Annotated in this window: 50 protein-coding genes and 5 pseudogenes (1 of these 55 cut by a window edge); 31 read left to right on the top strand and 24 right to left on the bottom strand. The window is 72.0% G+C overall.

Features of this window, described 5'->3' with window-relative positions:
- The 3 genes from ACFVIU_RS13220 to ACFVIU_RS13210 form a co-directional block, all read left to right on the top strand.
- A protein-coding gene (locus ACFVIU_RS13220) for a hypothetical protein (RefSeq protein WP_385842450.1) crosses the window boundary here: on the top strand, positions 1-284 show its 3' portion. The gene continues 37 nt to the left of window position 1, outside the view; 284 of the gene's 321 nt are visible here — the last part of the coding sequence; the start codon falls outside the window, past its left edge; its stop codon occupies positions 282-284.
- Positions 272-1,135, top strand: a complete 864-nt coding sequence (locus ACFVIU_RS13215) for a slipin family protein (protein WP_385842449.1) — start codon at positions 272-274, stop codon at positions 1,133-1,135. The genes ACFVIU_RS13220 and ACFVIU_RS13215 overlap by 13 nt, the downstream gene beginning before the upstream one ends.
- 119 nt (positions 1,136-1,254) lie before the next feature.
- Complete coding sequence (locus ACFVIU_RS13210) at positions 1,255-2,523, top strand: ATP-binding protein (RefSeq protein ID WP_385842448.1); 1,269 nt, start codon at positions 1,255-1,257, stop codon at positions 2,521-2,523.
- A gap of 39 nt (positions 2,524-2,562) precedes the next feature.
- Here the strand turns inward: ACFVIU_RS13210 and ACFVIU_RS13205 are convergent, their stop codons facing one another.
- From ACFVIU_RS13205 to ACFVIU_RS13190, 4 genes are all read right to left on the bottom strand, one after another.
- Positions 2,563-3,048: a DUF5994 family protein gene (locus ACFVIU_RS13205; RefSeq protein WP_385842447.1), complete on the bottom strand. Its 486-nt coding sequence runs from the start codon at positions 3,046-3,048 to the stop codon at positions 2,563-2,565.
- A gap of 259 nt (positions 3,049-3,307) precedes the next feature.
- The gene (locus ACFVIU_RS13200; RefSeq protein WP_385842446.1) at positions 3,308-3,832 is read right to left on the bottom strand and encodes a hypothetical protein; all 525 of its coding nucleotides are present in this window, start codon (positions 3,830-3,832) and stop codon (positions 3,308-3,310) included.
- 6 nt (positions 3,833-3,838) lie between these two features.
- Positions 3,839-4,375, bottom strand: a complete 537-nt coding sequence (locus ACFVIU_RS13195) for a DUF5994 family protein (protein ID WP_385842445.1) — start codon at positions 4,373-4,375, stop codon at positions 3,839-3,841.
- A 190-nt stretch (positions 4,376-4,565) separates the two neighbouring features.
- Positions 4,566-5,543: a magnesium transporter CorA family protein gene (locus ACFVIU_RS13190; protein ID WP_385842444.1), complete on the bottom strand. Its 978-nt coding sequence runs from the start codon at positions 5,541-5,543 to the stop codon at positions 4,566-4,568.
- Positions 5,544-5,798: 255 nt separating this feature from the next.
- On the opposite strand from ACFVIU_RS13190, the gene ACFVIU_RS13185 reads away from it, so the two are divergent.
- Positions 5,799-6,851, top strand: coding sequence for a fatty acid desaturase family protein (locus ACFVIU_RS13185; RefSeq protein ID WP_385842443.1), 1,053 nt, complete (start codon positions 5,799-5,801; stop codon positions 6,849-6,851).
- A gap of 631 nt (positions 6,852-7,482) precedes the next feature.
- Here the strand turns inward: ACFVIU_RS13185 and ACFVIU_RS13180 are convergent.
- The 3 genes from ACFVIU_RS13180 to ACFVIU_RS13170 form a co-directional block, all read right to left on the bottom strand.
- Positions 7,483-8,373 (bottom strand): alpha/beta fold hydrolase, encoded by an 891-nt coding sequence (locus tag ACFVIU_RS13180; RefSeq protein ID WP_385842441.1) that lies wholly within the window; start codon positions 8,371-8,373, stop codon positions 7,483-7,485.
- Between the two features lie 94 nt (positions 8,374-8,467).
- Positions 8,468-9,472 (bottom strand): NADP-dependent oxidoreductase, encoded by a 1,005-nt coding sequence (locus ACFVIU_RS13175; protein WP_030645400.1) that lies wholly within the window; start codon positions 9,470-9,472, stop codon positions 8,468-8,470.
- Positions 9,473-9,599: 127 nt separating this feature from the next.
- Entirely contained in the window at positions 9,600-10,286 is a 687-nt protein-coding gene (locus ACFVIU_RS13170; RefSeq protein WP_385842440.1) for an SDR family oxidoreductase, read from the bottom strand.
- 110 nt (positions 10,287-10,396) lie between these two features.
- Between ACFVIU_RS13170 and ACFVIU_RS13165 the strand changes: the two genes are divergently transcribed.
- From ACFVIU_RS13165 to ACFVIU_RS13145, 5 genes and pseudogenes are all read left to right on the top strand, one after another.
- Positions 10,397-10,957, top strand: coding sequence for a TetR/AcrR family transcriptional regulator (locus tag ACFVIU_RS13165; RefSeq protein ID WP_030645405.1), 561 nt, complete (start codon positions 10,397-10,399; stop codon positions 10,955-10,957).
- A 154-nt stretch (positions 10,958-11,111) separates the two neighbouring features.
- Positions 11,112-11,414, top strand: a pseudogene (locus ACFVIU_RS13160) (helix-turn-helix domain-containing protein); the annotation flags it as partial.
- Positions 11,415-11,694: 280 nt separating this feature from the next.
- Positions 11,695-12,120 (top strand): transposase, encoded by a 426-nt coding sequence (locus tag ACFVIU_RS13155; protein WP_385842439.1) that lies wholly within the window; start codon positions 11,695-11,697, stop codon positions 12,118-12,120.
- Positions 12,121-12,447: 327 nt separating this feature from the next.
- Positions 12,448-14,127, top strand: coding sequence for a SpoIIE family protein phosphatase (locus tag ACFVIU_RS13150; RefSeq protein WP_385842438.1), 1,680 nt, complete (start codon positions 12,448-12,450; stop codon positions 14,125-14,127).
- A gap of 1,220 nt (positions 14,128-15,347) precedes the next feature.
- On the top strand, positions 15,348-16,724 hold the full coding sequence (locus ACFVIU_RS13145) for an MFS transporter (RefSeq protein ID WP_385842437.1): 1,377 nt from the start codon (positions 15,348-15,350) through the stop codon (positions 16,722-16,724).
- Positions 16,725-16,774: 50 nt separating this feature from the next.
- On the opposite strand, the gene ACFVIU_RS13140 is transcribed toward ACFVIU_RS13145, so the two are convergent.
- The 4 genes from ACFVIU_RS13140 to lnt all read right to left on the bottom strand — a co-directional run bounded on the left by ACFVIU_RS13140 (position 16,775) and on the right by lnt (position 21,797).
- Complete coding sequence (locus ACFVIU_RS13140) at positions 16,775-18,694, bottom strand: helix-turn-helix domain-containing protein (RefSeq protein ID WP_385842436.1); 1,920 nt, start codon at positions 18,692-18,694, stop codon at positions 16,775-16,777.
- 76 nt (positions 18,695-18,770) lie between these two features.
- The gene (locus tag ACFVIU_RS13135) at positions 18,771-19,583 is read right to left on the bottom strand and encodes a 3-hydroxybutyrate dehydrogenase (protein ID WP_385842434.1); all 813 of its coding nucleotides are present in this window, start codon (positions 19,581-19,583) and stop codon (positions 18,771-18,773) included.
- 54 nt (positions 19,584-19,637) lie between these two features.
- The gene (locus tag ACFVIU_RS13130; protein ID WP_385842433.1) at positions 19,638-20,117 is read right to left on the bottom strand and encodes an NUDIX domain-containing protein; all 480 of its coding nucleotides are present in this window, start codon (positions 20,115-20,117) and stop codon (positions 19,638-19,640) included.
- 66 nt (positions 20,118-20,183) lie between these two features.
- Positions 20,184-21,797, bottom strand: coding sequence for an apolipoprotein N-acyltransferase (lnt, locus tag ACFVIU_RS13125; RefSeq protein WP_385842432.1), 1,614 nt, complete (start codon positions 21,795-21,797; stop codon positions 20,184-20,186).
- 384 nt (positions 21,798-22,181) lie between these two features.
- On the opposite strand from lnt, the gene ACFVIU_RS13120 reads away from it, so the two are divergent.
- Positions 22,182-23,153: an O-antigen polymerase gene (locus ACFVIU_RS13120; protein ID WP_385842430.1), complete on the top strand. Its 972-nt coding sequence runs from the start codon at positions 22,182-22,184 to the stop codon at positions 23,151-23,153.
- A 24-nt stretch (positions 23,154-23,177) separates the two neighbouring features.
- On the opposite strand, the gene ACFVIU_RS13115 is transcribed toward ACFVIU_RS13120, so the two are convergent.
- Both ACFVIU_RS13115 and ACFVIU_RS13110 read right to left on the bottom strand, forming a co-directional pair.
- Positions 23,178-23,723 (bottom strand): hypothetical protein, encoded by a 546-nt coding sequence (locus tag ACFVIU_RS13115; RefSeq protein WP_385842429.1) that lies wholly within the window; start codon positions 23,721-23,723, stop codon positions 23,178-23,180.
- A gap of 167 nt (positions 23,724-23,890) precedes the next feature.
- The gene (locus ACFVIU_RS13110) at positions 23,891-24,685 is read right to left on the bottom strand and encodes a glutamate racemase (protein ID WP_385842428.1); all 795 of its coding nucleotides are present in this window, start codon (positions 24,683-24,685) and stop codon (positions 23,891-23,893) included.
- A gap of 69 nt (positions 24,686-24,754) precedes the next feature.
- Here ACFVIU_RS13110 and ACFVIU_RS13105 point away from each other — a divergent pair, with 69 nt between their 5' ends.
- Complete coding sequence (locus tag ACFVIU_RS13105) at positions 24,755-25,918, top strand: glycosyltransferase (protein ID WP_385842480.1); 1,164 nt, start codon at positions 24,755-24,757, stop codon at positions 25,916-25,918.
- Between the two features lie 6 nt (positions 25,919-25,924).
- Here ACFVIU_RS13105 and ACFVIU_RS13100 read toward each other — a convergent pair whose 3' ends face one another.
- The gene (locus ACFVIU_RS13100; RefSeq protein ID WP_385842426.1) at positions 25,925-27,292 is read right to left on the bottom strand and encodes a TerD family protein; all 1,368 of its coding nucleotides are present in this window, start codon (positions 27,290-27,292) and stop codon (positions 25,925-25,927) included.
- Positions 27,293-27,580: 288 nt separating this feature from the next.
- Between ACFVIU_RS13100 and ACFVIU_RS13095 the strand changes: the two genes are divergently transcribed.
- From ACFVIU_RS13095 to ACFVIU_RS13070, 6 genes and pseudogenes are all read left to right on the top strand, one after another.
- Positions 27,581-28,015 (top strand): DUF6643 family protein, encoded by a 435-nt coding sequence (locus ACFVIU_RS13095; RefSeq protein WP_385842425.1) that lies wholly within the window; start codon positions 27,581-27,583, stop codon positions 28,013-28,015.
- Positions 28,016-28,058: 43 nt separating this feature from the next.
- Positions 28,059-28,883: pseudogene (locus ACFVIU_RS13090) on the top strand (MOSC domain-containing protein).
- A gap of 204 nt (positions 28,884-29,087) precedes the next feature.
- Positions 29,088-29,693, top strand: a complete 606-nt coding sequence (locus tag ACFVIU_RS13085) for a hypothetical protein (protein WP_385842424.1) — start codon at positions 29,088-29,090, stop codon at positions 29,691-29,693.
- A 229-nt stretch (positions 29,694-29,922) separates the two neighbouring features.
- Positions 29,923-32,361, top strand: coding sequence for a right-handed parallel beta-helix repeat-containing protein (locus tag ACFVIU_RS13080; RefSeq protein ID WP_385842423.1), 2,439 nt, complete (start codon positions 29,923-29,925; stop codon positions 32,359-32,361).
- Between the two features lie 402 nt (positions 32,362-32,763).
- Positions 32,764-33,606 (top strand): DeoR/GlpR family DNA-binding transcription regulator, encoded by an 843-nt coding sequence (locus ACFVIU_RS13075; RefSeq protein WP_385842422.1) that lies wholly within the window; start codon positions 32,764-32,766, stop codon positions 33,604-33,606.
- A gap of 77 nt (positions 33,607-33,683) precedes the next feature.
- Positions 33,684-34,145, top strand: a complete 462-nt coding sequence (locus tag ACFVIU_RS13070; protein ID WP_385842421.1) for an SRPBCC family protein — start codon at positions 33,684-33,686, stop codon at positions 34,143-34,145.
- A 45-nt stretch (positions 34,146-34,190) separates the two neighbouring features.
- On the opposite strand, the gene ACFVIU_RS13065 is transcribed toward ACFVIU_RS13070, so the two are convergent.
- The gene (locus ACFVIU_RS13065) at positions 34,191-35,318 is read right to left on the bottom strand and encodes a PLP-dependent cysteine synthase family protein (protein ID WP_385842420.1); all 1,128 of its coding nucleotides are present in this window, start codon (positions 35,316-35,318) and stop codon (positions 34,191-34,193) included.
- A 311-nt stretch (positions 35,319-35,629) separates the two neighbouring features.
- Between ACFVIU_RS13065 and ACFVIU_RS13060 the strand changes: the two genes are divergently transcribed.
- From ACFVIU_RS13060 to ACFVIU_RS13025, 8 genes and pseudogenes are all read left to right on the top strand, one after another.
- On the top strand, positions 35,630-35,953 hold the full coding sequence (locus tag ACFVIU_RS13060; protein ID WP_385842419.1) for a hypothetical protein: 324 nt from the start codon (positions 35,630-35,632) through the stop codon (positions 35,951-35,953).
- A gap of 304 nt (positions 35,954-36,257) precedes the next feature.
- Positions 36,258-36,863, top strand: a pseudogene (locus tag ACFVIU_RS13055) (ATP-binding protein); the annotation flags it as partial.
- A 275-nt stretch (positions 36,864-37,138) separates the two neighbouring features.
- A complete protein-coding gene (locus tag ACFVIU_RS13050; protein ID WP_385842418.1) occupies positions 37,139-37,726 on the top strand; it encodes a TetR/AcrR family transcriptional regulator in 588 nt (195 codons plus the stop codon).
- 5 nt (positions 37,727-37,731) lie between these two features.
- A complete protein-coding gene (locus ACFVIU_RS13045) occupies positions 37,732-38,127 on the top strand; it encodes a cupin domain-containing protein (protein WP_385842417.1) in 396 nt (131 codons plus the stop codon).
- 12 nt (positions 38,128-38,139) lie between these two features.
- A complete protein-coding gene (locus ACFVIU_RS13040; protein ID WP_385842416.1) occupies positions 38,140-38,724 on the top strand; it encodes a DUF4865 family protein in 585 nt (194 codons plus the stop codon).
- A complete protein-coding gene (locus tag ACFVIU_RS13035; protein WP_385842415.1) occupies positions 38,721-39,629 on the top strand; it encodes a phosphotriesterase in 909 nt (302 codons plus the stop codon). The genes ACFVIU_RS13040 and ACFVIU_RS13035 overlap by 4 nt, the downstream gene beginning before the upstream one ends.
- Positions 39,630-39,757: 128 nt before the next feature.
- On the top strand, positions 39,758-39,946 hold the full coding sequence (locus ACFVIU_RS13030; RefSeq protein WP_385842414.1) for a DUF1272 domain-containing protein: 189 nt from the start codon (positions 39,758-39,760) through the stop codon (positions 39,944-39,946).
- Positions 39,947-40,220: 274 nt separating this feature from the next.
- Positions 40,221-41,422: pseudogene (locus ACFVIU_RS13025) on the top strand (IS110 family transposase).
- Here ACFVIU_RS13025 and ACFVIU_RS13020 read toward each other — a convergent pair.
- The 3 genes and pseudogenes from ACFVIU_RS13020 to ACFVIU_RS13010 all read right to left on the bottom strand — a co-directional run.
- Positions 41,415-41,906 (bottom strand): hypothetical protein, encoded by a 492-nt coding sequence (locus ACFVIU_RS13020; RefSeq protein ID WP_385842413.1) that lies wholly within the window; start codon positions 41,904-41,906, stop codon positions 41,415-41,417. The pseudogene ACFVIU_RS13025 and the gene ACFVIU_RS13020 sit on opposite strands and share 8 nt — an antisense overlap.
- 162 nt (positions 41,907-42,068) lie before the next feature.
- A complete protein-coding gene (locus ACFVIU_RS13015) occupies positions 42,069-43,544 on the bottom strand; it encodes an alpha/beta hydrolase (RefSeq protein ID WP_385842412.1) in 1,476 nt (491 codons plus the stop codon).
- Between the two features lie 88 nt (positions 43,545-43,632).
- Positions 43,633-43,908: pseudogene (locus ACFVIU_RS13010) on the bottom strand (phosphoesterase); the annotation flags it as partial.
- 42 nt (positions 43,909-43,950) lie between these two features.
- Here ACFVIU_RS13010 and ACFVIU_RS13005 point away from each other — a divergent pair.
- On the top strand, positions 43,951-44,451 hold the full coding sequence (locus ACFVIU_RS13005) for a transposase (protein WP_385842411.1): 501 nt from the start codon (positions 43,951-43,953) through the stop codon (positions 44,449-44,451).
- 389 nt (positions 44,452-44,840) lie between these two features.
- Positions 44,841-46,157, top strand: a complete 1,317-nt coding sequence (locus ACFVIU_RS13000; RefSeq protein ID WP_385842410.1) for an MFS transporter — start codon at positions 44,841-44,843, stop codon at positions 46,155-46,157.
- On the opposite strand, the gene ACFVIU_RS12995 is transcribed toward ACFVIU_RS13000, so the two are convergent.
- The 3 genes from ACFVIU_RS12995 to ACFVIU_RS12985 all read right to left on the bottom strand — a co-directional run bounded on the left by ACFVIU_RS12995 (position 46,128) and on the right by ACFVIU_RS12985 (position 48,880).
- Complete coding sequence (locus ACFVIU_RS12995) at positions 46,128-46,844, bottom strand: NUDIX hydrolase (RefSeq protein WP_385842409.1); 717 nt, start codon at positions 46,842-46,844, stop codon at positions 46,128-46,130. The genes ACFVIU_RS13000 and ACFVIU_RS12995 overlap by 30 nt on opposite strands.
- A 107-nt stretch (positions 46,845-46,951) precedes the next feature.
- A complete protein-coding gene (locus tag ACFVIU_RS12990; protein ID WP_385842408.1) occupies positions 46,952-48,187 on the bottom strand; it encodes an ROK family protein in 1,236 nt (411 codons plus the stop codon).
- Positions 48,188-48,235: 48 nt separating this feature from the next.
- Complete coding sequence (locus ACFVIU_RS12985; RefSeq protein ID WP_385842407.1) at positions 48,236-48,880, bottom strand: alpha-ketoglutarate-dependent dioxygenase AlkB family protein; 645 nt, start codon at positions 48,878-48,880, stop codon at positions 48,236-48,238.
- Positions 48,881-48,948: 68 nt separating this feature from the next.
- On the opposite strand from ACFVIU_RS12985, the gene ACFVIU_RS12980 reads away from it, so the two are divergent.
- A complete protein-coding gene (locus ACFVIU_RS12980) occupies positions 48,949-50,082 on the top strand; it encodes a methyltransferase (RefSeq protein WP_385842479.1) in 1,134 nt (377 codons plus the stop codon).
- An 81-nt stretch (positions 50,083-50,163) separates the two neighbouring features.
- Here ACFVIU_RS12980 and ACFVIU_RS12975 read toward each other — a convergent pair whose 3' ends face one another.
- Both ACFVIU_RS12975 and ACFVIU_RS12970 read right to left on the bottom strand, forming a co-directional pair.
- Positions 50,164-51,030, bottom strand: a complete 867-nt coding sequence (locus tag ACFVIU_RS12975; RefSeq protein WP_385842406.1) for a class II fructose-bisphosphate aldolase — start codon at positions 51,028-51,030, stop codon at positions 50,164-50,166.
- A gap of 23 nt (positions 51,031-51,053) precedes the next feature.
- Positions 51,054-51,935 carry an SIS domain-containing protein gene (locus tag ACFVIU_RS12970; protein WP_385842405.1) on the bottom strand — a complete coding sequence of 294 codons (882 nt, stop codon included), beginning with the start codon at positions 51,933-51,935 and terminating at the stop codon, positions 51,054-51,056.
- 133 nt (positions 51,936-52,068) lie between these two features.
- Between ACFVIU_RS12970 and ACFVIU_RS12965 the strand changes: the two genes are divergently transcribed.
- Positions 52,069-52,848: a DeoR/GlpR family DNA-binding transcription regulator gene (locus ACFVIU_RS12965; protein ID WP_385842404.1), complete on the top strand. Its 780-nt coding sequence runs from the start codon at positions 52,069-52,071 to the stop codon at positions 52,846-52,848.
- Between the two features lie 27 nt (positions 52,849-52,875).
- On the opposite strand, the gene ACFVIU_RS12960 is transcribed toward ACFVIU_RS12965, so the two are convergent.
- Complete coding sequence (locus ACFVIU_RS12960) at positions 52,876-53,271, bottom strand: luciferase family protein (protein WP_385842403.1); 396 nt, start codon at positions 53,269-53,271, stop codon at positions 52,876-52,878.
- Between the two features lie 564 nt (positions 53,272-53,835).
- Between ACFVIU_RS12960 and ACFVIU_RS12955 the strand changes: the two genes are divergently transcribed.
- Both ACFVIU_RS12955 and ACFVIU_RS12950 read left to right on the top strand, forming a co-directional pair.
- Positions 53,836-55,011, top strand: coding sequence for an MFS transporter (locus ACFVIU_RS12955; protein ID WP_385842402.1), 1,176 nt, complete (start codon positions 53,836-53,838; stop codon positions 55,009-55,011).
- Positions 55,012-55,108: 97 nt separating this feature from the next.
- The gene (locus ACFVIU_RS12950; RefSeq protein WP_385842401.1) at positions 55,109-55,846 is read left to right on the top strand and encodes a maleylpyruvate isomerase family mycothiol-dependent enzyme; all 738 of its coding nucleotides are present in this window, start codon (positions 55,109-55,111) and stop codon (positions 55,844-55,846) included.
- The last annotated feature ends 159 nt before the right edge of the window (positions 55,847-56,005 follow it).

The following is a 56,005-nucleotide window of genomic DNA, read 5'->3' as shown; positions in this document are numbered from 1 at the left end:
TCATCGCAGCGGCGGCGTCCGTGATCCACCGGCTCAACTTCGAGCAGGCGGAAAGGATCGCCGTGCACCGGTACAGTCGCGCGCTGCCCGGCGGCCCGCGCAGCACCGACACGGCACAACCCCCTGCGACCAGCACCGTCCAGGTCGCCGGCCGTCGGCGCGGTTCGTACCGACGGGTTTCGGCGCTGTCTCACGAACCGACGCAGGCCCATGCAGAGGTCTCGACCGGCGGGTCCCCGCCCCAGGTGGTCCTCGTCCCGAGGAGCAGCACATGCAAGTCGTGATCGTTCTCATCGTCGTGATCGGCCTCCTGGCCGTCCTGGCTCTCGCCCTGTCCGTGAAGGTCGTCAAGCAGTACGAGAAGGGAGTGCTGTTCCGCTTCGGTCGACTCGTCGGAACACGCTCCCCAGGACTGCGGTTCATCATCCCGTTCGTCGATACCCTGCACCGGGTGTCGCTGCGGGTCGTCACCATGCCGATCCAGTCCCAGGGCATCATCACCCGGGACAACGTGAGCGTGGACGTGTCGGCGGTCGCCTACTTCCGGGTCGTCGACGCCGTGAAGTCGGTCGTCGCCGTGGAGAACGTCAACGCGGCGATCAACCAGATCGCCCAGACCACCCTGCGGAAGGTCGTCGGCCGGCACACGCTCGACGAGACACTGTCGGAGACGGACCGTATCAACCTGGACATCCGCCAGATCCTCGACGTCACCACCGTCGACTGGGGTGTGCAGGTCACGCTGGTCGAACTCAAGGACATCCAGCTGCCCGACACCATGAAGCGCGCCATGGCCCGCCAGGCCGAGGCCGAACGGGAGAAGCGAGCGAAGATCATCAACGCGGAGGGCGAGTCCCTGGCCGCAGCCGCGCTCGGCGACGCCTCGGACACCATGATGGCCCACCCCCTGGCGCTCCAACTGCGCAATCTCCAGAGCCTGGTGGAGATCGGTGTCGACCAGAACACCACCGTCGTCTTCCCGGCCCCCCTCATGAGCACGATCGGCGAGCTCGGCTCCTTCCTCGCCCGGGAAACCGCTGCCGCCGCACCCGCCGCGGCAGCGCCACCGGCCGGCACCGGCCGCACCGACACGTCCCTCAGCCCGGCAGGCAGCGCGCCCGGCACCGCGGCGTGAAGCCGACTACGGCCCGAGCGATCCGTGGCACCAGGGAGGATTCGTGACCGTCGCCTGTCGCGCGCATCCTCCGGGCACCGGCTGATGATGGGGGTACGGCCGAACACGCGGAGCTGATCATGACGGGTTGGCGGGTCAGGGACTACACCCAGGACGATCTCGAAGCGGTGATCCGTGTCGACATGGAGAGCGGCACGACCGAGGAGCCGCCGCTCTTCCCACTCTCGGACGCCGTGACGGCCCTCCAGACCCGCCACCCGGCCGTGGTGGCCACGGCCGACGACGTGCTGATCGGCGCCGCGGTGAGCAGGGTGGAGGGCGAACGGGCATGGATCCTGCGCATCTGCATGGCGCCCGGCTGGCGGCAGCACGGGCTGGGGAGTGCCCTGATCACCGCCCTTGAGCAACGGCTCTTCGCCGTCGGCGTCCGCGCGGTGCACGCCGCCCTGCCCGAGGGCGAGACCGGTGCCACCGCCCTGCGCAACTGCGACTTCGGCGCCCGCCCCGGGCTGGTCTTCTTCGAGAAACGCGGACCGGTGACCCCGCAGTCGGCCGGCACGCTGTCCTCGCTCGGAGCGGAGCTGCCGCCAGGGGGGCTGTGGCAGAAGGTCGCGGGCATGCAACGGGAGAAGCAGCTCATCGAGCGGCGCCTGGTCCTGCCGCTGGCCCATCCCGAACTGGCCGCCCAGCACGGAGTGGAACTGCCACGGGCGGTGATGCTGTTCGGCCCGCCCGGGACCGGCAAGAGCACGTTCGCGCACGCGATCGCCAGCCGCCTGGGATGGCCCTTCCTCGAACTGTTCCCCGCCCGTCTGGCCGCCGAGTACGGCCTGGCGACCGGGCTGAACCGGCGCTTCGACGAGATCGCCCGGCTCGACCACGTCCTCGTCTTCATCGACGAGGTCGAGGAGGTCGCCGGCGAACGCGGCGGCGCGGACGCGACCGCTGTCGGCGTCGTCAACGAACTGCTCAAGGCGATCGTCCGGTTCCGCAGCCAGGACGGACGGCTGCTCGTCTGCGCCACGAACAACGTGACCACGCTCGACTCCGCGTTCCTGCGGCACGGCCGTTTCGACTACGTGCTGCCGATCGGCCCTCCCGACCACACCGCCAGGACCGCGCTGTGGGAGAGCTACCTGGCCCGAGCGGGCGCACGGGCCGACAGCGCGGTACTCGCGGCCGCCAGCGAGGGGTTCACCCCCGCCGACATCGCCCACGCGGCACGCACCGTCTCCCAGGCCCAGTTCGAGCGCACCTTCGACACCGGAACCCGGACCACCCCCACCACCGACGACTACCTGGACACGATCCGCGACACCAAGCCCACGGTCAGCGCCGCCATGGCCCAGGACTTCGCCCAGCAAACGGAAAAGTACGCCCGCATCTAGCGTCCAGGCCGATAGGGGAGTCGATCTGCGACGGACGTGTCAGGCCGGCGCAGGAGGCATGCCGCCGCCGGTATCAATGAGGATCTGCCTGGCCTCGGTGACGTTGTCGGCCCGTACGGCCCTGGCCATCGCGGCGCGTGCCGCGTCGGGCGACGTGTCCGGAGGGACCAGCAACAGAGAGAAAAGGTCCCCTTCGCCTCGGGTGATGAGAACGGTGTCGTCACCGACCGGGAAGGAGTCGATGTGCACGACCCGGTCGTCGACCATCACCCGGGTCGGCAGTCCGTCCCAGGCACTGCCGTCCAGACCGACCCGGGTGACAGGCCCGAGATGCTCGGTCAACGCGGAGATCAGCGAGGGAAGCTCGGCACCGATGTCCCGGGACCGCGGCCACCATGCGCCGTCCAGGATTCCCTCGCGTGCGTGTGTCGTCTCCAGCCGCAGCAGGGCCGTCCCGGGGTGCACCGACCGGTGCACGGCGTCCGGCAGGAGCCTGGGGAAGTCGGGGGTGTCTGAGCCTGCCATGGTGTCCGCCCGTCCGCAGAGAGCAGTGCGACCGCACGGCGTGCGACCACGATACGACCCTCCTACCTCACGGTACTCCGCACGACGCGCCCGCGAGCGCTTCGCCGCAGGGCGCGGTTGCGAAAACAGGCAACGGCTCCGGCGTATACCCGCCGGAGCCACCCTTCCGGGTCATTGCACGTGAGCGTGCGCCGACCCGCATCCGTCGTAAGCAATCCTTGCGAGGGTTCACTTCGGTCCGAGACGCCGACGCGGCGGCTCAGCCACGCCCTTCCTCTTCCGTCTCCATCTGCCGGATCCCCTGGTGCGTCAGCGTGATCATCCCGGGCGTGTTGCCCCTCTCCCAGTCCACGACGACCCAGCCTTCACCTGCCAGGTACATACAGGCAGCGGCCATGTCCTGCTCAGGGATACCCAGGTCCGTGCGGAGCTTCGCCCCATCGACACCCAGGAGGCGATTGCCTTCGGCGGCTTGGTACAGAGCCTGCATGATCCTCTCGCGGTACGTCTTTCGGTCTCGCAACATCGCCATGACGCGCCTTCCTCTACCGCCCACGGTCGGGCCGAAGCCGATGTCATCCGCGGTCGCCGTCGCGGTGGGGCGCGTCGGAACGGTCGCGTCCACCGACCGACGGTGTCTCCGGGGCCGACGCCCGATCCCCGGCAGAACATCGCTGTAGTGGAAGGCAGCGATCCGTTCGGCGTGCTGGCCGTTGAGCCGGTGGATCAGAACGACTCCGACGGCGATCAGGACGAGCAGCACGGCCACGGCGATGACGAGCATGGGATCTCACCTCCGCCGACCGGCGGGCGAAGGCCCTGCCGAGCCGATGGACCGGGGCAGGGACGACGGTCGACCTGCTCCGCCGTCGGCCTCCCAGGCTTCTTCCCTGTTTCGTGCATCGATCCTGTCTGCTGCTTGCTCCCGGGCCGAGGCATCGACGCCGTCGCCGGCCATCAGCTGCGCGGCGGCATCCGCACCGGTTTCCGGCGGAATCACCAGCACGTCCCGGCGGCCGTCAGCGGAGAAAAGAGTGAGTCTGTGGGGATCCTGCTCCTCGGTGGACCAGCCCACCTGCACGGTGCGCCCGGCGTAGGACACCCAGTGCGGCAGGACGGGCCAGTAGGCCGGGTGCACGGTGACACTCGTGATACGACCCCAGAGATCGCCCAATGCGGCCGTCAACGACGGCAGCTCACGGGTGAAGGCACGGGAGCGAGGCCACCACATACCGTCCAGCCCGCCCGGCGCGGGCGTCAGGGACAGCCGGGCCGGCTGCGGCGGCGCACATCTGATCGATGTCGTACGGTCAATGGTCACAGCCATGGCGCGGACCTGTCCCCGGGCTCGTGGGTGCGGCCCGGCGCTGTCGATCACCGGGAACGGCACCCGCATCGGAGCCGGTGCGCGAAGAACTCCCGGTGTCTTCAACACTACTCCGCTCACCGGTCCGAAAAGCCCGGGATGACCAGGCAGTTTCCTGCCTTCAGGACCGGGTCGCCGGTGCCGATGCCGGTCAGAGCCAGTCCTTGCGCTTGAACGTCAGATACAGCAATGCGGACAGGAGCACGATGACTGCGGCGGAGGTGATGAATCCCGACTCGCGGCCGAAACCGGGATAGGGGAGGTTCTGGCCGTAGTAGCCGGTGATCGCGGTGGGTACGGCGATGATCGCGGCCCAGCTCGTCACCTTCTTCATGATCAGGTTCATGCTGTTGGCCTGGACCGAGAGGTTCGTCTCCATGACCGAGGCCACCAGGTCCCGCAGTGATTCCGTCCACTCGGTGGCACGCAGCACGTGGTCGTAGACGTCCTGGTAGTACGGGACGAGAGGGTCGGTGATCAGGTGCAGGCCGGGGCGCATGAGCCCATTGACCACCTCGCGCATCGGAAGCACGACGCGGCGCAGCCGGACGAGCGATTTACGCAGCGCGAAGACCCGGCGCTGCACGGCTTCGATCTCACGGCGCCCAGCCGCGAAGAGCAGGCCCTCCAGCTCCTCGATGCCGTCGTCCAGTTGCTGGACGGCGGCGAAGTGTCCGTCCACGAGATGGTCGAGCAGGCCGTGCAGCAGGAATCCGACGCCGTGGCCGGCCAGGTCCGGGCTCTCGTCCCAGCGGGCGACGACGTCCTCGATGTCGAAGCCGTCGTCCTTGCGGACGGTGATCATGGCCTGGCCGGTGAGGAATACGGCGATCTCGCTGTACGTCAGCTGCGCACCGTCCGGGCTGACGGTCACGGCATAGGCGCTGAGGAACTCGTGGGTGCGATAGCGGTCGAGTTTCGGCCGCTGTCCACGCTGGGCGGCATCCTCCAGAGCCAGTTCGTGGATGCCGAACTCCTGACCGAGCATGGTGAGTTCAGCGGCTCCGGGCCGGTGCAGGTCCAGCCACAGGACCGACGCCGGATCAGCGAGATGCGCAGGGACGTCACCGACGGGAAAGTCCTCCAGGACGAGAGTGCCGTCGTGATACAGCCGGGTACGCGTCACCATGACCCGAGGCTAGTGTCTTATATCCCTTCCATGCCGCTTCGCCCCGATTGCCAGCGCGGCAGGTTCATCGACAGCAGTCACCCTCCGGGGAGGATCTCACGCCGTCAAAGCCCGGCGACATCCGCAGGCTCCGGCCAACAAGCACCGGGGTGCCGGTCCGACGGCAGGGATGTGGGTACCCGGCTGCCGCATCGCATCCGGCGTACACCGCATGACCGGATGCGGCCCGTCAGCCGGGAAGGGCACTCCGAGACCATGACCACGCATACCCCGCGCCGTCGCCCGCCTCCCCCCGCAGGTGGCAGTGATTTCGCCCGCCTGTCGAAGAAGATCGCCGAGGCCGGCCTGATGAACCGGCGCCCCGGCTACTACACCGTCCGGTCCATCGTCGTGGCCGTCGCCTACGCCGGCGGCTGGAGCGCGTTCGTCCTCATCGGCGCCGGGTGGTGGACCCTGGCGCTCGCCGCGTTCCTCGCCGTGATGTTCGGGCAGGTCGCTCTGCTCGCCCACGACGTCGCCCACCGCCAGGTCTTCCGCCGGCGCCGGCCCAGCGAGACGGCCGGCCGCATCGCCGGGGCCGCGATCGGGATGGGCTACGGATGGTGGCAGGACAAACACACCCGCCACCACGCCAACCCCAACCACGAGGGCCTCGACCCCGACATCACCCCCGACCTGCTGGTGTGGTCCCAGGACCAGGCCCGCGCCGCGACCGGACTGCCGAGGATCATCGGCCGCCGGCAGGCGTTCCTCTTCTTTCCCCTGCTCCTGCTCGAAGGGGTCAACCTGCACGTCTCCAGCGCGCGAGCACTGGGCAACCGCGCCCTGAAGAACCGCGCCCTGGACGGCACGCTGCTCTACGGGCACACCGCCGCCTACCTGACCGCAGTGTTCCTCGTCCTCCCGCCCGGCATGGCGATCGCGTTCCTGGCCGTCAACCAGGGCCTGTTCGGCCTCTACCTCGGCTGCCTCTTCGCCCCCAACCACAAAGGCATGCCGATCCTCACCGGCAACGACCGCCCCGACTTCCTGCGCCGACAAGTCCTCACCGCCCGCAACGTACGCGGCAGCTGGTTCACCGACCTCGCCCTGGGCGGCCTGAACCACCAGATCGAACACCACCTGTTCCCCAGCATGCCCAGCCCCAACCTGCGCAAGGCCCGGCCCCTCGTCCGCCACTACTGCCAGGACCTGGGAGTCGACTACCTGGAAACCGGACTGATCGCCTCCTACCGGCAAGCACTCGCCAGTCTCCACCGAGCAGGAGCGCCACTGCGGCGAGCCCGTATCGGCAGCGCCCCAGCATGACGCACCGGCGCCGGCGGCGTACTCCAGAGCCCTGTCCCGGTGCCCGGCTGCAGTGATCCGGTGAAACGCAATTGCCGGAACAGCCCCGTCGGCTTCCCGGCGGGGCTGCGCCGCCTCACGGCTCCCCTTGAGGTGGCTGCTAACGCGGTCGCGCGAGCGCGGCCACCAGGCGGTGCAGCAGGGCCGGTGCGGAACCGGTGGGAGCGAGCGTGAGGCGAAGGACGGGGCGAACCCGCCTTCGGGTGAAGCCGGGCGGGAGATGGTCGCAGTCATGACGCGAACCCTGCCTCGGGCCGACCGGAAGCGGCCCGGCGTATTGGATCACCGAGAACTACACAGACATGAAGGCCGATGTTCGAAGGGTCCTCGGTAACTCCAGGGTACTTCTGGGCAGTACGACTCAGTGGTCTGCGTCGTAAGTCTTTCGGGGGTTGACTTCGCGGCTGGGCGTCGGCGGGCTTGTGGCCAGGTGACGGGGCGGATCTGGCATGCGATGCCGAGGGCATTCTCGGGTGCCGATGGGAATGCCGGCGTACAGGAGGTGTCTGATCGGGGGAGGCTGGCTCGCCCGGGCCCGCCTTGTCCCGGGCGCGCCTGGGGCCGAGGCGGCGGAGGGATGTGGCGTCAGGAGTCAGGCGACGGGCTGTGCTTCGAGGAATGCGAGGGCTCTGGCCACGAACTCGTTGTGGAACTGGAAGATCCCGCCGTGTCCGGCGTCCGGGTAGAGGGGGACGAGTTCGCTCCGGGGCAGGCGTGCGGCGAGGTCGAAAGTGTTCTCGCTCGGCACCATCCGGTCGCTCTCGCCGTTGGCCACCAGGACTGGCTGGTGGATGCGCGACAGGTCCGCGGGCGCCTGCAGGCCCCATCGGTGGATGGCCTTGAGCTGGGCGCGGAACGACGTCAGCGAGATGGCCCTGTCGCGGTCGCTGGTGCGTTCCTTCAGCCGTTTGAGGAAGGCGCGTGCTTCGCGTCGGCCGTGTTCGGTGTCGGTGAAGAAGAGGAACTGCTTGGGGTCCTTGCGGGTCAGGAAGCCCTTCAGGATGTCCCGGAGGGTCAGTGCGGTGACCTTGTCGATGCCCGGGCCTCCGGCGGGGCCGGTGCCCGCGAGGACGACCCTGCGCACCAGCTGCGGTTCCTCGGCTGCGATGACCTGGGCGATGAAGCCGCCCATCGACAGGCCGAGCAGGTCGACCTGCTCGAAGCCCAGGGCTCGGATGAACAGCACTGCGTCGCGGGCCATCGCTTCGATGGTGTCGGGGGTGGAGCCGCCCGACGCGCCGACTCCGCGGTTGTCGAAGGCGATCACCTGGCGCCGGGCGGCGAGTCCGTCGACGACGCGGGGGTCCCAGTTGTCCAGGACAGCGGTCAGGTGGTGGAGCAGGATCAGTGGTACGCCGTCTCCTTCCGAGCCGAGCTGGCGGTAGACGAAGTCGACGCCGCGCACGGACACCGAACGGGTCGGTGCATCTTTGTACGTCGACGGGGCGGGCCTGGGGGTGGGGGACCTGCGCGGTGCGCTCATGATCGGTTCCTGGGGTGTGGAGGGTAGGGGTGGTGGGGTGTGGCATATCCTCTCGCCGCCCGGGGCCTGGCGGTGGAGCGGCGGGGGCTGGTGCTCACACCGTCGCGATGACGACCTTGCCGGCCTTGGCGCGTCCCTTCTCGGCGTACTCCATGGCTTCGCGGCCCTGCTCGAAGGGGAAGACACAGTCGACGACGGGGCGGATCTTCCCGGCGTCGACGAGCCGGGTGATCTCGCGCAGCTGCTCGCCGTCGGCCTTCATGAACAGGAAGGAGTACGTCACGCCCTGGCGCTTGGCGTGGCGCCGGGTCGTGAAGCTCAGCGCGTTCATCGCCTGGCGCAGGACCGGGTTCGCGCCCAGCTCGCGGGCGAAGTCCGCGTCGGGGGGTCCGGCGATGCTGATGACCTTCCCACCGGGCTTGAGGATGCGCAGGGACTTCTCCAGGGTCTTGCCGCCGAGGGTGTCCAGGACGACGTCGTAGCCGTCCAGGACGTCCTCGAAGTCCTGGGTGCGGTAGTCGATGACGACGTCCGCGCCGAGCTCCTTGGACAGGGCGGTATTGGCCGCGCTCGCGGTAGTGGCCACGTGTGCGCCCAGGTGCCTGGCCAGTTGGAGGGCGATGGTGCCCACCCCGCCGGAGCCCGCGTGGATGAGGACCTTCTGGCCCGGCCGGACCCGTGCCTTCTCGACCAGCGCCTGCCATGAGGTGAGGGCGACCAGGGGAAGGGAGGCGGCCTCCGCCATGGTGAGGGTGGCCGGCTTGTGGGCCAGGTCGTCCTGGTGGACGGCGATGAGTTCGGCGAAGGTGCCGATGCGGTCCTTGTCGGGCCGCGCGTAGACCTCGTCGCCCACCGCGAAGCGGGTGACGGCCGAGCCGACCTTGACCACCACTCCAGCGAGATCGTTGCCCAGGATGAGAGGCAGGCGGTACGGGAGGATCCGCTTGAAGGCACCGTCGCGGATCTTGAAGTCCAGCGGGTTGACGCTCGCCGCGTGGATCTTGACCAGCACGTCGTCGGCGCCCGGCTTCGGATCGGGCAGCTCGGCGGCGCGCACCGCGGACTGGTCACCGTACTTCTCGATCAGGTACGCCTTCATCATCATCTCCGTTTTCCGCCCGCAGGGGGACGGGGTCTCCGCTCGCTCCAGGCTTGCCCCGGTACGAGGTACTTTCTTGTCTGCACTGCTGGTTCAGAGGGCTCCGCGCCGATGCGGCGGGGGCGCCTCACCCCGCATTCGGCGCGGCGGCCAGGCCCTGCTTCACGTGCCGGGTGACGTCGTCGGCGAGGACCTCGGGCAGGCCCGTCTCGATGCCTGACAGAGCCTGGGCGGCGACCTCGGCCGGGTCGGCCTTCTGCTCGGCGGGAACGCTGGCGGCCATGTCGGTGTCCATGTATCCGACGTGCAGCGCCGTCACGGCGATGCCGCGGGGCACCAGCTCCTCCCGGACCGCACCGGTCAGCGCCCAGGCGGCGGCCTTCGCCGCGGCGTAGGAGCCGAGGCCGGCCGGGTGCAGCCAGGACAGGACGGACAGCACGTTGAGCACGGCGCCGCCACCGTTGGACTCGATGACCGGGGCGAAGGCCCGGGTCACGGCGAGCGGGCCGAAGAAGTTCACCTCCATCTCCAGGCGCACCGCTTCCAAGCCGCCCGCGATCAGCGGCGTGCCGGTGGAGATGCCGGCGTTGTTCACCAGCAGCGTCGCGTCAGAGGCGGTGCAGGCCGCCTCCCGGATCGACTCCGCGTCCGTCAGGTCGAGCCGCAGCGGGACGGCCCCGGGCAGGTCCACCGCCTCGGGGCGGCGGGCCGCCGCGTACACCTTGGCCCCGCGCGCCATGAGCTGGGCGGCCAGATGCCGCCCGAGCCCCCGGTTGGCGCCGGTGACCACCGCGACCGCGTCCTTCAGTTCCATGAGCACTCCCAGCGTTGAGCACGGCGACGACCGCACGATAGATTGCATCCGTCATCTAAATCTCAGCCTAGAATAGATTTCGCTCGACATCCAACTGGGAGGGGTGACCGATGGGCCGCGTATCGCAGGCACAGGCACAGGAGAACCGCCGACGGGTCGTGGAAACCGCCTCTCGGCTGCTTCGGGAAGAGGGCACCCGCCTGAGCGTCGCCGACCTCATGAAGTCGGCCGGCCTGACCCACGGCGGCTTCTACAAGCAGTTCGCCTCCAAGGAGGCCCTCATCGACGAAGCCACCGCCCACGCGTTCGCCGAACTCGCCCAGCACCACAAGGACGGGCTCGATCAGTACGCCGGGCAGCGCGACGCCGCCCAGCGGGCGCTGATCGACGCCTACCTCTCCGTCGAACACCGCGACAGCCCGGCTGACGGCTGCCCCGCCGCCGCACTCGCCACCGACATGGCCCGCGACGGCGGAGAGACCGAGGCCCACCGCGTCTACAGCCAGGGCGTGGGCGACTTCGCCGACTTCCTCGCCACCGAGGACCAGGACGGCATCACCCGGCTGTGCACCATGCTCGGCGCACTCGTCCTGTCCCGAGCCACCAACGGCACCCCGCTCTCCGACGAGATCCTCACCGCCGCACGCACGGCACTGATCGGCACCAACTGACCACAGAGACGGTGCAGGGCGGCACGCCGCAGGAAGGGCGCGCTTCTTTGCACCCCGTCGCCATCCACTTCTCGTGCACGGCTCTCCCGCGTTGCATCGCACCGCCGCATGCCCGATCGTCCTGACGGCCTCCGAGCGTGAGCGGCTGAAGAAGATGGCCTACGGCCACAAGACAGAGCACCGGCTGCGCCAGCGCGCCCAGGTCGTCTTGTACGCGGCTCGGGGCCGCTCCAACGCGCGCATCGCCCGCGAGACCGGGCTGCAGGTGGAGACCGTCCGCACCTGGCGCGACCGTTTCGCCGGGAACCGGCTGCCCGCCCTGTCCGACCGCAAGCGTTCCGGGCGTCCCGCTTCCTTCGCCCCGTTACAGAGGGCCAAGGTCAAGGCGCTGGCCTGTCAACTGCCCGCGGAGAGCGGCACGCCACTGTCCCGCCGGTCGGCCTCGGAGCTGGCCCGCGAGGTCATCGCCCGCGCCATCGTCGACACAATCTCCGCTTCCACAGTGCGACGCTGGCTCGTCCAGGACGCGATCAAACCCTGGCAACACCGGTCCTGGATCTTCATCAGCGACCCCGGCTTCCGGCTCAAGGCAGCCCGTGTCCTTGACCTGTACACCCGCGCCTGGGACGGCGAGCCGCTCGGCGCGGACGAGTATGTGATCAGCGCGGACGAGAAGACCTCCATCCAGGCCCGCTGCCGCTGTCACCCCACCCCTCGCCCCCGGGCAGGCCAGGGCGGTGCGGGTCAACCACACCTACGGGCGCGGCGGAGCACTGGCCTACCTGGCCGCCTACGACGTCCACCAGGCGAAGGGGTTCGGCCGCTGCGAGCCGACCACCGGCATCGGCCCGTTCATGAACCTGGTCACCCAGGTCATGAGCCAAGAACCCTACGCCAGCGCGAAACGCGTGTTCTGGATCGTCGACAACGGCTCCGCCCACCGCGGCAAGGCCGCAACAGCCCGGCTGACCACTGGGTTCTCGAACGCGGTACTGGTCCACACCCCCGTGCGCGCCTCTTGGCTGAACCAAGTCGAGGTCTATTTCTCCGCCGTACAGCGCAAGGCCCTCTCGCCCAACCACTTCACCGACCTTTGCCAAGTCGGGAACCGGCTCCGAGCCTTCGAAGACCGCTACAACGCCACGGCGCAGCCGTTCCAGTGAAAGTTCACCACCTCCGACCTGGACGATCTGCTGGCCAGGCTCGACCGACACGCCGCCGATCGCCCAGAAGAATCCTTGCCCCGACTCGCCGCATGATCAACCCCCGAAGGACTAACGACGAAGACTACTCAGACCGGTCGAGACGAGCCCGTTCCCTGCCGCTCGGGCATAGCGTTGATGCAGGTCGTACCGATCGTTGTCAACTCCGCAGTCGTCGATCCGCTGGTGTGTCGGCCTGCCAACGCGTCCGCGGTTTCCGGCGAGGGTTTGCATGGCTGGAAAGGCGGCATGGTGGAGGACATGGGAGATGAGGGGCGGTGCCGGTCGGTGGCCGAGCCGGATTTCTGGCGGCAGGTCGTCCGACGGCTGGGCACAGCTCTCATCGTGGTGGACCCCACTGGACGGATTCTCGCGGCCAACCCGGCTGCCGAGCGCCTGCTGGGCCGTGCCGCCGCCGCCATGCGGGGCGAGGACGCACACGACCTGCTGCACCGGGACGCGGCCGGCGGCCCGGTGCCCCGGGAGCAGTGCCCACTACTGCGGTCCCTGGCCGAGAGAGCCGAGGCACGGGGGGAGGGTGAGATCTGTCTGCGCGGTGACGGCCGTCTGACCGCGATCTCCTGGTCCGCTTCCCCTCTGAGGGACGACAGCGCCTTCCAGGGCATGGCCGTGCTGTTGACCGACGCCGCCGGCAACCGCAGCACGCGCCGGGAGCGTGCGGCCTACACGCGGGCTCTGGAGGACCGCACCGAGCGGCTGACGCTGGTGGCGGAGATCACCGACGTGCTGGGTCAGACACTCGAGATCGACGAGGCCCTCGCCCGGCTGGGCCGCCTGCTGGTTCCCCGCCTGGCCGACTGGGCGGCGGTAGACCTGCGGGTCGGTACCGGACAGGTCCACCGTGTGGCGGTGACGGGCCCGGGGGGCCGCCACGCCGCGCAGGAGGACTGGCGCGAGCGCCTGCCCCAGACGGAGGTGGGAAAAGCCCACTCTCCGCTCGTCCAGGTATTGAACGGCGGTGATCCCGTTCTGCAGCGCGAAGCAGACGTCGCCGAGCCGGCCGGCTCTGCCCTGGCCGCCGTCCACAGCGGCTTCCTGCGGGCGGTGGGCGCGACATCCGCCCTCACCGTGCCGCTGGGCTCCGCCCGTCAGGTCACCGGCGCCCTGACGCTGGTGCGCACCGCCCCGGAGACCCCCTTCGACACCGACGATCTGAAAGTGGTGGGCGACATCGGCCGCCGGGTCGGCCTGGTCATCGACAACGCCCGCCGGTTCGGCCGCCAGCGCGCCGTCGCCGAGGCCATGCAGCGCAACCTGCTCGCCCCGCTGCCCCGGCTCGGCCGCCTGCAACTGGCCGCCCGCTACCAGCCCGCCCCGGCCGGCTCCCAGGTCGGTGGCGACTGGTACGACGCCTTCGAGCTGAAGGACGGCACGCTCGCGCTGGTCATCGGCGACGTCCTGGGTCACGATCTCACCGCCGCGGCCGGCATGGCACAACTGCACGGCATCCTGCGGTCACTGGCCTGGGACCGCGCCGGCCCACCCGGCGCTGTCGTGGACCGCCTCGACGACGCCCTGCCGGCCATCACCACCGTCCCCATGGCCACCCTCGTCCTCGCCCTGCTCGAAGGCAGCCCGCACACCGGCCCATGGACGCTGCGGTGGACCAGCGCCGGGCATCCGCCGCCCCTCCTGCTGGCCCAGGGCGGACACGCGCAGTACCTCGAAGCCGGGCAGGGGCTCCTCCTTGGCGCCGGTTCGAGCACCGTCGGCAGCCGACCGAACGCCGCGCAGTCGCTGCCGCCGGGTTCCACCCTGCTGCTCTACACCGACGGCCTGATCGAAATCCCCGGCAGCGACCTCGACACCGGCCTCACCCGTCTGCGCCACCACGCCCTCGCTCTCGCCCACGAACCGCTCGACACCCTGTGCGATCAGCTACTCGGCCGCATGCCACCCGGCAACACCGATGACGTGGCCCTGCTCGCCCTGCGGATGCCGTCCTGAACCATGACGTGGGCAACTACAGGCGTGGACCTCATCTTACGGAGCGGTCGCGGAGCGTTACCTCCCCCTGGTCGATGACGAGGAGACGGGTTCGCGTGAGACCCGCACGCCTGCCCTTCTTGGTGGAAGGGATCTGGTGTGACGTGGACGCGACCGCTTCCAGTACGTCGGCCGCACGACCACGCACCGAGTTCACCGACGCTCGGTTGGTCGCGTGGGCGCGGTTCGCGATCCGCCCGGCCTCGGAGAGACATGCCGTGCCGTAGACACTCCTCAAAGGCCGATGAGTTTGCAGAAGCGAAGAGTGCCTCCCGCTTGGGCGGAGAGTCCCTGGGTGACAGGCTGTGCCTCGGCCGTCAGAGCGGCGGCGTCGCCCCCTCCTTGCTTCGGGTGCTCAGGAGGGGAGAAGCCGGGCACAACGGTGCCCTCGGCGGACGTTGCACGCACCTGTGAGAAACCCCGTCGGACCGCACCGGCGAGGCTTCTCGTCGAACACCGCTATCACACACCTGTCACCGACTGCGTCGACTCACGCGGACCAAAACGCTCTGACCTGGAATTGTGCGGTCACCTTGGACTGACCTGGACGCCGACAGACGGTCTCTACAACCTGTGCCATGTGGTACCGCGGCCCACTCGCTAGCACCACGTACCACTCATCAAGATCCGGACCAGGTGCGGACCGACTCAGCCTGGCACTCGATGTTCCCGCTCTTTGTCGCAGGTCAGGAGCGAGGTCAGGCGTGTACCACCAGCAGACCAAGAATCTGCTGGGCCGAACGCGTACCGCGCGCAGGCGCAACGCCTTGTCTGCCCGCAGAGCCGAGCGGCATAGCCGGGTCGGCCTCTGAGTCAGGTCACCTACCGCGCAACGGCCCTGAGCCGATCAGCCCCAAGATGTCCGAGTTCAACGGAGCGTAGTCAGCACTAAGTCAGCACGGGAGGGGTGAACACGGGTGATGACGTGGGCTTTTAGTCAGCACCAAACCAGCACGGGAGTCAGCACCGCACCGTCAAATCACCCCGAACTGTGCGTCCCGGACAGCACTCGTTTCGACCACCTCCGAGCCCCTGAACCGCCCTTCCGTGAGCCGGCATGGTGGCCGCACGCATAGCCAACCCTCGAACTATGTTGCCCCGCCACATGTGCGCCTGACCTGCATGTTTCTACGGTGTGCCGACACGTACCCGTCCCCACCGCACACGAGGAAGTGGCGCACATGGCCTCCGGAACCACCGCTCCCCCACCACCCGTGAACCTCAAGCGCATCGTCGCCGCCAGTCTCATCGGCACCACCATCGAGTGGTACGACTTCTTCCTCTACGGCTCCGCGGCCGCGCTGGTGTTCAACAAGCTGTTCTTTCCCGACTCCGACCCCCTCGTCGGGACACTGCTGTCGTTTCTGACCTATGCCCTGGGCTTCGCGGCCCGCCCGCTGGGGGCCCTGGTGTTCGGGCACTACGGTGACCGGCTGGGGCGGAAGAAGCTGCTGGTGCTGAGCCTGGTGCTGATGGGCGGGGCGACGTTCGGCATCGGGCTGCTGCCCACCCACGCGACCGTCGGCGCCGCCGCACCCGTGCTGCTGACGGCACTCCGGCTCGTGCAGGGGTTCGCGCTCGGCGGTGAGTGGGGCGGCGCCGTCCTGCTGGTGTCGGAGCACGGCGACGCGCGCCGTCGGGGCTTCTGGGCGTCGTGGCCGCAGACCGGCGCCCCGGCCGGGCAGTTGCTGGCCACCGGGGTGCTCTCGCTGCTCACCGCCCTGCTGTCCGACGACGCCTTCGGCAGCTGGGGCTGGCGGATCCCCTTCCTGCTCTCCGGAGTGCTCGTGATCGTCGGGCTGTGGATCCGGCTGTCGGTGGACGAATCGCCGGTGTTCAAGGAGGCGTTGGCGCGGGCCGAGTCCCGGCGGGCCGGCGCGCCGGAGCAGCTGCCGCTCGTCTCGGTGCTGCGGCACCACTGGCGCGATGTGCTGGTGGCGGTGGGCGCCCGGATGGCCGAGAACATCGGCTACTACGTCATCACCGCCTTCGTCCTCGTCTACGCCACGACCTCGGCCGGGGTCTCCAAGCAGACCGCGCTCAACGCCGTACTCATCGGCTCCGCCGTGCACTTCGCCGTCATCCCGGCCTGGGGTGCGCTGTCCGACCGGGTCGGGCGGCGGCCGGTGTACCTGCTCGGCGCGGCCGGTGTCGGCCTGTGGATCTTCCCCTTCTTCTCGCTGGTGGACACCGGTTCGTTCGGGTACCTGGTGCTGGCCGTGACGGTCGGCCTGGTACTGCACGGCGCCATGTACGCGCCGCAGGCCGCCTTCTTCGCGGAGATGTTCGCCACCCGGATGCGGTACTCGGGGGCTTCCATCGGCGCGCAGTTCGCCTCCGTGGCGGCCGGTGCGCCCGCCCCGCTCATCGCCACCGCGCTGCTCTCCGACTACGGCAGCTCGACGCCGATCGCGCTGTATGTGATCGGCGCCGCGCTGCTGACGCTCGTCGCGGTGGGCGTGGCCCGGGAGACCCGGCACCGGGATCTGGCCCAGGACGAGGCCGGGCACGAAGAGGCCGCCGGGACCGGCTCGGCCGCCGAGGCGCGCACGGCCTGAGCCCCGCGCGCTCGTCCCCCCGCACTGACCGGTCCCCGCCCGGGGGCCGGTCAGTGCCGTTCCGGCGCGGCCAACCGGTGCAGGCGCAGGGCGAGTTGGATCTCCAGGGCCCGCGCGGGCGTCTGCCAGTCCGCGCCGAGCAGCCGGCCCACCCGCTCCAGCCGCTGGGCGACCGTGTTCACATGGACGTGCAGCGTCTCCTTGGTGCGGGCCGGGCTCATCCCGCTGGCGAAGTACGCGTCCAGGGTGCGCAGCAGTTCCGTCCCGCGCTGCTCGTCGTACGACACCACCGGTCCGATGGTGCGCTCCACGAAGCCGGTGACGTCCCGTTCGCCGGCGAGGAGCAGGCCGAGGAAGCCGAAGTCCTCGGCTGCCGCGCCGTCTCCGGCCCGGCCGAGCAGCAGCAGCGCGTCCAGGCAGCGGCGGCCCTCGGCATAGGCGGCGACCACGGAGCCGGGGTGTGCGGCGAGGTCCGTGACGGGGGCGGAGGCGCCGACCGTGACGGGCTGGCGCACGGCGGTGCCCAGCCGGCGGGCGGTACGGCGGGCCACCTCCGTGGCGGTGTCGGCGGAGCCGAGCGGCAGCAGCAGGACGGTGCCGCCGTCGCGGGCGGCGGCCAGGCCGTGCCGGGTCGCGGCGAGGTGGGACGCGGCGGACCACAGGCGACGGCGGGCCGCCGCCTCCTCGTCGGCGTCGGCCGCCGGGCCGTCGATGCGCGCGGCGAGGACCACATGGGTGGCGTCGAGGTCGGCGTGCAGCCGGGCCGCGCGTTCGCGCAGCAGGCGCGGGTCCCGGTCGCGCGCGTCCAGCAGGTCGTCCAGCAGCTCGCCACGGACCCGCTGTTCGGCCTCGGCGGCGGAGCGGCGGGCGAGCAGCAGCAGCGAGGTGACCATCGCCGCGCGCTCCAGGGTGCGCTGGTCGACCGGGTCGAGGCCGGGATGGCCGCGCAGTACCAGGGCGCCGAGGAGTTCACCGCCCGCGGCCACCGCCGCGATCCAGTCGCTGCCGTGCCGCACGGCGTGCCCGTCGGCGCGGGAGGCCTCCAGCGGCTCGGCCGGCGCCGCGTCTTCCTCCGTGAACTCGACCGTTCCGTCGAGGACTTGGGAGACGGCGGCGGCCACGTCATGGACTCCGCCGCCGCGCAGCACGAGTTCGGCGAGCCGGTCGTGGACCTCGGAGGCGCGTTCGATGACGCCGCTGCGGTCCCGGATGATCTCGTTGGCGCGCTCGAGCCGGGCCAGCGCCGAGCGGGTCTCGGTGAGCAGGTTCGCGGTGTCGATGGCGGCCGCGGCGAGCGCGGCGAAGGAGCCGAGCAGTGCGATCTGCTCGCGTTCGAAGACCCGTGCTCTGCGGTCGGCGGCGAAGAGGACGCCGATGACGTGCGGGCCGAGCATCAGCGGCACACCGAGGATGGCGACCAGGCCCTCGTCGTGAACGCCGGCGTCGATGGTGTGGGTGTGCTGGAACCGGTCGTCGTGGAAGTAGTCGTCGGTGACGTACGGCCGCGCGGTCTGGGCGACGAGTCCGCCGAGGCCCTCCCCCATGCCGAGCCGCAGCTGCTGGAAGCGCGCGGAGACGGAGCCCTCGGTGACCCGCATGTAGGTGTCACCGCGCACCGGGTCGTTGAGGCTCAGATAGGCGATGTCCGTGCCGAGCAGTGAGCGGGCGCGCTGCACGATGGCCTGGAGCACGGCGTCCACATCGCGCAGCCCGGCCAGGTCGTGGGCGGTCTCGAAGAGCGCGGACAGCTCCGCCTCGCGGCGCCGGCGCCCCTCCAGTTCCGCCCGGACGCGCAGGGCGAGCCGCTTGGCGTGCTCCAGCGCGGCGATCCGCTCGGCCGGCCCGCCCTCGGCGCGGGCCAGGAGCGCCGGCTGCTCGTAGGCCTCCGTGGAGGCGTCGCGGGCCAGCAGCTCGAGGAACGGGGCCTCCGTGCTGTCGCGTGCTGCCGAGTGAACGTGATCGCGAGACATGGTCACAGGATTCCGCATCGGCCACCCGGCCCGTCAGGCCTGTGGAAAACTCTCGGGGCCGGCGGCGTCCGGCCCGTCAGTGGGCCGTCCACCCGCCGTCGAGCACCAGCGAGGTGCCGGTGACGAAGGAGGCCTGCGGGCTGCACAGGTAGGCCACGGCCTCGGCGACCTCCTCCGGTTCGATGAGCCGCCGTACCGCGCTGTCCTTCAGCAGGACTTCGGACAGCACCCGGCTCTCGGGAATGCCGTGGGCCTGTGCCTGGTCGGCGATCTGCTTCTCGACCAGTGGGGTGCGCACATAGGCCGGGTTCACACAGTTGGACGTCACCCCATGGGCGGCGCCTTCCAGGGCGGCCGTCTTGGAGAGCCCCTCGAGACCATGTTTCGCGGCCACATAGGCGGACTTATAGGCGGAGGCGCGCAGACCATGGACGGAGGACACGTTCACGATCCGGCCCCAGCCCTGTGCGTACATGTGCGGGAGCGCGCCGCGGATGAGGCGGAACGGCGCCTCCAGCATCACGGTCAGCACCGTGTGGAAGACGTCGGGCGGGAACTCCTCGAGGGGGCGCACCAGTTGCAGCCCCGCGTTGTTGACCAGGACGTCGGTGCCGGCGGCGGCCTGTTCGGCGGCGTCGAGGTCGGTGAGGTCCACGACGTGCGGTACGACGGTCCCCGCGAGGTCCGCGCGTTTGGCCTCGTCGGCCAGGGCGGCGAGGCCCGCGCCGTCCCGGTCGACGGCCCGCACGTCGGCCCCGGCGGCCGCGAGCCGCAGCGCGCAGGCGCGTCCGATGCCGCTGGCGGCACCGGTGACGAGAGCGGTACGGCCGCCGAGGTCGAGGGCGAGCGGCTGGACAGGGGGGCCGTTCAACGGGGTGGGCGAGGTCATGTGCCGACCCTAAGCGGACCCCATCCCTCACCACATATGGTCGCCGCCCATACTTCAGCCAAGAGTCATAGGGTCAAACCATGTGGGTGCCTCGGACATGGCCTGTTTGATCCGGAAGAGGCCGAATTCGTGCAGGTCGGGCAGCGCGTCCACCGGGAACCAGCCCACGTCCAGGGACTCGTCGTCGTTGACCCGGGCCTCGCCGCCCACGGCGCGGCAGCGGAAGGTGATGTCCATGAACTGGCAGATGTCGCCGTTGTCGTAGGTGATCGGGTCCAGGGCCTGGACCAGGACCACCCGCTCGGGAACGCAGTGCACCGCCGTCTCCTCGAAGACCTCCCGCACGGCGCAGGCAGCGGGCTGCTCGCCCGGGTCCGGGATGCCGCCGATCACCGACCAGGTGCGGGTGTCGGCCCGTCGGCCCAGCAGCACTCTGCCGTCGTCGTCGAAGACGATCGCGGTGACTCCGGGGAGCCAGAGCAACTGCTGTCCGGCGGAGGACCGGAGCGTGCGGATGAAGTCAGGGGTAGCCATGCGGCCGACCCTAACGGGCCGGTCCGCCGTTCCGTCCGTCCGGGGGAAGCCCGGGACGTCGTACGCTCACGCGCCGGCGGTGCGACGCCGGGTGCGCAGGCCCGACCCGATCGCCCAGCCGATGCCGCCCGCGGCGACCAGCACGAGGGCCATCTCCGGCAGGATGCCCAGCTCGGTGGCGGGCGTACGGGAGGTGCGCAGCGGCACCTTCTGCACGAGGTAGGCGGGCACGAACATGCCGGTCCGCTGGGTGATCTTGCCGTCCGGCATGATGATCGCGCTGACCCCGCTGGTCACCGGCACGGTCACCGTGCGGCTGTGTTCGACCGCGCGGATGCGGGACATGGCGAGCTGCTGGTAGGTCATCTCGCTGCGGTCGAAGGTGGCGTTGTTGCTCGGCACGGAGATCATCTCCGCGCCATGGGTGACCGTGTCCCGCACCGCCCAGTCGAAGGCGGCCTCGTAGCAGGTGGCCAGGCCCACCTTGGCGCCGTCGAGGTCGAAGACGCCGGGCTTGCTGCCCCGGCTGAAGTCCTGGCGGACCATGCCGGTCCAGTTCTTGTTGATGGCGCCGACGAGCCCGCGCAGCGGGAGGTACTCGCCGAACGGCTGGATCTGCCGCTTGTCGTAGGTCTGGGTCGGCCCCTTGACCGGGTCCCAGAGGATCTGCTCGTTGAGCAGCTTGCCGTCCCGTTCCACGACGCCGCCGACCGAGACGGGCACGCCGACCGCCTTGGCGGCGCCCGCGATGACGGTGGCCGCGTCCGGGTTGGCGAAGGGGTCGATGTCGGAGGAGTTCTCCGGCCACAGCACGTAGTCGGGCTTGGCGACCTTGCCCGCCCGGATGTCGGCGGCGAGCTTGGACGTCTCGCGCGCGTGGTAGTCGAGGACGGCCCGGCGCTGGGCGCTGAACTCCAGGCCCGAGCGCGGCACATTGCCCTGGATGAGCGCGACGGTGCGGGTGCCGGCCTCGGCCTTGTCGCTGACCAGGGGCATCGCGGCGGCCGCTCCGGCGACCGGTACGGCCACGCTCAGCAGTGCGGCGGCCGCGGTCCCGCGCCGGACGGCATGGCCGCGGCGCCGCTCGGCGATCAGCCGGACGGCCTCGCACAGACCGAACCCGCACAGCACGACCGCGAAGCCGAGCACAGGGGTGCCGCCGACCGCGGCGAGCGGCAGGAAGACACCGTCCGCCTGGCCGAAGGCGATCTTGCCCCACGGGAAGCCCCGGAAGGGCACGCGCGCGCGTACGGCCTCCCCCGTGATCCACAGGGCGGCTGCCCACACGGGCCAGGCAGGCAGCCGGGAGACGGCGCTGACGCCCACGCCGACCAGGGCGACGAACACCGCCTCGATCGCGGCCAGGGCGAGCCACGGTCCGGGCCCCACCTCCACACCGGTCCACACCAGCAACGGGAGCAGGAAGCCGAGCCCGAAGAGGTAGCCGAGGCCCAGGGCCGCCTTCCAGCTCCGGCCGCGCAGCACCCAGCCGAAGCCGGCGAAGGCGGGCAGGGCGAGCCACCACAGGGTGCGTGGCGGGAAGCTGACGTAGAGCAGCACTCCGCACAGGGCGGAGGCGACGGCCGGGACCAGGCGCAGCAGGCGGCCGCCGAGCGCGCTGGGCGCGGGGGACGGCCGGAGCTGGTCCGGCTGGTCCAGGGAAGGTGCGGTGACGGTCACCCGGGTGAGTGTACGGCCGTCGACCTTGCTGTTGACAGCGCGGGCCGGGGGGCCTGCTGATCGCGAGGGGCTGGTGTGGCCGCCCCCGGGCCGGCTGTCCCCCGCTGCCGCGGGCGCCCGCTTTCCCGGACCGGGAGAGTGGTTCGGACGACTACCGGAATGCGGACCTCTGCGCGCACATCGTCCCCAAACCCGCCATGAGCCGTTACGGTGAGCGCAGCCTGGGCGATGCGGCCGTTCTCGGTGCGTGTGTCCGGGCTTGCCATAGGTCGGGGGACCAGGTGCGAGGGGCGGCGGGTGGGGGCGACGGGGACGAGGTCCGCGACCGGTGCGGACGACACGGACACCGAGAGCGGCGAGAGAAACGTTTCCGACGGGGTCGGGATGATCCTGCTGGGGGCCTGCGCGGCATGGTCGCTGATCACCGCGGCAGCGCATGACGGGCGGCCCGAGGGGCTGCTGCTCGCGGTGCTGGCCGCGACCGCCGGCTATGCAGCGGGCCGGGTCTCCGGCACCCTGCTGCCGGTGGCCGCGCCCGGCGCCGGTGCGCTGGCCGGGCTGGCCCTGGCCGTGGCCCTGCCCGGCCTCTCCCCCGGCCCCGGGTACGCCGTACCCCTCGGGCATGCCGGGGCCACCGCCGCCCTGCTGGCCCTGGCCACCGGAGCGGCGTGCTGTGCCGCCTGGGCGACGCCCGTACCGGCGCTGCGCCTGGGTCTGTGGGCGCTGGCCGCCGGGATCGTCGGAGCCGGGGCGGCACTGGGGTCGGTGGCCGGTTGCGCGACCGGTGCGGCCGTCCTGCTGTGTTCCCTGGCCGCGGGCGCGGTGCCGCGCCGGGGTGGGGGGCTCGCGGGTCTGGCGGTGGCGGCGGCCGGGGTGGCGGCGACGGTCTGGGCGCTGGCCGCGGATGTGCTGCCGGGCGGCCTTGCCGAGGTGCTCACGCGGTGGTCGGGTCCGCACCGGATGCGGGTGTGGCGGGAGGCGCTGGGGCTCGGGGAGGGGGCGGGCGGTCTCGGCGTCGGGCCCGGCCGGTTCGGGGAGCTGAGCCGTACGACGGCACCGGCGTCCGCGTCCGACGGCAGGGCCCACTCGGCGCTGCTCCAGCAGGCCGCTGAGCAGGGCGTGGTGGGGGTCGTGCTGCTCGGCGCCGTGTTCTGCTGGGTCCTGCACGCGCTGTGGCGCAGCCCTCGTACGACGCCGGTCGCCCTCACCGCGGGGGCGGCCCTGACGGCGCTGGCCGGGCTCGCCGCGGTGGGCAACGCGCTCAGTTTTCCGACGGTCACGGCGGGCGCGGGTCTGCTGGCCGGCTGGGCGACGGCACGGCCGTGGGCGGGCGACGACGCGGGGCCGCGACCCTGACCCGTGGAGGAATGGGCGGCGGACTCAGCCGGCCGTGCCGGGGGTGATCGCCCGCAGCCGGTCCCGGATGACCCGCACCGCCGACTCCGCGTTGTCGACAGTGATCGTGAAGGTGTGGCCGTCCCACAGCCGGAGCACGACGCCCTCTCCGCGGCGCACGACGACGGCGGTGCCCTTCTCGGGGCGCCAGCGGTAGCCCCAGCCGCCCCAGTGGCGCGGGGTCACATGGGCGGTGAAGTCGGCGCCCGCCACATGGGAGAGCGGAATACGGCGGCGGGGCAGCCCGATGTGGCCGCAGCGCACCTCGACGCACTCCCGGTCGCACCGGAGGTCGACGTGCACGAAGGCGAGGGTGCCGAAGAGGACCAGCAGGCCGGCCGCGATACAGCCCACGACGGACATCGCCAGGGCTGCGACGCCGGAGGTCCAGGCCGAGTCCACGGCCAGCTCGATGCCGAGTGCCAGGCAGGCCGCGCCGACCAGCGCCAGCAGCCACTGGACCCGGTTGGTGGCGCGGCCGGTCCAGACGTCGGTGCGCGCGGTGTCGTCGGCTCGGGGATGGTCCCTCATGTTTATGAGGTTACTCAGGTTTCGATCCGCGGGTACCCGCTCGCGGAGGGTGACCGCACCCGTCCGGCCCAGTGGGTGACAGGGACCTGTGAGCGCGCACACAGAGGACGCATATACAAAGGGCGACCTTCATGTGTATACGCCGCACATGGGTGCGTCCGGTCGGGTCAGGTGCGGTCGGCGACCGGGCCGGGGACGGGCAGCAGCCGGCCCTCGGCGTAGTGCAGTGCGGGCGCGGGCAGCTCGCCCTCGCGGCCGCTGAGCAGCACGGTCAGGGTGCCTTCGGCGGGGGCCTCGGGGGCGGGCTGTTCGCCGATCCGGCGCAGGGCCTGCGCGGCCACCGCTCCGGCGGAGCCGTGCAGCACGAGTGGGGCGGCGCCGGGGCGCTGCACGGCGGCGCGGATACGTTCCGCCACCAGCTCGTAGTGGGTGCAGCCCAGGACGACGGTCGTCACATCGTCCGGGGTCAGCTCGGCCGCGGCGGCGACAGCCGCGTCGATGGCCGCCTCGTCCGCGTGCTCGACGGCCTCGGCGAGACCCCAGCACGGCACCTCGTGCACCCGGACGCCGTCGGCGAAGTCCTCGATGAGCCCGCGCTGGTAGGCGCTGCCGGTGGTGGCGGGGGTGGCCCAGATCGCGAAGGGGCCGCCGCCGGCCGCGGCCGGCTTGATCGCCGGGACCGTGCCGATCACCGGGATCCCGGGCTCCAGCCGGGCGCGCAGGGTGGGCAGGGCGTGCACCGTGGCGGTGTTGCAGCCGATGATCAGGGCGTCGGGCCGGTGGCCCGCGGCGGCCTCGGCGACGGCCAGCGCGCGCTGGGTGACGTCCTCGGGGGTGCGCGGCCCCCAGGGCATGCCGTCGGGGTCCAGCGAGAGCACGAGATCGGCGTCGGGCCGCAGTCGCCGTACCGCGGCGGTGGCCGCCAACAGGCCGATTCCGGAGTCCATGAGCGCGATCTTCACCCGGCCACGATAGACGATGGAGTCTTGCCGGCCGTTGCGGTGGGGCAGACTGCGGCCGTGAGCGCCCTGATGTGGATCACCGTCGTGTCCCTGGCCGCCTGGTGCTGGCTGCTGCTCGGCCAGGGCTTCTTCTGGCGCACGGACGTCCGGCTGCCGCCGCGCCGGGAACCGGACGGGTGGCCGTCGGTCTGTGTCGTCGTACCGGCCCGGGACGAGGCCGCCGTACTGCCCGCGAGTCTGCCGTCGCTGCTGGCGCAGGACTATCCGGGGCGGGCCGAGGTCTTCCTGGTGGACGACGGCAGCACGGACGGCACCGGGGAACTGGCCCGGGAGCTGTCCCGGCGGCACGGCGGGCTGCCGCTGACGGTCGGTTCGCCCGGGGAGCCGCCCGCGGGCTGGACGGGCAAGCTGTGGGCGGTGCGCCACGGTATCGGCCTGGCACGCGCGCGCGATCCGGAGTTCCTGCTGCTGACGGACGCGGACATCGCGCATGCGCCGGACAGCCTGCGCGCCTTGGTGGCGGCTGCCCGCACCGGCGGTTTCGACGTGGTGTCGCAGATGGCCCGGCTGCGGGTGGAGAGCCTGTGGGAGCGGCTGGTCGTCCCGGCCTTCGTCTACTTCTTCGCGCAGCTGTATCCCTTCCGGTGGATCAGCCGTGAGGGCACGCGTACGGCCGCGGCCGCGGGCGGCTGCGTCCTGCTGCGCGCCGGTACGGCGGAGCGGGCACGGATCCCGGACGCCATCCGTCACGCCGTGATCGACGACGTGGCACTCGCCCGCGCGGTGAAGGGTGCCGGCGGCCGTGTCTGGCTGGGGCTGGCCGAGGGAGTGGACAGCGTGCGCCCGTATCCGCGGCTGCACGACCTGTGGCGGATGGTCTCGCGCAGCGCGTACGCGCAGCTGCGGCACAACCCGCTGCTGCTGCTCGGTACGGTCGCCGGGCTGGCGCTGGTCTATCTGGTGCCGCCCGCCGCGCTGGTCGCGGGCGCGGCCGCCGGCGGTGCGGCGACCGCGGTCCTGGGTGCGGTGACGTGGGCGGTGATGACCGGTACGTATGTGCCGATGCTGCGGTACTACCGGCAGCCGCTGTGGCTCGCTCCGCTGCTTCCGTTCACCGCGTTCCTGTATCTGCTGATGACGGTCGACTCCGCCGTGCAGCACTACCGGGGGCGCGGCGCCGCCTGGAAGGGCCGTACGTATGCGCGTCCGGACGCGGTGCCGGAGGAGGGCTGAGCGGGGTCACTTGCGGCCGGGCGTCCAGTTCATGTCCCACCCGTAGGCGCGGTCCACGGTCCGCTGGGGGCTCACCCCGCGCTCCGGGACCAGATAGCGGGCCTCGCGCTGGACGATGAGGTCGCCGCCCTGGTGGGTGATCAGGGCGAGCGCGCACACCGTGGAGGGGACCGTGCACTCGTCCAGCGAGAAGTCGATCGGCGCGCCGTACTGGGGCTGGAGGGTCACGGTGGCGTGCAGGCCGGCGAAGGAGGCGGCGCCCTCGTAGACGGTGACGAAGACGAGGATGCGCCGGAACTCCTGGATGTGGTCGAGGTTGACGGTGAGGTTCTCCCCGCTCGCGACGGCGCCGGTGCGGTCGTCGCCGTCGAGGTGGATGTACGGGGGCCGGTGCAGGGAGCCGAAGGAGTTGCCGAGGGCCTGGACGACGCCCTTGCGGCCGTCGGCGAGTTCGTACAGGGCGCACAGGTCGAGGTCGAGGTCGCTCTGGCCGCCGCCCCGGCGGCCGCCCCAGCCGGGGAACTGCTTGCGGACCTGCCAGTTGAGGTTCACGCGCAGCGTGCCGGAGGTGCCGCCCTGCTTGGCCAGCGAGACCGAGGGGGCGGCCTTCGTGAGGGTCACCTTGGACAGCCGTACCGGCCGGGCCGCGGGCGTCGGCGGGGCGGCGGGCGGCGGTGGCGGTGGCGGTGGCGGGGTGGTCGCGGCCGGCTGCGGCGGGGGCCCGGCCGGCGGCGGTGGCAGGGTCACGGTCGGCTGCACCGGCGGGGCCGCAGTCGGCTGCACCGGCGGGGCCGCGGGAGGCGGCGGCGCGTTCACCGGGGCGCTCGCCGCGGGCGGTGCGGCGTGCTGCGGCTGGTCCACGGTGATACCGAAGTCCGTCGCGAGGCCCTCGAGTCCGCTGCTGTAGCCCTGGCCGACGGCGCGGAACTTCCAGCCGCCCTGCCGGCGGTAGAACTCGCCGAGGACGAAGGCCGTTTCGCTGGTGGCGCCGGGGCTGTCGAAGCGGGCCACCACGGCGCCGGTCGCGGCGTCGGTCACCTCGATGTAGAGACCGGGGACCTGCCCGAACGTTCCGCCGTCCGCGGAGGCGGCGAGGACGATGCGCTCCACGGCGCTCTCCACGCGCGCGAGGTCGGCGGAGAGGGTGTCGGTGACCTGGGCGCCGGCCGTCCGCTTGCCCTCGTGGCGCACCGCGCCGGAGGAGTGCGCGGGCTGGTTGTAGAAGACGAAGTCGCCGTCGGAGCGGACCTTTCCCTCGGCGAGCAGCAGCGCCGAGGCGTCCGCGTCGGGCACGCCGGGCCCGGACCGCCAGCCCAGTTCGACGCGCAGGGCCGCGGTCGGCACCTGCGTGTTCGACCCCTTCGGCATTGACATGTCCGCCCCCAACCCGTGTCGGTTTTCCGGTGTCTCCGGTCCTCGGAATCACCCCTGCCCGCACAACCTAATCCCGTCCGGGCGCACACCCACTGAGCAGCGCCGGAAGATCGCCGGTCAACCGGCGGTAACCCCGCAGGAACTCGGGCTTTACACGATCCAAACATGGATTCGCGTCCCTTTTTGCCAAGTTCGCTCGGATTGGGGATACCGGACCACTGCCGACACGGAAAACAACCCTCTTATCGGTCTCCCCAACCAGCACATCGTGGGCTTAACTTATGTGCCATGACCTCCCCCCGCTCCACTTATGGTGGCGGCTACTACTCCGCCTCCTTCCGGGACACCCCGATCTACGACTCGCTCGTGGCCGAGCGGGGCACCCCGCAGATCGCCCCGATCCGGGTCCCCGCCGCCTACGACACGGGCGGCAACCTCCCCGCCCTGCCCTCGGCGCTGCCCGCCCTCCCGGCGGCGCCCTCCCCGCAGGCCCCTGCCTACGGTTACCCGCAGACGCCGCAGCCCGCCCCGCTCCAGCAGGCGCCCACGGCGTACATCCCGCAGCAGGCGGCCGCCCCGCGCGGCTATCCCGGCCCGCAGGCCCCGCAGCAGAACCCGATGGCGCCGGGCACCGGCTACGAAGCCATGCGCCCGGCCGCCCCGCGGCCCACGCAGGCCCAGTACCAGGATCCGTACAACAACCAGCAGTACCGCGGCTACTGACCGACGGGTCCCCGCTGTCGGTGCCGACTGGCACGATGGCGTCATGGGAAACGCCGAAGTGCACTCGCTCCACGTCCATCCGGTCAAGGCGTTCCGGGGCCTTCGGTGCCGTGAGGCCGTGGTGGAGCCCTGGGGCCTGGCCGGGGACCGACGCTGGACACTGGTCGACGACGGGGGAAAGGTCGTCACACAGCGCGAGTAGCCGCGTCTCGCGCTGGCCGCCGCCGAGCCCTTGGCCGGCGGCGGCGTCCGTCTGTCCGCGCCCGGGCGGATATCGCTGACGGTCCGGGTGCCGGAGCTGACGGCGACCGTGCCGGTGGACATCTTCGGCACGAAGGTCGAGGCGGTCCCGGCCGCGGCGGAGGCGCATGCCTGGTGCAGCGCCTATCTGGGGTCCGGTGTCCGGCTGGTCCACATGGACGACCCGGCCACCCGCCGCCCGGTCGACCCCGGCCACGCGCTGCCGGGCGAGACGGTGAGCTTCGCCGACGGCTATCCCCTGCTGGTCACCACGACCGCGTCCCTCGACGCCCTGAACTCGCTGCTGGCCGAGGGCGACCACGCCCATGAGGGCCCCCTGCCCATGAACCGCTTCCGGCCCAATCTCGTCGTGGCCGGCACCGACGCCTGGGCCGAGGACCGCTGGTCGCGCATCTCCGTCGGGGACGTGCTCTTCCGTGCCGCGAAGCCGTGCGGCCGATGTGTGGTGACCACCACCGACCAGGACACCGCCGCTCGCGGCCGTGAGCCGCTGCGGACCCTGGCCCGCCACCGCAGGGTGGGCGGCAAGCTGCTCTTCGGCGTGAACCTCGTGCCGCTGTCCACCGGGACGATCCGGGTCGGGGACCCGGTGCGGGTCGAGGAGTAGGCCGGGGCGACGGCCGGCAGGCCCCGCTTTCCGGTGCACCGGACCGGGAACCGCGGGCGGGTGCCGTTCGTTGAGAGGGCGTGGGACATCCGTGCGGCACCTGGTGCCGACGGGGTCGCGGCTGATGGGGGCTCCGTCTCCCGGACCCGGGCGCGGGTGAGCGTCCGCTCCGGGGGGCTTGACGGAGCGTGAGGGGGTGAGGAGTTGCGGGCAGTCTGTGGCCTGTGGCGCTGGCGGCGCAATCCGCTGCGCCGCACGACCGATCTGGCCGAGGCATGGGTGGCCCTCGTGGCACTCCTGCTGATCGCCGTGGCCGCACCCGTGGCCGGCTGGCTGGTCGGTACCGCCGCCGAGAACTCGTTGCAGCGCGCCGTGCGGGTGCAGCAGCACACCCGTCATCTCGTCACCGCCACCGTCGTACACGTCCTGCGGGGCGCCCCGCCGGAGGCCGACCCCGACACCTCCGCCGCGCGTGACGCGCCCCGCCGCGTCCTCGCGGACTGGACCGCACCGGACGGCACGCACCAGCACGGCCCGACCCTCACGGGCCTGAAATCCCCGCACTCCGGCGAGCACTTCCGGCTGTGGACGGACCCGCACGGCCGAATAACGGCCCGCCCGCTGGACTCCGCCACGGCCACGGCACACGCGGTCCTCGCCGGGCTCGGCGCGGCCCTGGTCACCACGACCCTGGTGGAGAGCGCCCGGCGCCTGGCCGTCTGGCGGATGGTCCGTCACCGGTACGCCCGATGGGACCAGGCCTGGGAGCGGGCGGGCCCGGACTGGGGCAAGGCGGGCACCGGCAGCTGACGGCCTGACGGCTCTGGTCAACCCACCGTGCACGCACACGCTACGGTGGACCGGCCGAAGCGCTTTCGGCGACAACCCGCGGGTGAACGACCGGCGGGGACGCAGGTCTTCGGGAGTCCGCATGCACACCGGCCCGCGCGGCTGAGCGCCTGCCCGCTCCCGGCGGCCGAGGCAGCGCCCCCGCGGGGAGCGAGCCATCAGTACGACGAGGTGGGGGCACAGCAACGCCATGGCACAGGGCACGGTCCAGGTGACGCACACCGGTACATCGCGGTGGCGGCGCCGCACGGGTGAGTACGCTTCGCTCGCCGCCGCCCTGGAGGCCGCCGCCGACGGCGACGTCCTCACCATCGCCCCCGGGACCTACCGGGAGAACCTGGTCGTGCAGCGGGCGGTGACGCTCCGCGGCCCGGAGGGTTCGCCGGGCTCGGTGCGGATCGCACCGGAGGCGGGGGTGCCGCTGACCGTGCGCGCCTCGGCCGTGGTGCAGGACCTGCATGTCGAAGGCCAGGACGCGGCGGCGCCCGCGCTGCTGGTCGAGGAGGGCACGCCCGAGCTGCTGGGCCTGCGGATCGTCACCCGGTCCGCCGCCGGTATCGAGGTGCGCGGCGGCGCCCGTCCGACCGTGCGCCGCGCCACCGTCGACAACCCGGCGGGCATCGGCATCGCCGTACTCGACGGCGGCAGCGGCGTGTTCGAGGAGTGCGAGGTGGTCGCGGCCGGGCAGGCGGGGGTGGCGGTCCGCGGCGGCGGCCATCCGCGGCTGGAGCGCTGCCGGGTGCACCACGCCTCGGGCACCGGGCTGACCGTGACCGGCGAGAACTCCTCGCTGGAGGCCGTCGGCTGTGAGGTCTACGAGGTCCGCGGCTCCGGCGTGCAGGTCACCCAGCAGGCCACCGCCCAGCTGACCGACTGCGATGTGCACCGCACCACCGCCGACGGGGTCACGCTGGACACGGACGCGGTGCTCACGCTCGCCGACTGCCGGATCCACGACATCCCGGAGAACGCGGTCGACCTGCGCTCCCGTTCGGTGCTCACGCTCACCCGCACGACGGTCCGTCAGTTCGGGCGCAACGGCCTGTCGGTGTGGGACCCGGGGACCCGGGTGGACGCCAACCAGTGCGAGATCTTCGACAGCACCGGCGACTACCCGGCGGTGTGGGTGAGCGACGGCGCCACGGCCGTGCTCGACTCCTGCCGGGTGCACGACGTGCCGGACGCGCTGTTCGTGCTGGACCGCGGTTCGCGCGCGGACGTCGTGGACAGCGACCTGTCGCAGGTGCGCAACACCGCGGTCTCGGTGAGCGACGGGGCGACCGCGCAGCTCGACGACTGCCGGATCCGGGAGGCGGCCACCGGCGCCTGGTTCCGGGACCACGGCAGCGGCGGCACGCTCAGCAACTGCACGCTGGACGGCACCCAGACCGGAGTGATCGTCACCAAGGGCGCCGACCCGACCATCGAGCGCTGCACGGTCGAATCCCCCGCCGAGGCCGGTTTCTACGTCTCCGCGGGCGGCCGCGGCAGCTTTCTGAACTGCCGGGTGACCGGCAGCGGGGGCTACGGCTTCCATGTGATCGACGGCTGTCGTACGACGCTGCGCCGGTGCCGTACGGAGCGCTGCGCGCGCGGTGGGTACGAGTTCGCCGACGCGGGACTGGACAGCGGGTCCGGAACCGGCCCGGTGGCGGAGGACTGCACCAGCGACGAGAGCGGCAGTCTGCGGCAGCCGGTGCTCCGCGAGACGGCCGCGCAGACGGCGCCGCACTCCCCCGGGCTGCTCGGCTCGGTGCCGGTGCAGCACACCGCCGTACCGGAGCCGTCGGCCGCCCCCACGGAGCCGGAGAAGCCGGTGCGGACGTCGAAGGACGTGCTCGGGGAACTGGACGCGCTGGTCGGACTGGAGAGCGTCAAGCGCGAGGTGCGGGCGCTGACCGACATGATCGAGGTGGGCCGGCGCCGTCGGCAGGCGGGCCTGAAGGCGGCCTCGGTCAAGCGGCACCTGGTCTTCACCGGCTCCCCCGGCACCGGCAAGACCACGGTGGCCCGGCTCTACGGCGAGATCCTCGCCTCCCTCGGCGTGCTGGAGAAGGGCCACCTGGTGGAGGTGTCCCGGGTCGACCTGGTCGGCGAGCACATCGGTTCCACGGCGATCCGCACCCAGGAGGCGTTCGAGAAGGCGCGCGGCGGGGTGCTGTTCATCGACGAGGCGTACGCGCTGTCGCCGCAGGACGCGGGACGGGACTTCGGCAAGGAGGCCATCGACACGCTGGTGAAGCTCATGGAGGACCACCGGGACGCGGTCGTGGTGATCGTCGCCGGATACACGGCGGAGATGGAGCGCTTCCTGACCGTCAACCCGGGCGTCGCCTCGCGCTTCTCCCGCACCATCACCTTCGGTGACTACGGCCCCGAGGAACTGCTGCGGATCGTGGAGCAGCAGGCCGACGAGCACGAGTACCGGCTGGCGCCGGGCGCCTCCGAGGCACTGCTGAAGTACTTCACGGCGATCCCGAAGGGCCCCGCGTTCGGCAACGGCCGTACGGCCCGGCAGACGTTCGAGGCGATGGTGGAGCGCCATGCGAGCCGGGTCGCCCAGCTGGCGGACCCCAGCACCGACGATCTGACCCTGCTGTACGCGGAGGACCTGCCGGAGCAGCCGTGAGCGCTCGAGCGGGCGCGTTTGTGGGTGAAGACGGGTCGGTCTGGTAGTCGGAGTGGCCGAGGATCGGGGCCGGGAGCGGATGCTCGGGGGTGCGGCCGTAGGCGAGGGGGTCGCGCAGCGGGGCGTGGTCCACCTGGGGGGGCGCCCCGGGTCAGGATCTCCGGTTCCGCGGGGCGGCACGTCTCTCCTCACCCCCTCTCCCCGATCCGGGTGACAGCGGCGGGGCCGGTGTGACAGCAGTGACCGCAGTGGCGTGTGCGCATCGTGTACGGCTGGTGGCGCACCCCGTACCCGCCCGTGAAAAGATGGACGCCCGCGCACCTTCGAACGGACGGAAGGTCCTGGTCGGAGGCGGCGCGGAGGGTGTTTCGGACGAGTGGCGGCGAAAGGACCGGAGCGTACGTGAGCGAGAATCAGAACCTGCTCGCGGAGCAGCGCCGCGCCCTGATCCTGGACGAGGTCCGGCGCCGGGGCGGAGTGCGGGTCAACGAGCTGACCCGCAAGCTCGGCGTCTCGGACATGACCGTCCGCCGGGACCTGGACGCGCTCGCCCGCCAGGGTGTGCTGGAGAAGGTGCACGGCGGGGCGGTGCCGGTCGTGGAGGCGAGCACCCACGAGCCCGGGTTCGAGGCGAAGTCCGGGCTGGAGCTGAGCGCCAAGGAGGACATCGCCCGCAGCGCCGCCCGGCTGGTCACGCCCGGCACGGCGATCGCCCTGTCCGGCGGTACGACGACCTACGCGCTGGCGCAGCACCTGCTGGAGGTGCCGGACCTGACCGTGGTGACGAACTCGGTGCGGGTCGCCGATGTCTTCCACGCGGCGCAGCGCACCGCGGGGCAGCGGCCCGGCGCGGCCACGGTGGTGCTGACCGGCGGGGTGCGCACCCCGTCGGACTCGCTGGTGGGGCCGGTGGCCGACCAGGCGATCGCCGCGCTCCACTTCGACCTGCTGTTCCTCGGGGTGCACGGGATATCGGTCGAGGCGGGCCTGTCCACGCCGAACCTCGCGGAGGCCGAGACCAACCGCCGCCTGGTGCACTCCGCGCGCCAGGTCGTGGTGGTCGCCGACCACACCAAGTGGGGCACGGTGGGCCTGAGTTCGTTCGCCACGCTGGAGCAGGTGGACACGCTCGTGACCGACGCGGGCCTGCCGGCCGCGGCGCGCGCGGAGATCTCCGAGTATCTGCCGCGGCTGATCGTGGCGGGCGAGCCGGAACCGGAATCCGAATCGGACGAGGACATCTGACGCAGCGTCAACTACGCTGACCGTCAACGCCCCGCGTTCGCCGCGGACTTACGGGACTTCACGAGGAGTTCGCCGTCATGGCTCAGCGTCTGCGTCCGGTCGGAGCGGAGTTCGTCGCGTCCGCGCCGGTGCGGCTCGCCTTCACCCGGGAGCTGGCCGCCGCCCCGGGCAGGGTCTTCCACGCGCTCGCCGAGGATGTGCCCGGCTGGCCGCAGTGGTTCTCCGCGGTGGCCTCCGCCCGGCCCACCGAGGGCGGTCGCGAGGTACGGCTGCGCGGCGGCGTCCGCTTCCGGGAGACGGTGCTGGAGGCGGAGGCGCCCGCGGTGTACGCCTACCGGGTCGACGTGACCGACGTCCCGGGCGCCCGGGCCTGGGTCGAGGAGTGGCGCCTCGATCCGGCGGGCGCCGGTACCCGGGTGCGGATGACCTTCGCCCTCGACGGCACCTCCCCGTTCCGCCTGGCGTGCCGCCTGGCCCGCCCCGCGGTGGGCCGGGCCTTCGGACAGGCGATGACGGCTCTGGACGGGCGGCTCGCCTAGAGTCCCCGCCTGGCGTGTTCGAGTGAGCTGTTCGCCCCCTCCGGGTCAGTCTTCCGGCCACACCCCCGTGGTCAGCAGGGTCTCGATCGCCGCGGTGTACGGCGTGATGTCCAGGCCCTGTTCCTCGAGCCAGGTGTCCGAGTAGTACTTGTCGAGGTAGCGGTCGCCCGGGTCGCACAGCAGGGTGACGACGCTGCCTCGACGGCCCTCGGCCACCATCTCGGAGACGATCTTCAGCGCGCTCCACAGTCCGGTGCCCGTGGAACCGCCCGCCTTGCGGCCGATCGCCCGCTCCAGGGCCCGTACGGCGGCGACGCTGGCCGCGTCCGGCACCTTCATCATCCGGTCGATCGCGCCGGGCACGAAGCTCGGCTCCATGCGGGGCCGGCCGATGCCCTCGATCCGGGAGCCGCAGTCGCAGGTGACGTCCGGGTCGCCGGTGGTCCAGCCCTCGAAGAAGCAGGAGTTCTCCGGGTCGGCCACGCAGATGCGGGTGTCGTGCTGCATGTAGTGGACGTAGCGGGCGAGCGTCGCGGAGGTGCCGCCGGTGCCGGCCGTGGCGACGATCCAGGTGGGCTCCGGGAACCGCTCCAGTTCCATCTGGCGGAAGATGGATTCGGCGATGTTGTTGTTGCCGCGCCAGTCGGTGGCCCGCTCGGCGTAGGTGAACTGGTCCATGTAGTGGCCGCCGGTCTCCGCCGCGAGGCGGGCGGACTCCTCGTACATCTTCCGGGAGTCGTCCACGAAGTGGCACTGGCCGCCGTGGAACTCGATCAGACGGCACTTCTCGGCGCTGGTCGTGCGCGGCATGACCGCGATGAAGGGCACGCCGATCAGCTTCGCGAAGTACGCCTCCGAGACGGCCGTCGAGCCGCTGGACGCCTCGATCACCGGGCGGCCGGGGCGGATCCAGCCATTGCAGAGGCCGTAGAGGAACAGCGAGCGCGCGAGACGGTGCTTGAGGCTGCCGGTCGGATGCGTCGACTCGTCCTTGAGGTAGAGGTCGATGCCCCAGTGTTCGGGCAGCGGAAAGCGCAGCAGGTGACTGTCCGCCGAGCGGTTGGCATCGGCCTGGACCTTGCGGACGGCCTCTTTGAGCCAGTCACGGTAGGCGGCGTCGCTGCGGTCGACGTCGAGGGTGGCGCCGGTCCGGGTCTGGGGGGTGATGCTCACGGCGGGCTCCTTAGGCTGTGCGCCGACGACGCCTCGCGTGGCCGACACATCGAGCATAGGCATCTTTAGCACCGCTTCCCACCTGCATAAACACATCTTTCAGCCACTCCAAGGCACGCTGGGGCACAGGCGTGCGAGGCGGCCGGGGCGCACTGGCGCGAGTGCTCCGGGCTCCGTACTCGTGTGCCTCGTGCGTACTGGTGCTCCTCGCCGCATCGGGGCAGACTGCACGCGACGGGACGATCGTCCCGAACGGGGGCGCAGTCAGGAGCAGGAGAGCCACGGGAACAGGCGCAAGGGGGCGGCAGGGAATGGCGGAGCCGGAGTTCACGGCCACGGGCGTGCGGATCGGCAAGCGGATGCGTTCGCTCACCCGGGCCGGGCAGGTCCGGATCAACGGCGGCAGGCTGGAGTTGCTGACCAGCTACGGCAGCGAGATCGACAGCGCGCCGGTGCAGGCGGTGCGCGCGTCCAAGCCGTGGTACGCCCCGGACGACCGAGCGTTGGCCGATCTCAACGGCACGCGGTATCTGCTCACACTGGGCGAGCAGGACCCGGCGCCGGGCCGGTCCGGGCCGCCCACGGCACGGCGGTTCATCGAGGCGGTACGGCGCGCGGCCGGGCGCGGCAACTGAACACCGCGCCGCCCGGGCGCCGGTGTGCCTGCATGCCGGCCGGTGCACCGCTGCGCCGGTGCGCGTGCGTGCCGGTTCCCGGGCGCGGGCGCCGAGCGGGGTCATCCGGTCGCGGCGAGTTGCGGGAGCGCTTCCGCTGCGTCACGCTGGTCTCACGTCACTCTGGGTTTACCGGCGATAACGCTGCGAACCAGCCCGCCGGCCACGACAGCAGGCGGACGTTTGGACGCAAGCACCCTGCTGGATCCGTTGTTCTCCGTGTTCTTCCGGTCCTTCAGGACCTCTACATCGGGGAGTCGCAGCCGTGATCAGTCATCCAAGCAGGCACTGCACGGTGGAGCTCCAAGCCCTGCCGTCGCGGATCGGCCAGGTCCGCAGAATCGTATCTGCGCAGTTGCGCTACTGGCATCTGGACCCGTTGATAGACCGGGCCGCGCTCGGTGTGACGGAGCTGCTGAGCAACGTCCACCGGCATGCGAGACCCGACAAGTCGTGCACCGTCGAGCTGGAGCTGCTGCCGGACCGGCTCACCGTCTCGGTGCGCGACAACGACCCGCGCCTCCCCGTACCGGCCGAGGCCGCGGGCGCGACGGACACGGTGGACCTGTCGGACGCGCCGGCCCTGACCGACGCCCTGGACCCGCTGGACGCCACCCCGCTGGCCACCTGCGGGCGGGGGCTGGCGATGGTGGCCGCGGTGAGCGAGAGCTGGGGCGCGCGGCCCGACGGCGAGAACGGCAAGGTGGTGTGGTTCACGCTGCCCGCGACGGCAGCGGTGCGCACCCAGCCGGCGCACGCGCCGCACACCGCGCCCGAGACCCGGCCCGCTCCGGAGCCCGTCCGCGTCGGACCGGCCGCCGTGACACCCCGAGCCACCCCCGTCGGCGCCGGGACCGCCGTACCCGCGGGCGCGGGAGCAGGAGCGCCGCTGTCGGTGGCTCCGGTGGCGAGCGCGGGCGCGCCGGGGAGTACCGGCCCCGCACCGGCAAGCGCGGCCACCGCACCCGCGGTGGCGCACGCCGCCGCGCAGGCTCCCGCCCGGTCGGCCGTCCCCGGCTGACCGGGCGGTGACCAACCCTCGCGTCAACCCCGCGGGCCACGGCCCGCGGGGCGCGCGGCGTCCTGCCGTACGACCGCTCGGCCCACCGCACCGGCACCGGGGACTGGCGAACTGTAACTACTAGTATGTACAGTGATCTCATGAGCACCCCGGAACGACTGATCGAGTCCACCCGTGAGCTGCTGTGGGAGCGCGGGTACGTGGGCACGAGCCCCAAGGCGATCCTGGAGCGCGCCGGCGCGGGCCAGGGCAGCATGTACCACCACTTCAAGGGCAAGCCGGACCTCGCCCTGGCCGCGATCCGGCGGACCGCGCAGGAGCTGCGCGCCACCGCCGAGCGGGCCCTGGACGGTCCGGGCACGCCGTACCAGCGGATCGAGGCGTATCTGCTGCGCGAGCGCGATGTGCTGCGCGGCTGCCCGATCGGCCGGCTGACCATGGACCCGGACGTGATGGCCAGCGACGAGCTGCGCGCGCCGGTGGACGAGACGATCGCGTGGATCCGGTCGCGGATCGCCGGGATCGTCGAGGAGGGCAAGCAGCAGGGGCAGTTCGCGCCCGAGCTGGACGGCGCGGAGATCGGTGCGGCGGTCGTCGCGACCGTGCAGGGCGGCTATGTCCTCGCCCGGGCCTCCGGCTCCCCCACCGCCTTCGACGCGGGCGTCCGCGGACTGCTCTCCCTGCTCGCCCCCACCGCCCGACAGGAGAAGTGAGCCACGTGCACATCACCAGACGGCGTCCCGACACCGTGCGGGGCCCGGCGGAGAACTTCACCGGCACGGTCTGGCTGGACGAGATAGCCGCCCCGGCCGCCCCTTCCCGGCTGCGCATGTTCAACGTCCACTTCGCCCCCGGCGCCCACACGGCCTGGCACCGGCATCCGCACGGACAGGTGCTGCACGTCCTGGAGGGCGAGGGGCTGGTGCAGCGCAGGGGCGGTGCGGTGGAGGAGATCCGCGCGGGCGACACCGTCTGGATCGAACCGGACGAGTGGCACTGGCACGGCGCCGGGCCGCGCACCTTCATGACCCACCTCGCCGTGGTGGAGGCCGCCGCGGACGGCACCACGACCGAGTGGGACGCCCATGTCCACGACGACGACTACCCCGCCTGAGAGGGAGCCCGCATGCATGCGATGCAGTACGAGTTCACCCTGCCCGCGGACTACGACATGGGCGTCATCCGCTCCCGCGTCGACCGCGTCGGCCATCTCCTGGACGACTGGGACGGCCTGGGCATCAAGACCTATGTGATGCGCGAGCGGGGGGTGCACGGCTCCCCGGTGAACCAGTACGGACCGTTCTACCTCTGGAACACCATGGAAGGCATGAACGGCTTCCTGTGGGGAGGGCTGTTCCAGGGGCCGGTCGACAACTTCGGGCGGCCGGAGATACGGCAGTGGACGGGGCTGGCGTTCGAGGAGGGCAGCGCCTCCGGTTCCGCCGCGTCGTTCGCCGTACGCAGGCGGCTGCCGGTGCCCGAGGGCGTGGAGCTGGCCGCGTTCATGGCGGAGGCGGCGGCCGAGACCGAGCGGCTGGCTGCGGAGGACGGTGCGGTGCTGGCGGCGTCCGCCGTGGACACGCGCGCGTGGGAGGTCGTCCACTTCTCCCTCTGGGAGCACGACACGCCGAAGGCCGACGGCGATGTCTTCCAGGTACTCCATCTCTCCGCCCCCGGTCGTGCCCTGCTCCCCCGCGGGCGGCAGTGGTGACCGGCGTCCGCACGGTCCTCGGGGACATCCCGCCCGAGGAGCTGGGCGTGTGCGACGCGCACGACCATCTCTTTCTGCGCAGTCCGCAGCTCCCCGGGCAGGAGCTGGCCGATGTCGCCGCCGCCGAGGCCGAACTGGAGGCGTTCCGGGCGGCGGGCGGCGCCGCGGTCGTGCAGTGGACGCCGTACGGCATGGGCCGGCGGGCGGCGGAGCTGGCCGCGCTGTCCGGGAGGACCGGGATACGGCTGGTGTGCGCCACGGGGCTGCACCAGGCGGCGCATTACAGCGCGGAGTTGCTCGATGGGCTGCGCGGCCGGCTGGCCGAGGTGTTCGTCTCCGAACTGACCGAGGGCATCGGTACGACGGGGGTGCGGGCCGGGCTGATCAAGGTGGCGGGCGGCTTCCACACCCTGGACGCGCACGCCCGCTGGACCATGGCCGCGGCGGCCGAGGCGCACCATGCCACCGGCGCGCCCATCGCCGTACACCTGGAACTGGGCACCGGTCCGCTGGACGTACTCGACCTGCTGTGCGGCGAGTTGGGGGTGCCCGGTGACCGGGTGGTGCTCGGGCATCTGAACCGCTCGCCCGATCCCGTGGTGCAGCGGGAGGCCGCCGCGTCCGGCTGCTGGCTGGCCTTCGACGGGCCGTCCCGGGCCCATCACGCCACGGACTGGCGGATGCCGGAGGCGGTACGGGCGCTGGCCGAGGCCGGGTTCGGGGACCGGCTGCTCCTCGGCGGGGACACCGTCGTCGCCGGTGCGCGCTCGGTCGACGGCGGCCCGGGGATGCCGTACCTGCTGCGCCGGGTGCGGGACCGGCTGGTGGCGGCGGTGGGTGCGGAGCTGGTGGACCGCATCCTCGGCGAGCATCCCGGGAGGGCGTTCGGCGTCGACTGGAAGTGAGCCGGGGGCGGGGCGGACCGTGGCTCGATCATGTCGGTTCCTGTCCCGGCCGCTGGTTTCGGCGCGGTCCCCGGCTTCGGAGGATGGGCGGGACATACCGCCTGTTCATGCCGAGGAGACGATCCGCCATGCCCCTGGAGATGCGCGACCGCTGCGAGCGCTGTACGACCACCGTCCTGCCGGCGGAGGGGCCGGCCCTGATCTGCTCGTACGAGTGCACGTTCTGCGAGGCGTGCGGCGAGGCGCTGGAGCAGGTCTGCCCCAACTGCGGCGGGGAACTGGTCGCGCGCCCGCGTAGGCGTGCCGGGGCCGTCTGACCGCTCCGCCCCGACCGGCCGACAGCCCCCCCCGTTACCGTCTTCGTGGCCCCGCAATGGGGCCTCCGGCCTTCGGGTCCGGCATGACTTCCCCCCCCCTTGTTGTTGATGATCCGGGGGGTGGTGTCACCGGGTCCGGAGGCATCGACGGACCGCTGATGAGGGGCTTGAGCACCGGCTTCACCCGGGCCGGAAGAGCTCTCCGTAACGTGGATGTGGCAGCTCGATGCCCTGGCAAGGCCGGACGAAAGCGTGATGGAGGGGCCTGCACGTGATCGACACCGGCGACATCGACGTCTTCCTCGGACTGGATGTCGGCAAGGGCGAACACCACGCCACCGCCCTGACCCCAGCCGGGAAGAAGGCGTTCGACAAGCGCCTGCCCAACACCGAACCCAAGCTCCGCGAGCTGTTCGCGAAGCTCCAGGCCAAGCACGGGACCGTACTTGTCGTGGTGGACCAACCAGCCTCGATCGGGGCTCTGCCGCTGGCGGTGGCAAGGGACCTGGGCTGCCCGGTCGCCTATCTGCCGGGGCTGACGATGCGGCGAATCGCCGACCTCTACCCCGGCGAAGCCAAGACCGACGCGAGGGACGCGTTCATCATCGCCGACGCCGCTCGCGCGATGCCTCACACGCTGCGGGCGATCGACGGAGAGGACGAGACGATCGCCGAGCTCGAGATGATCGTCGGCTTCGACGACGACCTGGCCGGCGAGGCGACCAGGGTCGCTAACCGGCTGCACGGCCTGCTGACCCAGATCCACCCCTCGCTGGAACGGGTGCTGGGGCCGCGGTTGCAGCACCCGGCCGTCCTCACGCTGCTGGAACGGTTCGGATCTCCGGCCCAGATCCGCAAAGCCGGCCGTCGGCAGCTGGTCACCCTGCTGCGGCCAAAGGCACCGCGGATGGCCGAGCGGCTGGTCGAGGACATCTTCGCCGCGTTGGACGAGCAGACCGTGACGGTTCCGGGGACCGAGGCTGCCGCGCTGATCGTCCCGAGCCTGGCCGCCTCATTGACGGCCGTCCTTGACCAGCGCAAGCTGCTGGCCAGCCGGATCGAGGAACTGCTGGAGGCGCACCCTCTTTCGAAAGTCCTGACGTCGATGCCAGGGGTCGGCGTCAGGACCGGAGCCCGGATCCTGATCGAGGTCGGCGACGGCAGCACCTTCCCGACCGCCGGCCATCTCGCCGCCTACGCGGGTCTCGCCCCTGCAACCCGCAGCTCGGGCTCCTCGATCCGCGGCGAACAGCCCTCCAGACGAGGAAACAAGCAGCTCAAACGGGCCTTCTTCCTCTCCGCATTCGCCGCTCTGGGCGACCCGGCCTCCGGGCCTACTACGACAAGAAGATCGCCCAGGGAAAGCATCACACCCAGGCATTGCTCTGCCTCGCGCGACGCCGGGCCGATGTCCTCTTCGCCATGCTCCGCGACGGCACCTTCTACGAAGTGCGCCTGGCTGCAACAGTCAGCTGACCTGCGGATTCGCCAGCAATACCACCTCGTCGGACTCGACATCGAACCCAAGCACCGGGTGGCTTCGCTCCCAGTCACCCTCGGGCGTCATCACCACTGGCTTGCCCAGTCGACGCCCGATCGCACGAAGAAACCCACACAGCACGTCCAGCCGCTCCTGCCCCTGCAACTCCCGCAGATCCACGTCGAAACCGATCTCGTCAGCCGACTCCAACCGAAAGATCGCCAACACATCCGGAACCGGCCAGACCCGCAGATCCGCGCACTCGGCATCAGCAGGCCGCGACAGCACCTCTTCAGCACGCGGCAGCGGCATGACCACACCGCCCTCGGAGTACTCACTCCGCCAGCCACTCGCATCGATCAGATCGAGGACCGCCTGCCAATCCTCAACCAGAGTCCCAGCGACCCACACATCCGGAAGGCACCCCTCCCACTCAAGGTCGAAGAAGTCCTTCACGTCATCCCACAGCAGCTCAGACACCAAGCAATGCTGACCCCACCGGCAACACAACGCACCCTGGTTTCCTTGACGAAGCCCATAGGGCCCCCCGCGTGCAGAAGACGCGTACAGAAGGCAGAGGAACCGGCGAAGCGTCCGAGGCGGCCATGACGTCCGCCTCGGACGCTGTGGATGCCTGTGGCCTCAGGGCGTAGGCGCGGCGACACCCTTGCAGGTCGTGTCCTTGGCCGGCAGCTTCCCGGTGAGCAGGTAGCTGTTGCCCTGGGCGTCCATGCAGGAGTTGCCGTCGAACAGGTACTGGCCGTGGTTGCCGCCGTCCGACACGACGAGCCGCGAGCCGGTCATGACCTTGTGCATCTGCTGCGCACCGACCAGCGGCGTAGCCGCATCGTCAGCGGCCTGGAGCAGCAGCACCGGCGGGACGTTCGACGAGCCGATCTTCACCGGCTTGACGGGCGCCGTCTTCCAGTAGGCACACGGTGCGCTGTACCAGGTGTTCAGCCAGGCGAACAACGGTGCCTTTGCCGCCGACGCGACCGTGTCCTTGTGCCAGGTGTTCCAGTCCTGGGGCCAGGCGTCGTCCACGCAGTTGTACGCGAGCTGCGCGGCGTTCACGCCGCCGCCGGACGCCAGCTGGTCCGCGGCGGCGAGCAGAGCGCTCGTGTCACCCGCCTGGTACTTGGCGACCATGTCGGCAGCCGATCCCCACTCCACGTTGGTGTACATGGCGGAAGCCAGCAGGTCATCCAGCTCGGCGCTGCCGACCCGGCCCCCGGCGGGGTGCGCGTCCAGCTTCTCGCGGGCCGCCTCCCACGCGGCCGAGACCTTGGCCTCGGTGGCGCCCATGTGGTAGCTGCTGTCGTACTTGGCGACCCAGGTGAAGAACTGCTCCGCACGCTTCTGCAGCGCCGGGTTCTGCTGGAACTGCGTGGCGTACGTGGTGACTGTCGGGTCCACCACGCTGTCCAGGATCATGCGGCCGGTGCTCTGGGGGAACAGCGTCGCGTAGGTGGCGCCCAGCTTCGTACCGTACGAATAACCGAGGTAGTCCAGCTTGGTACGGCCGAGCCCGGCGCGGATGGCGTCCATGTCGCGGGCCGCGTTCTCGGTGGTGATGTACGGCAGCAGAGCACCGGACTTGCCTTGGCACTGCTGGGCGATCTTGCTCGCGACGTCGCGGCGCTTCAGCTCCTGCTGTGCGTTCGCCGGGGTGTACGGCGAGGCGGGGTGATTGATCAGGCCGGAGGTGTCCCCGCAGGAGACCGGGGTGCTCGCGCCGACCCCTCGGGGGTCGAAGCTGACGACGTTGTACTTCTCGGAGAGGTTCTGCGGGAGTGAGCTCCACACCGTCTTGGCCAGGGAGATTCCTGATTCACCGGGCCCGCCCGGGTTCACCACCAGGGTGCGCTCGGCGTTCACGGCACCCGCGATCGACAGCGTCAGCGTGATCTGGCGGCCGTCCGGCTTCGCGTAGTCCAACGGCACCTTGAGGGTGGAACAGTACGTGCCGCGCGGGGCGTCCGAACTCTTTGGGCAGGCACCCCACTTCAGGGCCGAGGCCCCTTGCGGGGCGGCATGCGCGGACTCGGGCAGGACCAGGGCGAGCGCCCCGAGCGCGGCGGCCACGGCGACGCCGCGGCGGGTGGGCTTGAGGATCACGAAGACGTCCTGTTCTGCGGTCAGTTGCGATCTGATGCTGGTGAACAGGATGAGAAAAAAAGCGACGCGGTTGCCTCGAAAGAAAGCTTCACCGACGTCCGAGAAAGACCGGATTGGTGAACGCCGCAAGCGCCCCGGGAACCGGCCCCGCCGCCGTCTCATGGCGCAGTTCCGCCCGTACATACGCCGCGTGCGCCGGGGTCGTACGCCACTCGGCCACCCCCGAACCGGAAACCGGCAGCGGATCGCTGGTGAACAGCACCCCCTGGTCGGTGACGAAGCGGATCGTGCAGCGGGGCGCGCCCGCCACCTCCAGACGGACCGTCACCGGAGTGTCGGGGGAGACCTCCAACCGCTCGCCGAGCAGGCCCTTGTCGTTCCGGGCACCGAGGCCAGCGCGCTGATCGTGCCCGGCCTGGCCGCCCAGCTCGCCGCAGCCCACACCCAGCGCCGCCAGGCCGAGCAGGAGATCGCCGCCCTGCTGGAGACCCTCCCTCTTTTCCGCCTCCTGACGTCTCTCCCCGGCCTGGGCGTCAGGACCACAGCGGCCGTGATCGTCGCGATCGGTGACGGCACCGGCTTCCCCACCGCCGGACACCTCGCCTCCTACGCCGGACTCGCGCCCGCCACGAAGTCCTCGGGCACCTCCATCCGCGGCGAGCACGCACCCCACTGCGGCAACCGCCTCCTCAAACGCGCCCTGTTCCAGGCCGCGTTCGCCGCGATCGGCTGCAAGTCCGACCCGTCCTCCCGGATCTACTACGACCGGCAACGCGCACGCGGCAAGACCCACACCCAGGCGATCCTCCGCCTGGCCCGCCAGCGCGTGAACGTCATCCACGCGATGATCCGCACCGGGGCCCTCTACGAACCACGCACCCCGGGCGACGTCGACCTCGCCGCATAACGACGACTCCACCGCCCCTACCCTCCGGGCCCCATCACGCCCGCGCACCGGCACGGCCACTCCGGCCCTGCCGGCCACCGGGCTGCCCATCAGCCACCCGATCCGCCGGGAACATCCCGCTTCGCGGGACGTTCCCGAAAACCAGGATCAACCCCTACAAGCCGACCCCACCAGGGTTGACGAAACAGATAGGGGCACCCCCCCCCGCAGCCCCTTCCGGGCGGCCCTCTCCTGTGTCTCCAACGCTGCGGGCAACCGGGATCGTTCCCGTTCCGGATGTGACTCTTCCCCCGCTGAACAGGCCTTTTCCTAGCCGCTCCGCGCTCCGCATACTCCCCCGTCGGCGCAGTGGGCCCCGTCGGACGACGACGGGCGGAGATGGGGGATCGTTGAGAACACAGGTAGCGAACCGCAGCCGCGAGAGGTCCTGGCTCGTGGCGCGCGGCATCCTGCCGGAGCCGGGCCCGAGGCGGCCCCTGGCGGTCGCCAGCTTTGTGAACATGCTCGGCAGCAGCGTGTTCGCGCTGACGGCCGCCGTCTTCTTCACCCGTTCCATGGGCCTGTCGGCGGCGCGGGTCGGTCTCGGCATGGGTGTCGGTGCCCTGGTCGGGCTGCTCTCCGGGATCCCGGTGGGGCGGATCGCCGACCGGCGCGGCCCGCGCGGGGTGTACCTGGTGACGCTCACGGCGCAGGCCGTGGCCATGTCGATGCTGGTCCTGGTCCGTTCGTTCTGGCTGTTCACGGTGGCGGTCTGCCTGACCGAGCTGGCCGGCTCGGCCAGCCGAGCGGCCCGTGCACCGCTGGTGCGCGCTCTCGCCGGTCCGCAACCGGCGCGGTTCCGGGCCTACCTGCGTGCCGCCGTCAACCTGGCCCACACCCTCGCTGCCCTGCCGGCCGCGCTCGTCGTGCAGCTGGACACGCACACGGCGTATCTCTGTCTCGTGCTGGGCAACGCCCTCAGTTTCCTGGCCACCGCCGCGATCGTCAGCCGGCTGCCCGGGCTGCCGGCCGTGCCGGTCCCGGCGGGCACGGCCGGCACGGGCCGCTGGACGGCGCTCAGGGACCACCGGTACCTGCTGATCACCATGCTCGACGGCATCATGTCCCTGCACGGCGCGGTGCTGCTCTTCGCGCTGCCGCTGTGGATCGTCGGTCACACGCACGCGCCGCGCTGGTTCGCCGGCACCGGTGTGCTGCTCAACACCGTCATGGTGATCTTCCTCCAGGTCAGGACCGGCGGCCGGGTCGACACCACGGACAGAGCCGCACGGGCCTGGCGGCAGGCGGGCCTCGCCTTCCTGGCCGGGATGTCCCTCATGGGTCTGGCCGCCGGCCTGCCCGGCTGGGCCGCGGTGCTGCTGATCCTGGCCGGGGTGGGCGTGCACACCCTCGGTGAACTGCGCCATGCCGCGGGTTCGTTCGAGCTGCGTTACACGCTCGCCCCGGCCCATGCGCAGGGCCAGTACTCGGGTGTGTTCAGCTTCGGCAGCGGACTGGCCGGCGTGGCGGCGCCGTCCGCGCTGGCCTGGCTCTGTCTCGGCGCGGGCGAGCCGGGCTGGATCGCCATGGGCGCCGTGTTCGTCTGTGCGGGGCTGCTGGCGCCGCCGGCGGTCCGCTGGGCGCAGCGGTCCCGGCCGGGGAATGTGCCGGATACGGCCGCGGGGTGGTCCCCTGGTTCAGGGCGAGGTCCGGGTGTAGTGCCGTAGCACCGGTTCCAGGTAGTCGGTGCGGGGGCCGGGGAGGCGGGCGAGGTCGGCCGGGGAGCCGATCAGTTCGACGCGGTCGAACTCGGGGTCCGCGCCGCGTGCGGTCTCCTGGCTCACCAACCGAGCGTAGTCGGCGCGGAGTTCGTGCGCCGGGCGGGGCGGGGCCAGGAACAGTACGCCGACGCTGCCGCGGGCGCTCCGGGTGGTCAGCCAGGGGGTCAGGGCGTCGGCCGGGGTGTCTGATCCGGTCTCCTCGGCCAGTTCGCGGGCCGCGTGCAGGCGCAGGCTCGTGCCGTCCAGCCCGGCGTCGGCGGGCGGGGGTTCGAGGGTCCCGCCGGGCAGCTGCCAGCGGCCCGGTGTCGCCGTCGACGCGGACATGCGGCCCACCAGCACCCGCCCGTCCGGGCACGGCTGCACCACGGACACGAACAGTGAGCACAGCACGGGGGCGTCCGGTACTCCGCGCAGCGTCCGGCAGCGGTAGGTGGCCCGGGCCCAGGACAGGACCAGGCCGTCGGATCCGTCGCGGGCCAGTCCGGTCAGTGCGGCCACCGGGCCGTCGAACAGCGCGGGGTTGGCCCGGACCGCCTCCGCCCAGCGGCGGTCCATCAGCGAGCGGTGCTGCGGTGACAGCCCGGGCGGGGCCGTCTCCACCAGCCGGATGCGTCCGGCTGGCAGCAGTTCCACCGCGGGCAGGTCCTTCGAAGGGAGACCGGGAGCGGGCAGGTCCTTCGAAGGGAGACCGGGAGTGGGCAGGTCCTTCGAAGGGAGACCGTCAGCGGCCTGGTCGCGGGTCACCGCAGTGCCTCCAGTGGGTCGTCCAGCACCGGCTGCCAGGCCAGTTCCGCCGCGCCGACCAGGCTGTTGTGGTTCAGGGTGCACGGCAGAATCGGTACACCGCCGCTCTGCCCCCACAGGCTGCGGTCGGCGACGACCGCGCGCAGCCGGCCGGGGTCGGCGTCCAGCAGGGTGCGGTGCAGGCCGCCGAGGATGATCCGGTCGGGGTTGAGGATGTTGACCAGTCCGGCCAGGCCGAGGCCGAGGCGGTCGATCAGGGCCTCGGCCGCGGTGCGGACGGCGGGATCGTCGTACTGGGTGCGCAGCAGGTCGTCGGCCTGCTGGAGCAGGGAGACCTCGGGGCCCGGCTCCCGGCCCGCCTCGACCAGCAGCGCCAGCGGGTCCGCCTCGACGTCCAGGCAGCCCCGGCTGCCGCAGTGGCAGGGGCGGCCCTCCGGGTTGACGGTGAGGTGGCCGACCTCCAGGGCGAGGCCCGAACTCCCGGTGTGCAGACGGCCGTCCAGCACCAGCGCGCCGCCGACGCCCCGGTGGCCGGTGGCCACGCACAGCAGGTCCCGGGCGCCCCGGCCGGCGCCGTGCCGGTGCTCGGCGAGGGCGGCGAGGTTGACGTCGTTGCCGGCGAAGGCGGGCTGGGTGATCCCGGCCTCGCGGACGCACTCCGCGAAGATACGGCGCACCGGGGCGCCCACGGGCCAGGCCAGGTGCAGCGGGTTGAGGGCGAGGCCGTCGGGTTCGGCGACGGCGGACGGCACGGCGAGTCCGGCGCCCACGCACCGGCGGCCGGTACTGCGCAGCAGTTCGGCGCCCGCCTCCACCACGGAGCCGAGCACCTTCGCCGGGTCGGCGTCGATGGTCTCGCAGCCGGGCGCGGTCGCCACGATGCGCCCGCCCAGGCCGACGAGTGCGGCCCGGAAGCCGTCGGCGTGGACCTGTGCGGCGAGAGCCACCGGGCCGTCCTCGGCTACCTCCAGCCGGTGCGACGGGCGGCCCTGGGCGCCGGCCGGCGCGCCCGGCCGGGCGTCCACCCGGATCAGGCCCAGCGCCTCCAGTTCGGCGGCCACGGCTCCGGCCGTGGCCCGGGTGACGCCGAGTTCGGCGGTGAGCACGGCCCGGGTCGGGGCGCGTCCGGTGTGCACCAGCTCCAGCGCGGGTCCGAGCGCACCGCGCCCCCGGTCCAGCCGCGCCCTCGAGGTGGTCCGCTCCCCCGCCGTCCGGGAATCCTTGCCGCTCATGAGGGCGAGTCTCCCATGATCCGCTCCGCTGGTGGCCCGCGCCGCCGGTTACCGGCCGCTCACCCGCAGGGTGATGTTCAGCCGTCCCGTCAGGCCCAGCCAGGGCGGTGCCGTGCCCGGATGCACGCGCGGCACGCCGTGATAGGCGAGCCGGGACGGTCCGCCGAAGACGAACAGGTCGCCGCTGCGCAGGTCCACATCGGTGTACGGCCGGGCGCGGGTTCCGGTGTTGCCGAAGCGGAACGTGCAGCTGTCGCCGAGGCTCAGTGAGACCACCGGCGCGTCCGCCAGCTCGTCGCTGTCGCGGTGCATCCCCATGCGGGCGGTGCCGTCGTAGAAGTTGATCAGTGCGATGTCGTAGGCGTGGTGGTCCTGCGGGCCGAGCGCGTCGGCGGCGGCGCGCCGGGCCAGTGCGCCGAGCCAGGCCGGGAAGGGCTTCACGGGCGCGCCGTCGCCGTCGACGGCCGTACGGGCGTAGGTGTACGGATACCAGTGCCAGCCCAGACAGACCTGCCGCGCGGTCATCGTGCCGCCGCCGGGGGTGCGCACCGTGCGCAGGCCTGCCGGGGGCTGCGCCCACGCCCGGCAGGCGGCGAGGAGTTCGCGCTGCCGGTCGGGGTCGAGCCAGTCCGGGACGTGCACGGCGCCCGGCGCGACCTGCGCGCGCTCCCTCGGAAACAGCTCCGCATCCATGCCCCCATCCTGCCCCCACCCTCGCTGAGCTGCGGCTCCGCTAGCCTGGAGGCACGATGAGCGAGCGTATGACGACACCGTGGGGCGAGGTCGAGCTGACCCGTTTCCCCGAGGATCCCCGCGACCGGCTGCGTGCCTGGGACGCCTCCGACGCGTACCTGCTGAGCCATCTGGCCGAGGAGGGGGTGCCGCTCACCGGGTCGGTCGTCGTGGTCGGCGATCGCTGGGGGGCGCTGGTGACCGCCCTGGCGGAGCACCGGCCGACGCAGATCACCGACTCCTTCCTGAGCCAGGAGGCGACCCGGGGCAACCTGGCGCGCGCCGGGGTGCAGCCCGGGGCGGTCCAGCTGCTCACCACCCAGGACCCGCCGCCGGAGCGGGTGGACGTGCTGCTGGTGCGGGTGCCGAAGAGCCTGGCGCTGCTGGAGGACCAGCTGCTGCGGCTGGCGCCCGGGGTGCACGCGGGCACGGTCGTGGTCGGCACCGGCATGGTGAAGGAGATCCACACCTCCACGCTCCAGCTGTTCGAGCGGATTCTCGGGCCGACCCGGACCTCGCTGGCCCGGCAGAAGGCCCGGCTGATCTTCTGCACCCCGGACCCGGCGCTGGAGCGGCCCGCGAACCCGTGGCCGTACAGCTACGCGCTGCCGGACGGCATCGGCGCGATCTCCGGCCGTACGGTCGTCAACCACGCCGGTGTGTTCTGCGCCGACCGGCTCGACATCGGCACCCGTTTCCTCCTGGGGCATCTGCCCGCCCCGGGCGCGGGGCGCGTGGTGGACCTGGGGTGCGGCAACGGTGTGGTCGGTACGGCAGTGGCGCTGGCCGATCCGTCGGCCGAGGTGCTGTTCGTGGACGAGTCGTTCCAGGCCGTCGCCTCGGCGGAGGCGACGTACAAGGCCAACGGGGTGCCCGGGCACGCGGAGTTCCGGGTCGGGGACGGGCTGGCCGGGGTGGCGCACGACAGTGTGGACCTGGTCCTGAACAATCCGCCGTTCCACTCCCATCAGGCGACGACCGACGCGACGGCGTGGCGGATGTTCACCGGGGCGAAGCGGGCGCTGCGGACGGGCGGCGAGCTGTGGGTGATCGGTAACCGGCACCTGGGGTACCACGTGAAGCTGAGGCGGTTGTTCGGCAACAGCGAGCTGGTGGCCAGCGACCCGAAGTTCGTGGTGCTGCGGGCGGTCAAGCGGGGCTGAGCACCTCACAGAGGCGCGCGCGGGCGTGTGGCCGGTCGGCATGCCCACCGCGCCCACACACCCCCAACAACCACCAGCCCCTCACCCCCGCGTCGCCGTCGCGCCCAGCACGCCGATGATGCGGCGTACCTCGGTGGCCATCGCCTCGCGGCCCACGCTCAGGTAGGTGCGGGAGTCGACGGCTTCGGGGCGGGCGGCGAGGAAGGCGCGGATGGCGCGGGTCATGGCCGCGTTGAGGGCGGTGCCGACGTTGACCTTGGCGATGCCGCCCGCGACCGCCGCGACGAGCCCGTCGTCCGGCACGCCGGAGGAGCCGTGCAGCACGAGCGGGATGTGCAGCGCGGCGGAGAGCCGCTTGAGCAGGCCGTGGTCGAGGGCGGCGGTGCGGGTGGTCATCGCGTGCACGCTGCCGATGGCGACGGCGAGGGCGTCGACCCCGGTCCGGCGGACGAAGTCCCGTGCCTGGTCGGGGTCGGTGCGGGCGCCGGGGGCGTGGGCGTCCAGCGGGGGGCGGCCGTCCTTGCCGCCGATCTGCCCCAACTCGGCCTCGATGCACAGCCCTTGGGCGTGCGCCCAGTCGGCGGCGGCCCGGGTGGCGGCGAGGTTCTCGGCGTACGGCAGCCGGGCGGCGTCGTACATCACCGAGCTGAAGCCCGCGCCGGGCGCCTGGCGGAGCAGGTCGTCGCTCTGCACATGGTCGAGATGCAAGGCGACGGGCACGGCGGCGCGTTCGGCGGCGGCGACCGCGGCGCGGGCCAGCGGCAGCAGCCGTCCGTAGCGGAACTTGACGGCGTTCTCGCTGACCTGGAGGACGACGGGCGCACCGGCCGACTCGGCGCCGGCGATGACGGCCTCGACGTGTTCCAGGGTGATGACGTTGAACGCGGCGACGGCGGAGCGGGCCGCGGCGGCCCGGGCGACCAGCTCGCCGGTTGACGCGAGAGGCACGGGGTGTCCTTCCGGGCGCGGTGTCAGGAGGCGAGGATCACCGAGCGGGTGAGGTGGCGGGGCCGGTCCGGGTCGAGGCCGCGCGCGGCGGCGACGGCGACCGCGAGCCGCTGGGCGCGGACCAGTTCGGCGAGCGGGTCCAGGGTGCCCGCGGTCCACAGTCCGCCGGTGGCGCGGACCTGTTCGGCGAGCCCGTCGGGTGCCTCGCCGAACATCCAGGTGGCGGTGGACTCGGTGGTGATGCTGATCGGGCCGTGCCGGTACTCCATCGCCGGGTAGGACTCGGTCCAGCACTGCGCGGCCTCGCGCATCTTCAGCGCGGCCTCGTGGGCGAGTCCGACCGTCCAGCCGCGCCCGAGGAAGGTGAACTGGGTGCGGTCGACGAGCTGTTCGGGCAGGGTTTCCCGGAGGGCCGTGCGTGCGTCGGTGACGGTGGACTCGCGGTGCAGGCCGAGGTGGGCGCGCAGCAGGGTGAGGGCGGTGGTGGCGAACCGGGTCTGGACGACGGAGCGTTCGTCGGCGAAGTCCAGGACGACGAGGTGTCCGGCGGCCGAGGAGATGGGGGTCTCCGGGTCGGCAGTGATCGCGGTGGTGGCCGTACGGTCGCCCAACTCGCCCAGCAGCCGCAGCACTTCGGTGGTGGTGCCGGAGCGGGTGAGGGCGACGACCCGGTCGTACGACCGCCCGTGCGGGAACTCGGAGGCGGCGAACGCGTCGGTCTCGCCCTGCCCGGCGCCCTCGCGCAGCGCGGCCACCGCCTGCGCCATGAAGTACGAGGTCCCGCAGCCCACGACGGCGACCCGCTCGCCGGGGCGCGGGAGCGCCTCGCGGTGCCGTCCGGCCTCGGCCGCCGCCCGGGTCCAGCACTCGGGCTGGCTGTTCAGCTCGTCCTCGACATATGTCACGCCGACACCCTCCCTGCTGATTGTTCCTGCAAGATATAGCGAATTTTCGAGCACAATCAAGCATCTAGGCGCAGAGAGAGGTGCGCTAGGGTCACGGGAGGTCGAAAGAACGACCGGAGAACGGAGGGTGGGGATGTCCCGGGACGCCCGCTGGAAGGCGCTGCTGGAGCTGCTCGTCGAGCGCGGCCGGCTGGAGGTCGAGGAGGCGGCGGCCGAGCTGGCGGTGTCGGCGGCGACGATCCGCAGGGACTTCGACCAGCTCGCGGAACAGCAGATGCTGGTCCGCACCCGGGGCGGCGCGGTGGTGCACGGGGTGTCGTACGAACTGCCGTTGCGTTACAAGACGGCGCGGCGCGCCTCCGAGAAGCAGCGGATCGCCAAGGCGGTGGCCGGCCTTCTCGCGCCGGGCGAGGCGGTGGGGCTGACGGGCGGCACGACCACCACGGAGGTGGCCCGCGCGCTCGCCGTACGCGGGGATCTGGCCACCGGCTCACCGGCGCTGACGGTCGTCACCAACGCGCTGAACATCGCCAACGAGCTGGCCGTGCGCCCCCAGTTCAAGATCGTGGTGACCGGCGGGGTGGCGCGTCCGCAGTCGTACGAACTCATCGGCCCGCTCGCGGACGGGGTGCTCGGGCAGATCACGCTCGACGTGGCCGTGCTCGGTGTCGTCGCCTTCGACGCGGGGCACGGCGCGGCGGCCCACGACGAGGCGGAGGCCGCGATCAACCGCCTGCTGTGCGAGCGCGCGGAGCGGGTCGTGGTCGCCGCGGACTCCAGCAAGCTGGGCCGGCGGGCGTTCGCCCGGATCTGCGGCACCGAACTGGTGAACACCCTGGTGACGGACACGGCGGTGGACGAGCGCATGGTGCGGCGCTTCGAGGAGGCGGGCGTCGGCGTCCTCGCCGTGTGAACCGCCGGGCCCCCGCCGGCCCGGACCTCACCTGCCGCTGTGGTCGGCGCTGACGAACCCCGCCCCGCGTTGGTCGTTACACCCCACCGGTGGCCGGTCGGCCGGGTCGGGCCAGGACTGCTGGGCCTGGAGCGCCACGCTCACCAGGGTGAGCAGCAGGTCGACGTCGCTCGCGGCGTCGAGGCGCAGGGTCACCCACTGGGAGCCCGGCACGATCCGGATCGCGCCCGAGCCCCGGAGGTCCTTGGCGAACCGCCGGATGCACCGGGCGGTCAGCCGCAGATCGACATCACGGTCCGAGTGGAAGTGGGCGATCTCGCCCTGCGCCGAGCTGACGGCCTGTCCCAGCCCGCAGCTCGGTACCGCCTGATTCAGATCCGGCCAGGTCGCCAGTTGCGCGAATGCGCGCGAGGCCAACGTCATGGGGCCATCATGGCGCGCTCACCCGCCCGCAACCAGCTCGTGCGCAAGCATTAACCGTCCTGTATTCGCGCGGGGACTGTGGGCGACGGACCCTAAGCGGCCGCGCAGCGGGCCATGTTGACCGCACATTCCGGCCAGTGACCCCAAGTCGCCGCAGGTCAAGGCGGTCTCGGGGGTCCATGGACGCCCGGGGCCGGGCGCCGGGGCGACCGGTGCGCCGTACACCGGCGAAGGCGGAGGCAGTCGCCGGACCGGGTGACGGCGAGAACCCGCCCGTCTCCGGGGCAGCCCCGGGTGACGGCGAGAACCCGCCCATCGCCGGTGCAACCCCCATGCCGGGTCGCAGCCCTGCCGCGGCACCCCTCAGGAAGTCGGTGCGGAGCCGGGAGAGTTCGGCGAGCCCTTGCCGGAACACCAGGCGACTCCTGCACCCGGCATCTCCCGTCGTCGCCGTACAGCTTCGCGACCGTTCCCGCGGGCGCCACCGCGCCCTTGCGGCACCTCCCGGGCCCACCCTACGCTGAGTTTGTGCCGCAAATAAACAAAACCCGAACGCACAGCGTCGTGCCGGGTCCCGACAGCTCCCTGCGCCGCCTGCGCACGGCGCTCACCGCCTTCTTCGCCGTCGACGGCTTCCTCTTCGCCGGCTGGGTCGTCCGCATCCCCGACATCAAGCACCAGACGCACGCCTCCGCCGGTGCGCTCGGGCTCGCGCTGCTCGGCGTCTCCGCGGGGGCCGTGCTGACCATGACCCTGACCGGGCGCCTGTGCCGCCGCTACGGCAGCCATCCGGTCACCGTGGTCTGTGCCGTGCTGCTGTCCCTCAGCATCTCCCTGCCCCCGCTCACCCACTCCGCGCCCGCCCTCGGCGCCGTACTACTGCTGTTCGGCGGCGCGTACGGCGGGATCAACGTCGCCTTCAACAGCGCCGCCGTCGATCTGGTGGCCGCCCTGCGCCGGCCGGTCATGCCCAGCTTCCACGCCGCCTTCAGCCTGGGCGGAATGCTGGGCGCGGGGCTCGGCGGACTGGTCGCCGGCACCCTCTCCCCCACCCGCCATCTGCTCGGCCTGGCGGTGATCGGACTGCTCGTCACCGCCGCGGCCGGGCGCGCCCTGCTGCGGCTGGAGCCGCCCGCGCCCCCGCCGGGGACGCGTCCGGCGCCGTCGGACCAGGGGCGGGCACCCCGGCCCGGCGGATCCCGGCGGCTGGTCTTCGTGTTCGGGCTGGTCGCGCTGTGCACCGCCTACGGCGAGGGTGCCATGGCCGACTGGGGCGCCCTCCATCTCCAGCAGGACCTGGCGGCCTCCGCGGGCACGGCCGCCGTCGGGTACGCGTGCTTCGCGCTCGCCATGACCCTGGGCCGGCTGACCGGGACGACGCTGCTGGCCCGGCTCGGCCGGGCCCGGACCGTGATCGCCGGCGGCACGGTCGCGGCGGCGGGCATGCTGCTCGGCTCGCTCGCCCCCTCCGTGTGGGCCGCACTGACCGGCTTCGCCGTCACCGGGCTCGGGCTCGCCAATCTCTTCCCGGTCGCCGTGGAGCGGGCCGGTGCCCTGACCGGGCCGTCCGGGGTGGCCGTCGCCTCCACGCTGGGCTACGGCGGCATGCTGCTCGGGCCGCCCGCGATCGGTTTCATGGCCGAGTGGTTCTCGCTCTCCGCCGCGCTCACGAGCGTGGCCGTGCTCGCCGCGGTCGCCGCCGCCGTCGGGGTGTCGACGCGGCGGGCGCTGGGCCACTGACGCGGCTGCGGCGTCGGTGCGCCGGGCTGTCCGTCAGGTCCGGCCGGCGCCGGAAAATCGCGGTCTTCGAGTGCCCTCCATCCGGCACACTCACCCCATGCATACTGCCGACTTCCTGAAGACACTGGACCGCGAGGGCCGGCTGCTCGCGGCGGCCGCCGCCGTATCGGGCACCGAGGCCAAGGTGCCGACCTGCCCCGAGTGGCAGGTGCGGGACCTGCTGCGGCACACGGGTGCGGTGCACCGGTGGGCCGCGTCGTTCATCACCGACGGACATCGCGAGCGGCAGCCCTTCGGTGAGCAGCCGGACCTGGACGGGGCCGAGCTGGTCGACTGGTACCGGGACAGTCACCGGCTGCTGGTCGACACCCTCGCGGCCGCCCCCGCCGACGTGGAGTGCTTCACCTTCCTGCCCAACAGCCCCTCCCCGCTCGCCTTCTGGACCCGGCGCCAGGCGCACGAGACGGCCGTCCACCGGTACGACGCCGAGATGGCGCGCGACGGTGTGGCGTCCCCGATCGCCGTGGACTTCGCGGCCGACGGCATCGACGAGTTGCTGCGCGGCTTCCACGCCCGGGAGCGGAGCCGGGTGCGCACCGAGCAGCCGCGGGTGCTGCGGGTGCGTGCGACGGACGCGGGACCGGATGCCGTGTGGACCGTACGGCTGTCGGACCAGCCGCCGGTGGCCGAGCGGGCGGAGTCGGGCCCGGCCGAGGCCGAACTGTCAGGCCCCGCCGACCAGTTGTACCTGGCGCTGTGGAACCGGGTGCCGGTGCCGCAGGTGACCGGCGACCGGTCGCTGGCCGAGCTGTGGCGGGAGACGTCCGCGATCTGACACCCCGCCGGAGGATCCGGCGCCCGGTCAGTCCGCGTCGGACAGCATCCGGGCCAGTACCGCGCGCGGCCCCCGCCCGGCCTCGCCCGGCCGCGCGCCCCCGTTGGCCGGGGGGGGGCCCCCGCCCCCCCCCCGGTCCGCCCCGCCCCAGCCCCCCGC

Origin of the sequence: Streptomyces sp. NPDC127190, from assembly GCF_042672505.1 — a bacterium.
GTDB lineage: Bacteria > Actinomycetota > Actinomycetes > Streptomycetales > Streptomycetaceae > Streptomyces.
Note: the sequence above shows the minus strand (reverse complement) of the source record. Positions and strands in the feature narration are given on the sequence as shown.

What these genes read in the sequence shown, in the direction of transcription:
- ACFVIU_RS12990 (WP_385842408.1), bottom strand. Translation starts at nt 48,187, where the DNA reads ATGAGCGGCAAGGATTCCCGGACGGCGGGGGAGCGGACCACCTCGAGG.
- ACFVIU_RS13070 (WP_385842421.1), top strand. Translation starts at nt 33,684, where the DNA reads ATGGCTCAGCGTCTGCGTCCGGTCGGAGCGGAGTTCGTCGCGTCCGCG.
- ACFVIU_RS13190 (WP_385842444.1), bottom strand. Translation starts at nt 5,543, where the DNA reads ATGGTGACGCGTACCCGGCTGTATCACGACGGCACTCTCGTCCTGGAG.
- ACFVIU_RS12965 (WP_385842404.1), top strand. Translation starts at nt 52,069, where the DNA reads ATGTCCCGGGACGCCCGCTGGAAGGCGCTGCTGGAGCTGCTCGTCGAG.
- ACFVIU_RS13140 (WP_385842436.1), bottom strand. Translation starts at nt 18,694, where the DNA reads ATGTCTCGCGATCACGTTCACTCGGCAGCACGCGACAGCACGGAGGCC.
- ACFVIU_RS13165 (WP_030645405.1), top strand. Translation starts at nt 10,397, where the DNA reads ATGGGCCGCGTATCGCAGGCACAGGCACAGGAGAACCGCCGACGGGTC.
- ACFVIU_RS12960 (WP_385842403.1), bottom strand. Translation starts at nt 53,271, where the DNA reads ATGACGTTGGCCTCGCGCGCATTCGCGCAACTGGCGACCTGGCCGGAT.
- ACFVIU_RS13185 (WP_385842443.1), top strand. Translation starts at nt 5,799, where the DNA reads ATGACCACGCATACCCCGCGCCGTCGCCCGCCTCCCCCCGCAGGTGGC.
- ACFVIU_RS13105 (WP_385842480.1), top strand. Translation starts at nt 24,755, where the DNA reads ATGTGGATCACCGTCGTGTCCCTGGCCGCCTGGTGCTGGCTGCTGCTC.
- ACFVIU_RS13205 (WP_385842447.1), bottom strand. Translation starts at nt 3,048, where the DNA reads ATGGCAGGCTCAGACACCCCCGACTTCCCCAGGCTCCTGCCGGACGCC.
- ACFVIU_RS12980 (WP_385842479.1), top strand. Translation starts at nt 48,949, where the DNA reads ATGACGACACCGTGGGGCGAGGTCGAGCTGACCCGTTTCCCCGAGGAT.
- ACFVIU_RS13210 (WP_385842448.1), top strand. Translation starts at nt 1,255, where the DNA reads ATGACGGGTTGGCGGGTCAGGGACTACACCCAGGACGATCTCGAAGCG.
- ACFVIU_RS13120 (WP_385842430.1), top strand. Translation starts at nt 22,182, where the DNA reads ATGATCCTGCTGGGGGCCTGCGCGGCATGGTCGCTGATCACCGCGGCA.
- ACFVIU_RS13080 (WP_385842423.1), top strand. Translation starts at nt 29,923, where the DNA reads ATGGCACAGGGCACGGTCCAGGTGACGCACACCGGTACATCGCGGTGG.
- ACFVIU_RS13030 (WP_385842414.1), top strand. Translation starts at nt 39,758, where the DNA reads ATGCCCCTGGAGATGCGCGACCGCTGCGAGCGCTGTACGACCACCGTC.
- ACFVIU_RS12985 (WP_385842407.1), bottom strand. Translation starts at nt 48,880, where the DNA reads ATGGATGCGGAGCTGTTTCCGAGGGAGCGCGCGCAGGTCGCGCCGGGC.
- ACFVIU_RS13145 (WP_385842437.1), top strand. Translation starts at nt 15,348, where the DNA reads ATGGCCTCCGGAACCACCGCTCCCCCACCACCCGTGAACCTCAAGCGC.
- ACFVIU_RS13180 (WP_385842441.1), bottom strand. Translation starts at nt 8,373, where the DNA reads ATGAGCGCACCGCGCAGGTCCCCCACCCCCAGGCCCGCCCCGTCGACG.
- ACFVIU_RS13100 (WP_385842426.1), bottom strand. Translation starts at nt 27,292, where the DNA reads ATGTCAATGCCGAAGGGGTCGAACACGCAGGTGCCGACCGCGGCCCTG.
- ACFVIU_RS13135 (WP_385842434.1), bottom strand. Translation starts at nt 19,583, where the DNA reads ATGACCTCGCCCACCCCGTTGAACGGCCCCCCTGTCCAGCCGCTCGCC.
- ACFVIU_RS13050 (WP_385842418.1), top strand. Translation starts at nt 37,139, where the DNA reads ATGTACAGTGATCTCATGAGCACCCCGGAACGACTGATCGAGTCCACC.
- ACFVIU_RS13195 (WP_385842445.1), bottom strand. Translation starts at nt 4,375, where the DNA reads ATGGCTGTGACCATTGACCGTACGACATCGATCAGATGTGCGCCGCCG.
- ACFVIU_RS12950 (WP_385842401.1), top strand. Translation starts at nt 55,109, where the DNA reads ATGCATACTGCCGACTTCCTGAAGACACTGGACCGCGAGGGCCGGCTG.
- ACFVIU_RS13200 (WP_385842446.1), bottom strand. Translation starts at nt 3,832, where the DNA reads ATGCTCGTCATCGCCGTGGCCGTGCTGCTCGTCCTGATCGCCGTCGGA.
- ACFVIU_RS13040 (WP_385842416.1), top strand. Translation starts at nt 38,140, where the DNA reads ATGCATGCGATGCAGTACGAGTTCACCCTGCCCGCGGACTACGACATG.
- ACFVIU_RS13215 (WP_385842449.1), top strand. Translation starts at nt 272, where the DNA reads ATGCAAGTCGTGATCGTTCTCATCGTCGTGATCGGCCTCCTGGCCGTC.
- ACFVIU_RS13170 (WP_385842440.1), bottom strand. Translation starts at nt 10,286, where the DNA reads ATGGAACTGAAGGACGCGGTCGCGGTGGTCACCGGCGCCAACCGGGGG.
- ACFVIU_RS13130 (WP_385842433.1), bottom strand. Translation starts at nt 20,117, where the DNA reads ATGGCTACCCCTGACTTCATCCGCACGCTCCGGTCCTCCGCCGGACAG.
- ACFVIU_RS13115 (WP_385842429.1), bottom strand. Translation starts at nt 23,723, where the DNA reads ATGAGGGACCATCCCCGAGCCGACGACACCGCGCGCACCGACGTCTGG.
- ACFVIU_RS13095 (WP_385842425.1), top strand. Translation starts at nt 27,581, where the DNA reads ATGACCTCCCCCCGCTCCACTTATGGTGGCGGCTACTACTCCGCCTCC.
- ACFVIU_RS13175 (WP_030645400.1), bottom strand. Translation starts at nt 9,472, where the DNA reads ATGAAGGCGTACCTGATCGAGAAGTACGGTGACCAGTCCGCGGTGCGC.
- ACFVIU_RS13060 (WP_385842419.1), top strand. Translation starts at nt 35,630, where the DNA reads ATGGCGGAGCCGGAGTTCACGGCCACGGGCGTGCGGATCGGCAAGCGG.